The organism is Burkholderia stagnalis, from assembly GCF_039848545.1.
In the GTDB taxonomy this organism is placed as follows: Bacteria; Pseudomonadota; Gammaproteobacteria; order Burkholderiales; family Burkholderiaceae; genus Burkholderia; species Burkholderia stagnalis.
In genome coordinates this window covers 575,880-633,550 of record NZ_CP156687.1, presented here as the reverse complement: position 1 = coordinate 633,550, position 57,671 = coordinate 575,880, and the positions used below count along the sequence as shown (strand labels likewise).

Sequence of the window (57,671 nt, the reverse complement as noted above, 5' to 3'; positions counted from 1 at the left end):
GCAGGACAGCTGGATGTACAACGGCATCGGCAGCTTCCTGACCGTGCCGAACTCGGTCAAGTACCAGTTCTCGTCCAACGGCTTCAGCGTCGACGCGATCTACGGCTTCGGCAACCATGCCGGCGCAATGGGCCTCGACAGCACGTACGGCGTGGAGCTGACCTATGCGCACGGGCCGGCGTCGATCAACGCGGGCTTCCAGCAAACTTCGGTATCGTCGTTGAACGGCAGTTCGGTCAACGGTGCGAAGGTGAACTTCCTGCACGTGAGCGGCGCGTATCGGATCACCCCGGCCGTGCGGCTGCTGGCCGGCTGGCTGCACGGCCAGGACAAGACCGGCACGACGGACTTCAACATGCAGCAAGCCGGCGCGCCGGCGTTGCGCGCCGGCAGCCCGAACCGCATCGACGATACGTTCTATGTCGGCGCCAACTGGCAGGCCAGCGCGCCGCTGCTGATCACGGTGGCCGGCTATTACGGCCATGCGCGCAACGCGGAGCGGCTCGACGGCTCGCTCGGCGCCGGCATCAACTATTCCGCGACCGTGCTGGCCGAGTATGCGCTGTCGAAGCACACCGAGGTGTACGGCACGGTGGATGTCGCGCGCGGCAACGGCGCGTTCGCCGCCGACTATCCGGGCGCGACCAACCCCGCCACGGGCAGGGTCGACCAGATCGGCCGGACCAACAACGTCGGCGCGGCGATCGGCCTGCGTCAGATGTTCTGAACGCGGGCTCGGGCGGCCGCGCGCAGCGCGCGCGGTTCTTCTTCTTCACCTCGATTACAGAAGCGGTAAAACTTTCCGGAACGGTCGGCTGGCGCCACACCCGGCGGCGACATTCCGGTCTCCACGTTGCGATCGACGACGAAGCGCCGCCAGGGCGGCGCGCGGCGAGCGCGCATGGCCGTGCGCCCCAAGCGCACCCGGCATGGCAAATCTGCTCACCACGATCGAGCGGGTTGGGCATCGACGGCCAGATCGGCATTGCATAGATTCCCGAGGTTGGCGCGCTTATCCGCGCGCCACGCCATGCGCGCGCCGGCATCCGGCACGCGCGTGCCCCTATCAGCGTGAGACAAAATCGAGCGTGGAGACGACACGATGAGCCTGTCAGAGCCATTGCGTCTGCATGTGCCGGAGCCGACAGGCCGCCCGGGCTGCCAGACCGACTTTTCCTATCTGCATCTATCGCCGGCCGGCGCGGTACGCCGCCCGCCGATCGATGTCGCCGCGGCGGACACTGCCGATCTCGCCCGCAGCCTCGTGCGCGTACTCGACGACCACGGCGAAGCCGTCGGCCCGTGGGCGCCGGATCTCGACGACGCGCGGCTGATCGCCGGGATGCGGGCGATGCTGAAGACCCGCATCTTCGATGCGCGCATGCTGATCGCGCAGCGCCAGAAAAAAATCTCGTTCTACATGCTGAGCCTCGGCGAAGAGGCCATCGGCGCCGCGCATGCGATGGCGCTACGGCACGGCGACATGTGCTTCCCGACCTACCGGCAGCAGAGCATCCTGATCGCGCGCGACGTGCCGCTCGAACGGATGATCTGCCAGTTGATGTCGAACGAGGGCGACCCGCTGAAAGGGCGCCAGCTCCCGGTGATGTATTCGGATCGCGACGCGGGCTTCTTCTCGATCTCCGGCAATCTCGCGACGCAGTTCATCCAGGCGGTCGGCTGGGCGATGGCGTCGGCGATCAAGGGCGACACGAAGATCGCGTCGGCCTGGATCGGCGACGGCGCGACCGCGGAAGCCGACTTTCATACCGCGCTCACCTTCGCGCACGTGTATCGCGCGCCCGTCGTGCTGAACGTCGTCAACAACCAGTGGGCGATCTCGACGTTCCAGGCGATCGCGGGCGGCGAGGGGACGACGTTCGCGGGGCGCGGCGTCGGCTGCGGGATCGCCTCGCTGCGCGTCGACGGCAACGATTTCCTCGCGATCTACGCGGCGTCGAGCTGGGCGGCCGAACGGGCGCGCCGCAACCTCGGCCCGACGCTGATCGAATGGGTGACGTACCGCGCCGGTGCGCACTCGACGTCGGACGATCCGTCGAAATACCGGCCGAGCGACGACTGGACCCACTTCCCGCTCGGCGATCCGATCGCCCGCTTCAAGCGCCACCTGATCGCCAGGGGCATCTGGTCGGACAGCGCGCACGACGCGCTCACCGCCGAGCTCGAGGCCGAGGTGATCGCCGCGCAGAAGGAGGCGGAGAAATTCGGGACGCTGGCCGACGAGCGGATTCCGTCGCCGGCGTCGATGTTCGACGACGTGTACAAGGAGCTGCCCGCGCATCTGCGTCGTCAGCGCCAGGAACTGGGAGCGTGAGCATGGCGCAACGAGAAGCAACGACGACGGCCACGCAGCCGATGACGATGATCCAGGCGCTGCGCTCCGCGATGGACGTGATGCTCGGGCGCGACGGCGACGTGGTGGTGTTCGGCCAGGACGTCGGCTATTTCGGCGGCGTGTTCCGCTGCACCGAGGGGTTGCAGACGAAGTACGGCAAGTCGCGCGTGTTCGACGCGCCGATCTCGGAAAGCGGGATCGTCGGCGCGGCGGTCGGGATGGGCGCGTACGGGTTGCGGCCCGTGTGCGAGATCCAGTTCGCGGACTATTTCTACCCGGCCTCCGACCAGATCGTGTCGGAAGGCGCCCGGCTGCGCTACCGTTCCGCCGGCCAGTTCACCGCGCCGATGACGATCCGCATGCCGTGCGGCGGCGGCATCTACGGCGGCCAGACCCACAGCCAGAGCCCCGAGGCGATGTTCACGCAGGTGTGCGGGCTGCGCACCGTGATGCCGTCGAACCCTTACGACGCGAAGGGGCTGCTGATCGCGGCGATCGAGAACGACGACCCGGTGATCTTTCTCGAGCCGAAGCGGCTCTACAACGGGCCGTTCGACGGCCATCACGAACGGCCCGTCACGTCGTGGCTGAAGCATCCGGCGAGCGCGGTGCCCGAGGGCTACTACACGGTGCCGCTCGACTCGGCCGCCGTCGTGCGCGCCGGCAGCGACGTGACGGTGCTGACGTACGGCACGACGGTCCACGTGTCGCTGGCCGCCGCCGAGGAGACGGGCATCGATGCCGAGGTGATCGACCTGCGCACGCTGTGGCCGCTCGATCTGGAGACGGTCGTCGCGTCGGTGCGCAAGACCGGGCGCTGCGTCGTGGTGCACGAGGCGACGCGCACCTGCGGGTATGGCGCGGAACTGGTGTCGCTCGTGCAGGAGCACTGCTTCTATCACCTCGAGGCACCCGTGGAGCGCACGACGGGCTGGGATACGCCGTATCCGCATGCACAGGAATGGGCGTATTTTCCCGGCCCGGGCCGGGTCGGCGAAGCGTTGCGACGCGTGATGGAGGCTTGACATGGGTATTCACGTCATCAAGATGCCGGATATCGGCGAAGGGATCGCCGAGGTCGAGCTGGTGGCCTGGCATGTGGAAATCGGGCAGACGATCAAGGAGGACCAGCCGCTCGCCGACGTGATGACCGACAAGGCGGCGGTCGAGATTCCATCGCCCGTGACGGGCAAGGTGCTTGCGCTCGGCGGCAAGCTCGGCGAGATGATGGCGGTCGGCAGCGAGCTGATTCGTCTCGAGGTCGAGGGTGATGGCAACCTGAAGCCGGGCGCCGACGTGCGGGAGGCCGCCGTGGCCACTGAAGTCGCTGTCGCGGCGCCGGCTGCAGCAGCGCCTGCGGTTTCGTCCTCGGATGCGGAGCCCCCGGCGAGCCGCGCGCCCGCCGAGCCGCGCCGCGAAGCGCACGCCGCGCCGCCGCGCGCGGCGCTGGCGCCGGGCGAACGGCCGCTCGCGTCGCCGGCGGTGCGCCAGCGCGCGTGGGACATGGGCATCGAGCTGCGCTACGTGCGCGGCACGGGCGACGCCGGGCGGATCCTGCATTCGGACCTCGATGCGTACGCGCGCACCGGCGGCCGGGCGAGCGCGCAAACTGCACGCGGCTACGACGAACGGACCGACGAGACCGAAGTCCCGGTGATCGGCCTGCGCCGCGCGATCGCGCGCAAGATGCAGGAAGCGAAGCGGCGCATTCCGCACTTCAGCTACGTCGAGGAAATCGACGTGACCGAGCTCGAAGCGCTGCGCGCGGAACTGAACCGCCGCTACGGCGACGCGCGCGGCCGGCTCACGCTGTTGCCGCTGCTGATCCGCGCGATGGTGATCGCGTTGCGCGACTTTCCGCAGATCAACGCACGCTTCGACGACGAAGCCGGCGTCGTGACGCGTTCCGGCGCGGTGCACATGGGCGTCGCGACGCAGACCGACGCCGGCCTCACGGTGCCCGTGCTGCGTCACGCGGAAGCGCGCGACGTGTGGTCGATCTCGGCTGAAATCGCTCGGCTGGCCGACGCGGTGCGCGCCAACCGCGCGCAGCGCGACGAACTCACCGGTTCGACGATCACGATTTCGAGCCTCGGCCCGCTCGGCGGCATCGTGTCGACGCCGGTCATCAATCATCCGGAGGTCGGCATCGTCGGCGTGAACCGCATCGTCGAGCGCCCGATGTTCCGCGACGGCGCAGTCGTCGCGCGCAAGCTGATGAACCTGTCGTCGTCGTTCGATCATCGCGTCGTCGACGGCATGGACGCGGCCGAATTCATCCAGGCGGTGCGCGCGTTGCTCGAACGCCCCGCGCTGCTGTTCGTGGAGTGATCCTAATGAAAAATGAACACACCACGCTGCTCGTGATCGGCGGCGGGCCGGGCGGCTACGTCGCCGCCATTCGCGCCGGGCAGCTCGGCATTCCGACGCTGCTCGTCGAGCGCGACCGGCTCGGCGGCACCTGCCTGAACATCGGCTGCATTCCGTCGAAGGCGCTGATCCACGTCGCCGATGCCTTCGAGCAGGCGCGCGACCACGCAGGCGAAGGCGCGCTCGGCATCCGCGTGCACTCGCCCGAGATCGACATCGCGCGCAGCGTCGCGTGGAAGGATGGCGTCGTCGACAAGCTGACGCGCGGCGTCGGCGCGGTGCTGAAGAAGAACGGCGTGCGCGTGCTGCACGGCGATGCGCGCGTGATCGACGGCAAGACCGTCGAGGTCGACGCCGGCGGCGAGACGATCCGGATCGGCTGCGAGCATCTGTTGCTCGCGACGGGTTCGGAGCCGGTCGCGCTGCCGTCGATGCCGTTCGGCGGGCATGTCGTGTCGTCGACCGAGGCGCTGTCGCCGAAGACGTTGCCGAAGCGGCTGGTCGTCGTCGGCGCGGGCTACATCGGGCTGGAGCTCGGGATGGTCTATCGCAAGCTCGGGGTCGACGTCAGCGTGGTCGAGGCGGCGGAGCGCGTGCTGCCCGCGTACGACGCGGAGCTCGTGAAGCCGGTCGCCGATTCGCTTGCGCGGCTCGGCGTCAGGATGTGGCTCGGCCACAAGGTGCTCGGGCTCGCGGACGACGGCGCGGTGCGCGTGCAGGCGCCCGACGGCGCCGAGCGGACGCTGCCGGCCGATCGCGTGCTGGTGGCGGTGGGCCGCCGGCCGCGCGTCGACGGCTTCGGCCTCGAGACGCTGCCGCTCGAACGCAACGGCCGCGCGCTGCGTATCGACGACGAATGCCGGACGTCGATGCGCAACGTGTGGGCGATCGGCGACGTCGCCGGCGAGCCGATGCTCGCGCATCGCGCGATGGCGCAAGGCGAGGTGGTCGCGGAGCTGATCGCTGGCAAGCGTCGCAAGTTCGTGCCGGCGTCGATTCCTGCTGTGTGCTTCACCGATCCGGAGATCGTGACATCGGGGTGGTCGCCGGACGATGCGCGGGCGGCCGGCGTCGATTGTCTGAGCGCGTCGTTTCCGTTTGCCGCGAATGGGCGGGCGATGACGCTACAGGCGACCGACGGCTTCGTGCGGGTGGTCGCGCGGCGCGATACGCACCTGATCGTTGGGTGGCAGGCGGTCGGGCGAGGCGTGTCGGAGCTGGCCGCGGCGTTCTCGCAGTCGATCGAGATGGGCGCAAGGCTCGAGGATATCGGTGGCACGATACACGCGCATCCGACGCTCGGCGAGGCGATGCAGGAGGCCGCGTTGCGGGCGTTGGGGCACGCGGTGCATATCTGAGGGGGGCGTCGGCGAGCACTGGGCGGGTCTTGGGCGTGGGCGGGAGTCATTGCGATTCCCTCGGATGATCCGCTCACGCCGGCCAGTGACCCGCGAAATCAAACGACAGTTGCCGAGGGTGGCGAATGGATAGCAGATACACCGCGCCCCCGATCTGCGCATACAGCAGCAGGTAGTGCGTCGCCACGTACTCGCGCAGTTCGCTGCCTTCGGCAATGACGTCGAGTTGTTCGGCCAGACGCGCCATGCCGTTGCGCGCCTCCACGGAGCGGGCAGGCCGTTCGAGGAACAAACGGCCCATGCCGGGAAAGCGCTCCAGATTAGGGATGACGGTATCCGTCAATTCTTCCAGCAGAGCATCGAACGCTTGCGGGGTTTCGGCTTCCAGCAGGAATGCGTCGATTTCTTCAAGGTTGTACTCGAAGTTCGCGGTGAGCTTTACGGTATGGAGGGCAGTCACGGGGCGAATCGGCCGGTTAGCCGGCTGCTTTGTTGGTGCGACGGCGCTTGATGTCGGAAAGGGTGCTGCGCGCGTCTTTTACCTTGCCCGCGGACACGTCGGCCAGGCCCTTGCTCGCGTCTTCTATCAGGAACAAGTGGATGCGCTCGCGTTCCAGCTGGTGATAGTAGTCCAGCCGCTCGGCGTCGATGATGGCAACGTAGCTTTCGCCATTTTTCGTGACGATCTTCTCGGCCCCGGCCTTCACCTGGTCGGCCAGTTCGGACAGATTGGCCCGGGCTTGGGACAGCGAAATCACATCGCGGGCTGAGATGGGCATGGCTTTCTCCGTAGGCTGCGATTTTGTACAGAATGTTGCACATTCTACTGCAATTCATTCTGTACCGCGAAGGTCGTGATCTGGCCTGGAGCGGAGCGCCGGAGGCCGTCAGGGCTGGCGTGAGCAGGAGTGACGCAGGCGAAATCATCCACGCCGTCCTGGACGTCATCACAGTGCAGGGCTAGGGGGCGACGCCGTGCAGCCTGTCGGTTTCGGGTTTAAGGAAGCGGTGAACGCACGGCACCGCCCGAGACACCCCCGAAACAGCCACGGATGGAGAACTGTACGAATATACAGTATAGTATTCGTCCGAAACCGGACCGCACCCGTTTCCGCATCGCGGCGCCGCGCCCCTGGCCAACCCACCCCGACGAGCAGACAAATTGTCATCCAGCAATCAGATCCGCATTCGCGGCGCACGTCAGCATAATCTGAAGAATCTCGACCTCGACCTGCGCACCGGCGAAATGACGGTCGTCACCGGCCCGTCGGGCTCCGGCAAATCGAGTCTCGTGTTCGACACCTTGTACGCGGAAGGCCAGCGGCGCTACGTCGAGACGTTCAGCGCGTATGCGCGGCAGTTTCTCGACCGGATGGACCGGCCGCAGGTGGACCGCGTCGACGGCGTGCCGCCCGCGATCGCGATCGACCAGACCAATCCGGTCCGCAGTTCGCGCTCGACCGTCGGCACGATGACCGAGCTCAACGACCATTTGAAGCTCCTGTACGCGCGCGCAGCGGAATTGTTCGACCGCAAGAACGCGCAGCCGGTGCGGCACGACACGCCGGAGACGATCTACGCGGACCTCGCCGCGCGCACGGCCGATCGCGATCCGCGGCTCGTGGTGACGTTTCCGGTCGAGCTGCCGGAAACCGTGACCGACGAGGAAGTCGAGCAATGGCTGTCGGCGAGCGGCTATACGAAAGTGCAGGCGCAGCGCGAAGTCGCGTCGCCCACCGGGCCGCGCAAGGTGCTCGACGTGGTGGCCGACCGTTTCCGCTTGCATCAGGCCGACAAGGTGCGCGTGATCGAGGCGATCGAGGCGTCGCTCAAGCGCGGCGGCGGGCGCGTGAACGTCTACGTGCTCGCGCAGGTGCCGGAAAACGCCACCGCCGCGGCGCCGGAATCCGAGGTGTGGCGTTTCTCCACCGGGCTCCACAATCCCGACAGCGACCTCCGCTACGCCGATCCGCAGGCCGCACTGTTCTCGTTCAATTCGGCATACGGCGCATGCGAAACCTGCCGCGGCTTCGGCCGCGTGATCGGCGTCGATCTCGGCCTCGTGATTCCCGACGCGCGCAAGACGCTGCGCGGCGGCGCGATCAAGCCGATGCAGACGCCCGCGTGGAAGGAGTGCCAGGACGACCTGATGCGCTATGCGGCGAAGGCGAACATCCGGCGCGACACGCCGTGGGGCGAGCTGACGTCCGACGAGCGGGACTGGGTGATCAACGGCTCGCCGGACTGGAACGGCAAGTGGCAGAGCCAGTGGTACGGCGTGAAGCGCTTCTTCGGCTACCTCGAATCGAAAGCGTACAAGATGCATATCCGCGTGCTGCTGTCGAAATACCGCAGCTACACGCCGTGCGACGTGTGCGGCGGCGCGCGCCTGAAGACCGAATCGCTGCTGTGGCGGCTCGGCTCGAAGGCGAACGCCGACGCGGCGCTCGCGCCGGCCGGCCGCTTCCTGCCGCGCGGCGTCGACTGGACCCGCGCACAGCTCGAAGCGCTGCCGGGCCTGACGGTGCACGACCTGATGCTGCTGCCGATCGAACGCATCCGCCGCTTCTTCGACGACATCAGCCTGCCGAGCGCGCTGCTCGACGACGCGCTGAAGCTGCTGCTCGCCGAGGTGCGCACGCGGCTGAAGTATCTGTGCGACGTCGGGCTCGGCTACCTGACGCTCGACCGGCAAAGCCGCACGCTGTCGGGCGGCGAGGTGCAGCGGATCAACCTGACGACGGCGCTCGGCACCTCGCTCACGAAGACGCTGTTCGTGCTCGACGAGCCGAGCATCGGCCTGCATCCGCGCGACCTGAACCGGATCGTCGAGGCAATGCAGCGCCTGCGCGACGCGGGCAATACACTGGTGGTGGTCGAGCACGACCCGTCGGTGATGCTCGCGGCCGACCGCCTGATCGACATGGGGCCCGGCCCGGGCGAGCGCGGCGGCACGATCGTCTACGACGGCACGCCCGGCGATATCCGCTCGGCCCGCACGCTGACGGGCGAGTATCTCGGCGGCCGCAAGCACGTCGCGCACGCGTCGCACTGGTCGCGCCGCACGGTGGACGCGCACACGCCGCGCATCGTGCTCGAGGGCGCGAGCGAGCACAACCTGCGCGACGTGACGGTCGAGATTCCGTTGCAGCGCCTCGTGTGCGTGACCGGCGTATCGGGGTCGGGCAAGTCGACGCTGCTGCAGGACGTGCTCTATCCGGCGATGGCGCGGCACTTCGGCAAGGCGACCGAATCGCCGGGCGCCTACCGCCGCCTGACGGGCGCGGAGCAGGTGGGCGACGTCGTGTTCGTCGACCAGTCGCCGATCGGCAAGACCACGCGCTCGAACCCGGCGAGCTATGTCGGCGCGTTCGACGAGATCCGCAAGCTGTTCGCGAAGGCGCCGCTCGCGCTGCAGCGCGGCTACGGCGCGGGCACGTTCAGCTTCAACTCGGGCGACGGCCGTTGCCCGACGTGCGGCGGCTCGGGCTTCGAGCACATCGAGATGCAGTTCCTGAGCGACGTCTACCTGCGCTGCCCGGACTGCGACGGCCAGCGCTACCGCGCCGAGGTGCTCGAAGTGCGGATCGCGCGCGACGGCCGCGCGCTCAGCATCGCCGAGGTGCTCGACCTGACCGTCAGCGAAGCCGCGGCGTTCTTCGCCGCCGACGCCGAGGTGCTGCGCGTGCTGCAGCCGATCGTCGACGTCGGGCTCGAATACGTGAAGCTCGGCCAGCCGGTGCCGACGCTGTCGGGCGGCGAGGCGCAGCGCCTGAAGCTGGCGGGTTTTCTCGCCGAATCGGCGAAGGCCGGCAGCGGGCGGCGGGTCGTCACGGAGGAGCAGCGCGTCGCGCAGGCGCGCCTGTTCATGTTCGACGAACCGACCACGGGGCTGCACTTCGACGACATCGCGAAGCTGATGCAGGCGTTCGGCAAGCTGCTCGCCAGCGGCCATTCGCTGATCGTGATCGAGCACAACCTCGACGTGATCCGCGCGGCCGACTGGCTGATCGACCTCGGCCCGGAAGGCGGCGACGGCGGCGGGCTCGTGCTGTGCGCGGGCACGCCCGACGACGTGAAGGCATGCGCCGGATCGCATACGGGTGTGGCGCTGGTGCATTACGACCGCGCGATGGGCGCCGAAGCCGAACCGGTAGACGAGGGCGTGCCGTTGCAGGCCGCGCTGAACGCGGCGCGTGCGCGGCGGGCGGTCGAAGGCGAGGACGTCGTGCGCATCGTCAACGCGCGCGAGCACAACCTGAAGGCGCTCGACGTCGACATTCCGCACGGCAAGTTCAACGTGGTGACCGGCGTGTCCGGTTCCGGCAAGTCGACGCTCGCGTTCGACATCCTGTTCCACGAGGGCCAGCGCCGCTACCTCGAATCGCTGAACGCGTATGCGCGCTCGATCGTGCAGCCGGCGGGGCGCCCCGAAGTCGACGCGGTGTACGGCATTCCGCCGACCGTCGCGATCGAGCAGCGCCTGTCGCGCGGCGGCCGCAAGAGCACGGTCGCGACGACGTCCGAGGTGTGGCATTTCCTGCGGCTGCTGTACGTGAAGCTCGGCCTGCAGCATTGCATCCACGACGGCACGCCGGTGACGTCGCAGACCGTCGAATCGATCGCCGCGCAGCTGCTGCGCGATCACCGCGGCGAGCACGTCGGGCTGCTCGCGCCGCTCGTCGTCAACCGCAAGGGCGTGTACACGGATCTCGCGAAGTGGGCGAAGGCGCGCGGCAACACGCATCTGCGCGTCGACGGCGAATTCGTGCCGGTCGACCCGTGGCCGAAGCTCGACCGCTTCCGCGAGCATACGATCGAGCTGCCGGTGGCCGACCTCGTCGTGTCACCGGACAACGAGGCCGAGCTGCGGCAGCGCCTCGACGAGACGCTCGAGCTCGGCAAGGGCGTGATGCACCTGCTCGCGCCGCTCGACGGCCTGCACCATGCGATGAGCAACGATCACCCGACCACGGGGATCGGCGAGGTCAAGGTGCTGTCGGTCAAGCGCGCATGCCCGGTGTGCGGCACGAGCTATCCGGAGCTCGACCCGCGGATGTTCTCGTACAACAGCAAGCACGGCTGGTGCACGACCTGCGTGGGCACGGGCCTCTCGCTCACGCGCGAGCAGCGCGCGGCCTACGACGACACGGTGCTCGCCGAAGACGGCCGCGGCCGCGAGCAGACCTTGCCCTCCGACGAGCAGGAGCCGGAAGGCGTCGGCGACGAGCCGTGCGCGGATTGCGGCGGCACGCGGCTGAACCCGTCCGCGCGCGCGGTGACCTTCGACGGCCATCCGATCGTCGACGTCGCGCAGTGGACCGTGTCGGATTCGCGCCGCTGGATCGACGGCCTGCAGCTGTCGGGGCGCGACGCGCAGATCGCGCGCGACATCGTCAGCGAGATCGGCAGCCGTCTCGCGTTCCTCGAGGAAGTCGGGCTCGGCTACCTGAGCCTCGACCGCGCGGCGCCGAGCCTGTCGGGCGGCGAGGCGCAGCGCATCCGGCTCGCGGCGCAGCTGGGCAGCAACCTGCAGGGCGTCTGCTACGTGCTCGACGAGCCGACGATCGGCCTGCATCCGCGCGACAACCAGATCCTGCTGGACGCGCTGCGCAAGCTCGGCGACAAGGGCAATACGCTCGTCGTCGTCGAGCATGACGAAGACACGATTCGCCGCGCCGATCACATCATCGACGTCGGCCCGGGCGCCGGCAAGCGCGGCGGCACGCTGGTCGCGCAGGGCGGCGTGGCGGAGCTGTCCGCGCAGCCCGATTCGCTGACGGGGCGCTTCCTCGCGCAGCCGATCGTGCATCCGCTGCAGCCGCGCCGCGGTGTGAGCCTGCCGGGCGCAAAGAGCGGTGCGGCGGCGCCGGAGAACTGGCTGACGGTGCACGGCGGCAGGCTGCACAACCTGCGCGACGTGACGGTCGGCATTCCGCTCGCGCGGCTCGTCGCGGTGACGGGCGTGAGCGGCTCGGGCAAGTCGACGCTCGCGCGCGACGTGCTGATGACGAACCTGCTCGACGCGGTGGGCCGCTCGGTGCTGTCGTCGCCGGCGACGCGCCGCGCGCGCAAGGCCGCGGAGCAGGACGCGCCGGCCGCGAAGCGCCGCGCGAGCGTGCTGGCGCGCAGCGCGCCCCGGCCGTCGCTCAACGTCACGCATGCGTGGCAGGGCTGCGAATCGATCAGCGGCTGGGAGCATATCGACCGCGTGCTCGAAGTCGACCAGACCCCGATCGGCAAGACGCCGCGCTCCTGCCCGGCGACCTATATCGGCGTGTGGGACACCATCCGCAAGCTGTTCGCGGATACGCTCGAGGCCCGCGCGCGCGGCTACACGGCATCGCGTTTCTCGTTCAACACCGGCGACGGGCGCTGCCCCGCCTGCGAAGGGCAAGGCGTGCGCACGATCGGCATGAGCTTCCTGCCCGACGTGAAGGTGCCGTGCGACGTGTGCCACGGGCAGCGCTTCAACCCGGAGACGCTCGCGGTGACGTGGCGCGGCCGGAACATCGGCGACGTGCTGACGATGGAGATCGACGAGGCGGTCGAGTTTTTCGCGCCGATCTCGAACATCGCGCATCCGCTGCAGCTGATGAAGGACGTCGGCCTCGGCTACCTGACGCTCGGCCAGCCGTCGCCGACGTTGTCCGGCGGCGAGGCGCAGCGCATCAAGCTCGTCACCGAGCTCAGCAAGGTGCGCGACGACGTCACGCGGCGCGGCCAGAAGGCGCCGCATACGCTGTACGTGCTCGACGAGCCGACGGTGGGCCTGCACATGGCGGACGTCGCGCGGCTGATCCGCGTGCTGCACCGGCTGGTGGATGCGGGGCACAGTGTCGTCGTGATCGAGCACGACCTCGACGTGATCGCGGAAGCGGACTGGATCATCGACCTCGGGCCGGAGGGCGGCGTGGGCGGCGGCACGATCGTGGCGGCGGCGCATCCGGAAGGGCTCGTGCAGGTAAGCGCGAGCCATACGGGGCGCGCGCTCGCGCCGGTGCTGGCGCGCAGCGGGCCGGAACGGGGCGAGGCGGTGCGCGGCGCAGAGGCGGGCGTCGGCTGATCGGGTGGGCTTTTGAGGTAGGGTCCGGGCGCCGGCCGGCGCCCGCGGCCTGCCGGCGACATGATGAGCGGCGTGCGGTACCGGCGTCGGCCGGATCGAGCGCGGCTTGCAATGCAGCGGAGAAGGGACAGATCGCGGATTCGAACATGTGTTCGCGCCGAGCTTCGATGCCGAAGGCGCTCGCAACAACCGTCTCGGCGAGCCGATCGTCGAACGTCCGTCTCGCCTGACCGGGCAGCGCCATCACCCTCGCCGACCGCGACGTTCCTCGGCCGGGGGCCCCTGCCGTGCAAGCAGACGCCATGCAAAGTGTTGCGTTGCACAAGCATGTCGGGTAAAATTTAGGGTTCCCCATTCTGCGCGCACCGGAATCCGTGAGATGCACTCCGGCTTCGACTGTCCGTGCGCCATCCCACGATTTCGTTCGCACCCCGTCAGACTTGACCGCCGTCAGGTCAGCAACGATCGTCGGCCAACCTGTCGAGGAGAGTGTATTGGCAAATCCAGTTCGCGATGATTCAGCTTCCCGCGTGACCGCAGCCGCGTCGAAGGCCGGCCGTCGCGCCCCGAAGGGCAAGACCCAGGGCGTCGCCGCGCCGCAGGACACCGCGTCGACCGCGCGCCAGGACGAAGAGCGCCAGCGCCAGATGCGCGCGCTGATCGCGCTTGGCCGCGAGCGCGGCTATCTCACCCACGCAGACATCAACGACCACCTGCCGGACAACTTCACGCAGACGGCTGCGATGGAGACGATCGTCAGCACGTTCGGCGACATGGGCGTGGCCGTGTACGAGCAGGCGCCCGACGCGGAAACGCTGCTGTTGAACGACGCCGCGCCGGCCGTGGCGTCCGACGATCAGGCGGACGAGGAAGCGGAAGCCGCGCTGTCGACCGTCGATTCCGAATTCGGCCGCACGACGGACCCGGTCCGGATGTACATGCGTGAAATGGGGGCCAGCGAACTGCTGACCCGCGCCGGCGAAATCGAGATCGCAAAGCGCATCGAGGACGGCCTGCAGGACATGATTCAGGCGATCGCCGCGTGTCCGTCGGTCGTGTCGACGATTCTGGCCGATGCGGAACGCATCGCCGCCGGCGAACTGCGTATCGACGAGCTGGTCGATGGCATCAGCGACGACACGGACGAAAGCGGCGCCGCCGACGAAAGCGGCGCGGCGCTCGAAGCCGACGAGGTGGAGGCGGCAGACGCCTCCGACGACGACTCGGACGGCGACGACGATGAAGCGGCCGACAGCGGGGAATCGGAGAAGGCGAGCGCAGCCCGCCTCGAGGCACTGACGAACGACAGCCTGGCGATTTTCGCGCGTGTGCGTGCGCTGTTCGAGCAGTTGCCGGATGTGCCCGTGACCGGGCAGGCCCGTGCCGAGGCGGCCGCGAAAGTGCGCGTGGAGATCCAGCGCGAACTCGCGCCGATCCGCTTTACCGCCAAGACGATCGACCGCCTGTGCGCCACCGTGCACGACCAGGTGACGGAAGTTCGCGCAATCGAACGCAGCATCCTGGAGATCGCGGTCGACCGTTGCGGCATGCCGCGCGACGCGTTCGTCGAGTCGTTCCCGGGCTGCGAGACCGATCTCGAATGGACGAGCCGCACGGCGGCGACGTCGAAGCAGTTCGGCGCGGCGCTCGAGCGGCATCTGCCGGCGATCCAGGCCGGGCAGCAGAAGCTCATCGACATCGAGGCCAAGGTCGCGCTGCCGCTCCAGCAGCTCAAGCAGATCAACCGCCAGATGAGTGCCGCCGAGCTGAAGATGCGGCAGGCCAAGCGCGCGATGATCGAGGCGAACCTTCGCCTGGTCATTTCGATCGCGAAGAAATACGTGAACCGCGGCATGCAGTTCCTGGATCTGATCCAGGAAGGCAACATCGGCCTGATGAAGGCGGTGGACAAGTTCGAATACCGGCGCGGCTGGAAGTTCTCGACGTACGCCACCTGGTGGGTCCGGCAGGCGGTCACGCGTGCGCTGGCCGATCAGGCGCGCACCATCCGCGTGCCGGTGCACATGATCGAGACGATCAACAAGCTGAACCGGATTTCGCGCGAAATCCTGCAGCAGACCGGGCAGGAAGCGCATCCGGCCGTGCTTGCGAAGCGCATGGAGATGTCGGAAGAGAAGGTGCGCAGCATCCTCAAGATCGCGAAGCAGCCGGTGTCGCTCGAAACCCCGGTGGGCGACGATGCCGACGCGACGCTCGGCGACATGATCGAGGACGCGTCCGCGAGTTCGCCGGCCGAGGCCGCGATTCACGCGAACATGCGCGCGGCGATCGACGAGGCGCTCGACGGGCTGTCGCCGCGCGAGGCCAAGGTGCTGCGGATGCGCTTCGGGCTCGATACGACCTCGGATCACACGCTTGAAGAGGTCGGCAAGCAGTTCGACGTCACGCGCGAGCGGATTCGCCAGATCGAGAGCAAGGCGATGCGCAAGCTGATGCATCCGAGCCGTGCGGACAAGCTGAGGCCTTTCCTCGAGCGTTGAGACATGGCGGCGGCCCTTGGGCCGCCGCCTGGGCTGTCCCGGGATCGCAACGCAACGCGGTTGCCGGGGCCGCATGCCAATATCGTATTTCTTGAGCTAGCACCCTGCTAGTTGCTCCGGACACGCCGGAGCCGGCCACGCTTCCAGCCTGGCTGAGCGACAGATATCCCCAACCAGATCGCCATACTTCGCAATGAACCGCTTGCGTTTCATTGCCAATATCGTTCCAGGTCCATCAATGCATGCCGACGCATGCCACTGCTCGATCGCGACCTCGGCCGCAGCGCGCGTCGGAATTCATGGGCGGCGTACCGACCGGCGGGGCACGCCGTGCACGCGGTCGAGCGGCCGTGGGTGGGGCGGCCGCTACGTGACGCCCCAGGATGTCGACAATTGGAAAATCGCGGTGCTGCGGCCCGATCTCGCGCTCGCGAAGAAGAACGGACAGTCGTACCGGCCGGTCGTTTTCCCCGGATTCTCGTGGCACGACCTGTTTCGCGGCGTCGGTATGATCGGCTGCGTTGCAAAGTTGCGGTGAATGGCCGGTTATCCGGGGCCATCCACCGCAACGATTCATGCTGCCTGGTTGAAGTAGGTAATCAGATCGGTGGTCTGACCTGCAGCCAGCGCGGTCTTTACTTCCTGTTCCGACGTTCCTGGCGTGAGCTGAGCATGGTTCATGTTGATATCGATGAGCAAGCTGCCGGCCTGATCGTAAGCTGCCGTCCATGCGGCAATCGCCTGATCCAGATCGTATCTTCTCCCCGATACGCCAGCGATGTGTTGCGTTCGACCAATCAGCAACCGTTGGCGCGGCTCGTGCAAGTGTGTGCTCGTCCTGCCGGCTTCGCGCGCTGCGCCATGCATTCGTGATTTGCATTCGCCAAGTACAGGATCCGATACACGATGTCGGTCCACGTACCAACTGTAGAGGAGATGCAATGGATTCACGCGTGACCAGTGGTGGGCCCAGCGGACTGAGCTTGTTGTTCAAAGGGGGCGGCCAACCGGAAAAAACACCAGCATCCAACCCGCATCGCGAACCGTCCAAACCGTCTCAGGCGCTCGCACCGCTCGTGCCATTCCAGCAGCCTGCGCAACTGAACCTTCCCAGGGCCTATTTGCATACGACCATGCCGCACAATCGCTCCTCTATCAACCAGGAAGGATTGATCGCGGGCGGTTATCGCAATAGCGGGGGGATCGGCGACGGTTCCGGGAACCCTTGCCATCATGGGGTATTCGTCGTGAACCCCGGAATGGCGCAGCACATGGGTGGTGATGCGCTTCCTGAGCCCGTCGCCGTCTTTTCCAATCGGCACCCTGTTGAAGACGTGAATTACAAACCGCTCGGAACGGCGTCGTTTTTTCTGTCCGATACGAACGAGCCGGCACGCATCCCGCCGTTGCGCACTGCCGGGATCGTCGATACAGCGCATCATTCCGCGCAATTTCCGATGACGCCCCGCACGGCTCAGGGCGCACTCAATGTGATTCGGGCGCAGAACCCCGGCAACCCCGAGGCGAACGCGCTGACGCCTGAGACTGCTGCGGAAAAGCTCTTCGGCAAATTCAGGGAAAACTTTCCGATGGAGGCATACGAGCTCACGGCCTACACGCCGACCAGCCGCCATGATGGCGATTCGATCCACGACGGCGATTCGATCCATGACGGCAATTCGATTTCGGAACAGCCGTCGGCTTCCACCTCGACAGCTCCGCACAATCCGCTGCCGATCACGCGCAGCTCAACGGCTGCGCCGGTAGTCACGACGACATCACCCCAGTTCGGTTCGCTTGACCGGCGCGCCTGACGCGTTTGCAGCGTGGCTGCCCGGCGCAGCATCCACCGCCCCCGGGCACCCCCGGCTCGGGACGCCCGACGCCACCTCTGCTTGAAGCGCCCCGCGCGCGCTCGGCTCGCCCGCTATCAGGAAGATCGGACAAGAATGCATGTTAGTGTTTCGAAGCGAGATTCCCAATATGAACGAGAGGTGAGTGATGGATCGGCCAGACAAATCGGCAAAAGCCCGCGCGGCGCTTGATCAACTGTTCTCGGGCGTTGCGCCTGCGGACGCGAATCGCGCGTCACGTCCCGGCAATCCGTTCGACGCGCCGGATGGCGGCGCCGGCGTCGATCCCGCCGTTCGCGGCAGGGTCGAAGTCGCGCTGTCGACCAGAATCCAGCTGCGCGGCTACCCGAATGCGGACGCGTTCATGAAGCGCATGGCCGAAGCCTGGGGCCTGGAGTGGGGCACATACGACAGCGTTCAGGCCGTGGCAAGGCTGCCCGCCGGATGGCGATTCCGCCAGCTCCCGGGCGTCACGCAGATCGTCGACAGGCACGACATACTGCGAGCGGAGAGCAGCTTGCAGGGCGGCGAGATGTCCTATCTGAAAGTGCATCCTCGATACTATATCGACGCACGCAAGGGGTTTGCGTGGGGAGTCGCGGCCGATGATCCGGAGCTGGACGGCCCCGACTGGCACTGCGTCGTGATCGATCGGGAAAAATCCGGCGAAGTGCATGAAATGACGAGCTCGTCGTTGAAAGCCGATCTGGAGCGTGCGCGGGCGACATTGCTGAAGTGGCTTGACGATCACTACCCCGATCATCGTGATCCGTTTGCGTATTGGACGGATTGCGAACGTGCGTCATAACGCGGTCCCGGTTTTCTGGGCCGCGTTCGGCGCGGCGGTCGCGTCGACCGCCGTGGAGTTGCCGCTATGGTGGCTTGCCGGCGACGACGTCATTCGGAACCTGATTCGCGACGCGCACCTCACGGCAGCCATCGTGATGGGACGACGCGTGCTCGCGCCACCCGCCGGCTTCGATCCGCTCGTGATGGGCGTGGCGACAGTCGTGCATTTCTCACTGTCGATCGCCTATACGGCTGTGCTGGCGAAAGTGGTGCGCAGCATGTCGCTCCGGTCGGCGCTTGTCGCCGGGGGCGCGTTTGGACTCGTCCTGTACGGCATCAACCTGCACGCATTCACTGCGATCTTCCCGTGGTTCATTCCGGTTCGCGGCGTGATCACGCTCGCTGCCCATCTGGGATTCGGGATCACGGCAGCCGCGATCTACCGCGTCCTCCGACGGTAAGCGCGGCAACGATTGCCGACGAGCCCCCGAGTCACACATTCGCCGCACGCAGGCGCCGTTCATCGGCTGGCTCATTCCCGTCGTTCGTCGCCCGGCGCGGGATGCGAACTTTCCGGCCGATTTCGTCGCGCCAACCCGGGATTCGTTATCAACCCGACGCAGCGAAGCATCACAGCAATCGGTATTTTGCGCGCGGCCCAGGTTGACTAAGATCAAACACTCGTGCGGACGCCTGATTCGATAACCGGTCCGCCGGTGCTCGAATCATGGACAACCGCACAGATTCCCCCCCGCTCATTTCGCTGCCGGAAAGCGAGCATCGCCCACTTTCGGTGCGCGCGAAGGCGCTCGTGTTCGCGGACCCCGCGTCGCGCGCCGTGCTGCGCTTCGTCGAGCAGATCGGGCCCAGCGCGGCGCCCGCGCTGATTCTCGGCGAGACGGGCACCGGCAAGGAGCTGGTCGCCCGGCACATCCATCACGTCAGCGGCCGCCAGGGCGCGTTCATCGCCGTCAACTGCGGCGCGATCAGCCAGCAGCTCGCGGAGAGCGAACTGTTCGGCCATGAGGCCGGCGCGTTCACGGGCGCGAACGGGCGCCGCGTCGGCTACTTCGAGGAAGCGCACGGCGGCACGATCTTTCTCGACGAGATCGGCGATCTCGCGCCGTCGCTGCAGGCGAAACTGTTGCGCGTGCTGCAGGAGGGCGAGGTGACGCGCGTGGGCGCGACGCGTGCGCGGCCGGTCGACGTGCGCGTCGTGGCCGCGACCAACGTCGATCTCGAGCAGGCCGTGCTGGCCGGCAATTTCCGCATGGACCTGTTCTACCGGATCAATCTCGCCCGCGTGCGCCTGCCGCCGCTGCGCGAGCGGCCGCAGGACATCCTGCCGCTCGCCGAGCATTTCCGCGGGCGCTATTGCGCGCAGCTGAAGCGGCCGCAGCCGATGCTGTCCGAGGGCACGGTGCAGGCGCTGCAGGCGTATCCGTGGCCCGGCAACATCCGCGAGCTGGAAAACGTCATGCATCTCGCGCTGCTCGTGTCGAACGGCAACCTGATCCGCCCGGAGCACCTGAAGTTCTCGGAGGCGCTCGCCGGCTACGCGCGTGCCGACGCCGCCGCGACGACGCTGCCGCAGGACGACATCCGCGCGGGCGTGCGCCGCCTGTTTCGCGGGCCCGGCGAAAGCCTGCTGCGCGACATCGAGGAGCTGGTCGTGGGCGAGGCGTTCGAGCATTGCCGCTTCAGCCAGGTGCGCACGGCCGCGCTGCTCGGCGTCACGCGCAATACGATGCGCACGCTGCTCGCGCGTTACGGGCTGCTCAACGAACCGCGCCCGGAATCGGCGCTGGACGACTGACCCGGCTCGCCCGCATGCGCCCGCGGGCGCAATGTCGTCAGCGCCGTCTCGTGGCTGCCGACTATCCGTTCAATACGGCGAGCCACGCGATTTGGTCGCTTTCGGCCCGTGTCAAAAGCGAACTGCTGAGCGGATTCGGCACCGCTGCGCGTGCCGCAGGCGCGACGCATCTGAGAGGACTGCCGCGCAGCGAGGACTGCCGCGCAGCGATGATTTTGCTGCGCCCGCCGCAACACGTCCATATCAGGTCGTTGAATTCGACGGACACCGGCTCGATATCCGTCTCAAGGTCACGATGCTCGATCCGCTCGGTTTTAAGCATGAGTTCGAAATCGAACGCGTCCGGTTGCTGGTGATCATTGACGTTTGCACACGCGCCGTGCTCGGGCATCACCTGGTTCTGGCTCGCGAATACAGTCGCTACGACGTCATCAAAGCAATCGAAGCGGCGCTCGAGCCGCATCGAGCCCGGTCCTTCACGATTCGCGAACTCGACTACCGTCCCATGGATGGCTACCCGTCACAACGCATGCCAGAGCTCGCCTACGTGACGTGGGAGCACATCAAGCTCGACAACGCGAAGGCGAATCTCGCTACCGAGTCGCTGGCTGCCTTATGCGAGTTCGTTGGCTGTCAGGTCGCGGCCGGACCGAAGCACAGTCCGGATGAGCGCCCTTACATCGAGCGGTTCTTTGGCACGATCGCCACTCGGTTGTCCTCGCGCTTTCCGGGCTACACCGGTAGCCATCCTCACGATCTGCGTCGCGCGTTGTCGGACCGCAAGGGCAATCTGCGTCTGTTCGTGTCCTTCGACGAACTGGAAGAGTTGATCGAATACGCGATCGCGAGTTACAACGGCACGCCACACACAGGACTCGACAACGTCACGCCGCTCGAGGCAATGGAATCCTTCGTCCGCGGCAGACACACGCTCGTGAACTGGTTGCCGGAGCCCCGCCGTCGCACGCTGTGCCTGATGCAGTCGGCGAAGCGCTGTCGCGTCCACGCCTATCTGAATCAGGGTACCCGACCGCATATCAACCTCTACGGTGTTCGATACACGAGTCCCGTTCTGGCTTGCAGCACCGGGCTCATCGGTAAGCAATTGCTCATCTACCTGAACGCGGACGACTTGCGCAGCGTCCGAGCGTTCCTGCTCGACGGCACCGAATTGGGTGTCCTCGACGCGCAAGGCGCGTGGCACGTCGTGCCGCACAACCTGACCTTGCGACAGGAGATTCGCACGGCCCAAGGCAGCAAGCATCTGCGGGCATCACTGGATGCCCGCGGGATCGAGAAATATATCCGCGCCAAGCTCGAGCCGGCCGGGAAAACCTGCCGGGCCGCGTCCGATTTGGCGCAGGCGGCTCGCATCCTGGCGGCCGCCCCAATCGTTCGGACGCCGCCGGGACCCGTGCCGACATCGATGTCCACGTCGACCGCCGTATCCGCCCCGGCCACCAGTGTAGTGCTGGCCGACGCCCCGTGGGTGCGGGCGCATCCTCGCAAGCTGAAGATCGGCACCGGTCAGGTAGGTTGATCCACCGTTTCCGAAAGGAGGACGTCATGTCAGTCGAGATTCCACGTCCCATCGATCCGGCGTTACATCCCTTGGCGACCGGCAATTACCGGATCGCTACGCCGACGATCGAGGCCTTTTACGATCTTGTCGCGAAATGTTTACGTTATCGCATCATGGGCGCGCTCATCTATGGACCGCCGCGCATTGGCAAGACCCGTGCAATCGGATATCTGCGCCTGCTGCTGGCTCGCGAGTCGCAGGACTTGGCAGCCAGTTTCATGCGTGACGTGCGGGCACTGGTCGCGCTCAAGCGTGAGTTGTTGCCGGGCGTGACCCCCTTCGTCGACAGCGTTCGACTCGAAGCGATCGACGATAAAGCTGACCGACTCATGGTAACGACCTCGGTTGGGGAAGAGGCGCGCTTGGTTCATTTCAATCCCGATTTCACGGGAACGCCGTCGTTCGGGCGACGCCTGTATCGCTTGCGCGACTGGACCGATGACCTTGCCGACTGGGTGGATCGGCTGCGTCGTGAGGGACAGCTGGCCGGCAACGTGAAGCGTGAAGCTGCGGCGATTGGCGGTATGATCCGCGTCGAGCTGACCGGATGCCGCGAGGTGTCCGCGCGCCTGCATTCGATACAGACGGTGCCGAGCGCTCGGCGGGCGACCGCCGAATGGGTCAACCTCGCCGATGAAATCGATGCGCAAATCAACATGGTCCTTGCCACGCTTGGATGATGAACCGCACGCGTCGGCAGTCAGCGAGGCTGCGGAGATCGGCAAAAAAGGTCTGGGCGTCGCGTCAATCAGATGCGTCTGAAAAATGGGAATTGTGGTTTTTCATCAACGACTTGGCAATTGCTGACAGTCGTTTGTCAGGGTCTCGGTAAGCTCGCGTTCGATAACCAACGAATGGACGCGGGCCGCGTCGACAAGAATGAACAAGAATACGCATCGCCTAGTGTATTCCAGGCTTCGGGGTATGGTGGTGGCCGTCGCAGAGACCGCGACAGCTGAGGGTAAATCGGCGACGGGCGAAGCATGTGTGCGGCGGCGGTCGTCGACGTCCGGCGTTCGCGTTGTGATGGCGTGCGTCGCCGCGCTCGGCATGCTACCCACCCTGTCCGGTGCGCAGATCGTTCCGACGCCTGGCACCAGCACGCAGGTGATCCAGACGCCGAACGGCCTGCCGCAAGTCAACGTGGCGCGTCCGTCGAGTGCGGGCGTATCGGTCAACACCTACAACCAGTTCGACGTACAGCGCGCTGGCGCGATCCTGAACAACTCGGCGACGATGGTTCAGACCCAGCAGGCGGGCTGGATCAACGGCAATCCGAATTACGGCGCCGGGCAGGCCGCGCGGATCATCGTCAACCAGGTCAACAGTCCGAACCCCTCTCAAATTCGCGGCGCTTTGGAGATCGCAGGCGCTCGCGCGGATCTCGTCCTGGCGAATCCGTCCGGGATCTTCGTGGACGGTGGAACCTTCCTGAATACCAGTCGCGCGACCTTGACGACCGGCGTGCCGTTCTACAGCGCCGACGGCTCTCTCGCCGGGTACAACGTCAACCGCGGGCTCGTGACCGTCTCGGGCGCAGGCTTGAACGCAACCGGTACCGATCAGGTGGACCTCATCGCTCGCGCGGTACAGGCCAATGCCGCCATCTATGCGAAGAACCTGAACGTGATCGCCGGCGCGGCCCAGGTCAATCACGACACGCTTGCCGCGACGCCGATCGCCGGCGACGGCTCCGCTCCGGCGGTCGCGATCGACGTGAGCCAGTTGGGCGGCATGTATAGCTCAAGGATCTTCCTCGCATCGAACGAGTTCGGTGTGGGGGTGGCCAACGCCGGCACGATCGCGGCTCAGGCGGGTGATCTGACGTTGCAGTCGAACGGTCGGCTCGTCCTCACGGGCAAGACCACGGCAAGCGGAAATCTGGCGCTGTCGGCCTCGGGTGGCATCCAGAATAGCGGCACCACGTACGCGCAGCAATCGCTGTCGGCGAATACAGCAGCCGACCTCACGAACAGCGGCACGCTCGCGGCACGGCAGAATACGATCGTGAATGCCGGCAGCGTCAATTCGACCGGCACGCTCGGCGCGGGCGTGAACAACGACGGCTCCGTCACGCACAGTGGCGACTTGAACCTGACGGCGTCGGGCCAGCTGAGCGCGACCGGCCAGAACGTCGCGGGCGGCGACGCATCGCTGACGGGCGGTAGCGTGAATCTCGCTGGCAGCCAGACGGCAGCGAACGGCAATCTGTCGCTGGGCGCGACAGCCGGCGACGTGAACCTGTCGAGCGCGACGACGAGCGCGCACGGCGCCATTCAGGCGAACGCATCGGGCACCGTGATCAACGATCACGGCAGCCTGTCGAGCGGCGGCAGCACGACGCTGACCGGTGGCAATCTGTCGAACCAGGGCGGCAAGGTCTCGTCGCAGGGGCCGTTGTCGGTGAATGTCGCCGGCCAGATCGCCAACCAGTCCGGCGAACTGGTATCCGAGAGCACGGCGGACGTGCATGGCGGCACCATCGCGAACAACCAGGGCACCCTTCAAAGCGCGGCTGGCACGACGGTGGCCGGTGCGTCGCTGGACAACACGGCGGGTCGTATCACGTCGCTCAATGGCGATGGCCTGTCGGTGACGACGAGCGGCCAATTGACCAATGCGGCGGGTACCACCGCGAACGGTGCGCAAGGCGGTGTCATCGGCGGCAACGGCGATGTGTCGGTCCAAGGCGCAAACGTTGTCAATCGCGGCGCGATCACATCCAACACGAATCTGCGGGTATCGGGCCAGTCGGTCGACAACGGCAGCGGCACGCTGCAGGCTGCGCAAAACGTCGCTGTCGATGCGGGCGCGCGCCTGATCAACAACGGCGGCTCCATCGTCGGCCAGACGGCAACGGTCAGTGGAACAACGCTCGATAACAGCGCGGGCACCGTGCAGGCCGACCAGGTGTCGTTGAACGCGACCGACCTCGTGAACCACGGCGGCACGATCACGCAGACCGGGGCCGGCGCGATGAGCGTGAACGTGTCGGGCACGCTCGACAATTCGAATGGCGGCACGCTACAAACCAACAGTACCGATCTGACGCTCGCGCCTGCCGCGCTCGTCAACGATGGCGGCACGATCACGCATGCGGGCAACGGCACGCTGACGCTCGGCGGAGGTACGGGGTCGGTGTCGAACGTGAGCGGTTCGATCGCCAGCAACGGGCGCGTCGTCGCGCAAACCGGCGCGCTGAACAACACATCGGGCTCGATCAACGCGCAGAACGGACTGATGGCAACCGTCGCCGGCACGCTGAACAATGCGAGCGGCAAGCTGTTGTCGAACACGGATCTGAGCATCACCAGCGGTACGCTCGCGAACGACGGTGGCCAGATCGGCGCGAGCACGAACGCGACGATCCACACCGGATCGATGACGAACCAGGGCGGTTCGATCGTTGCCCCGAACCTGTCGGTCACTGCCGATTCGACGCTCGACAACAGCGGTGGCAAGCTCGAGGCGAATCAGCTTGCGCTGACGGCAGCGAACCTCGTGAACCACGGCGGTACGATCACGCAGTATGGATCGTCAGCGATGGGGATGAACGTCAGCGGCACGCTCGACAACTCGGCCGCCGGCGTGATCCAGACCAACAGCACGGACCTGACGCTCACGCCGGCCGAGCTGAACAACGCGGGCGGCACCATTACGCATGCCGGCACCGGCACGCTGACGATCGCGCCGGGCAAGGGAGCTAGCGCGCTGAACAACGCGTCGGGCACCATCGTGACGAAGGGACAAGCCATCGTCAACGCGGCTACCTGGAACAACGCGAGCGGTATCCTCGCCGCGCTGCGCGGCATCAACGCCACGATTGCGGGCGACGTGAACAACGCACAAGGCCTGCTGCGATCGGACGCGTCGCTGTCGTTGAAGAACGGCGGTGCTCTATCAAACCGAGGCGGCCACATCCAGGCCGGGCAATCGGTTGCGGGCGACACCAGCACGCTCGCCATTCAATCGGCCTCGATCGACAACGCGGACGGCGCCATTGTCGACCTCGGTGCCGGCAAGATGACGGTGCAAGGCGGCAGCCAGATCGCCAACAGCCACGCCGGCGGCGTAGCGGGCATGGGCGCGATTACCGGCAACGGCGATGTGAGGGTCAGCGCCGCGTCGATCAGCAACACGCAGAGCGGTCAGCTCAGCGGCGCATCGCTGCATGTTCAAGGCAACACCTTGGACAACAGCGGCGGCACGATCGGCAATGTCACGAATTCGAACGGCGACGTGGACGTTACGACGACCGGTGCGATCACCAACACGAACGGTCAGATCAGCTCGACGCACGACCTGTCGGTCACGGCGGCCACGCTGCAGGGTGGCGGCACCTACAGCGCAACGCACGACGCGAACGTGAATCTGCAGGGTGACTACACGGCAGCGGCCGACACCCAGTTCAACGTCGGTCACGATCTTGCCTTCACGCTGCCCGGCACTTTCACGAACAACGCGAACCTGCAATCAGTCAACAACCTGAGCGTCAACGCGGGCAACATCGTCAACGTGGGCGCCCTGACTGCTGGCGGCTTGCTGCACACGCAATCGACCAACCTGATTAATACCGGCGCGCTCGTGGGCGCCAGTGCCTCGCTCAACGCGACGAATACGATCTCGAACCTCGGGCCGACCGCGCTGATCGGTGCATCGGACAGCAACGGTACGCTGGAAATCCTCGCGCACGACATCGAAAACCGCGATGACGCGACCGCGACCGATTCGATGGCGACGACGGCGATCTTCGGCATGGGCAAGGTCGTGCTGGCAGGCGGCAAGGATGCCAGCGGCAATTACACGAACGCCGCGCTGGTCAACAACGTGTCCGCGCTGATTCAGTCCCAAGGCGACATGGAACTGCATGCGGACAAGGTGACGAGCACGCGCCGCGTGATGAAGACCTCGACGAGTTCGATCGATCCATCGCTGCTCGGCCAGTTCGGTATTCCGATCAGCGGTCGCACGGGCCAGATCGGCGTGAAGGATCCGGACAGCATCGGCGGCGTCTACACCGAGCCGCCTCACGGCGGTCAGTGGAACAGCACGTATCAGTTCACGACCTACTATGCGGACAGCGCGACGGCGACGACTGTGACGGACATCAGCCCGGCTGCGCAGATCGTGTCGGGCGGCAGGATCGATGCGTCGTCGGTCGGCACGCTGCAAAACTACTGGAGCAACATCGCGGCGGTCGGCGACATCAAGATGCCGGGGCACTACGACGCCGACGGCTGGGTGGCGTCCGGGCAGAAACTGCCGGGCGTGACGGTCTCGTACTCGGGGCAGTATCACTACAACAACTACGACAATAGCGAACACGACTGGCAACTGCCGTTCGGTAACGCGCCGTTCGTGACGGGGCGGCCAGGCGGTTACACGCAGGCGGCACCGGCATCCATCAAGGATTACACGCTGCCAGGCTATTTTTCTACCCTGAGCTCGAATGGCACGATTTCGGGCACGGGCGTCAGCGTCAGCAATACGGCGGCCAACGCATCGATTCCGTCGCTCGGCTTGCTGCCGGGGCAGTCGGTGCCGGGTCTCACGCCCACCAATCTGAGCGGTAATGCGAGCGGCGCGAAATCGGGAGCGTCGGCAGTGCACGGCGGTCCGCCGACGCCGGTCGATCCGATCATCGCCAGCGCGACGGCGCTGAACGTGCTGAACAACCTCGCGATTCCGCAGGGCGGGCTGTACCGGCCGACTACCGCGCCAAATGCGAACTACGTAATCGAGACGAACCCGGCGTTCACGAACCAGAAAAACTTCATCTCGAGCGACTACTTCTTCGGACAGCTCGGCGTAGACCTCACGCATATTCCGAAGCGTCTCGGTGACGGCTTCTATGAGCAGCAGCTCGTGCGCAATCAGGTGACGGCGCTGACCGGCAAGGCGGTGCTGGGGCCGTATGCCGACTTGCAGACGATGTACCAATCGTTGATGACGGCGGGTGCTGATCTGTCGAAGTCGCTCGATCTGCCGATGGGCGCGAGCCTGTCGGCCGAGCAGGTGTCGAAGCTGACCAGCAACGTGATCATGATGGAAACGCGCGTGGTCGACGGCCAGTCGGTGCTCGTGCCGGTCGTGTATCTCGCGCAGGCGAACCAGCAGAATGTCAACGGCCCGCTGATCAACGCCACGAATATCGATTTCCAGAACGCGCAGTCGTTCACGAACAGCGGCACGATCAAGGCGGACAACACGCTGGCCATTCAGGGCAAGCAGATCGACAACGCGTTCGGCGCACTGCAAAGCGGCGGGCTGATGTCGCTGAAGACCGAGAACAACATCGACCTGACGTCGGCGAACGTGAAGGCCGGCAGTCTGCAGCTGGACGCCGGGAAAGACCTGATTCTCGATACGGCAACGAAGACGAACACGCGCGTGAGCCGCGACGGTGCGACGAGCGTGGTGACGACGCTCGGGCCGACTGCGAAGCTGGATGTCGCGGGCAATGCATCGATCGTCACCGGCGGCAACTTCCAGCAGAACGCGGGCAACTTGTCGGTCGGCGGCAATCTCGGGATGAACGTCGGTGGTAACTGGGATCTCGGTGCGGCCCAGACCGGCGAGCACAAGATCGTGCAGCGGGCCAACGGCGTGTCCAACACCGACATCAACAAGGTCACCGGCAGCTCGGTGACGGTCGGCGGGCAATCGAGCATCGGCGTCGGCGGAGACCTGACGGCGAAGGGCGCGCAGATCGACCTCGGCCAAGGCGGCACGATCGCCGCCAAGGGCAACGTGACGCTCGGCGCGGCGAGTGCGACGTCGACGGTGAATAGCAACAGTTCGGGCAGCGACAGTCACGGCAGCTACGCGGAGACGCTGCACACGTCCGATCAGGCGTTGACCGGGACGGCGCTAAAGGGCGGCGATACGGTGAATATCGTGTCGGGCAATGACATTACGTTGTCCGGCAGCGCGATCAGCCTGGACCAGGGCAATGCGAACCTGCTGGCGGTCGGTGATGTGAATGTCGGCTCGGCAACAGAGACGCACGAGTTGAACTCGCACGAAACGCATAGCCACAGCAATGTCGTAAGCAGCGTGAAGGTCGCGAGCGGGATCGACCAGACGATGACGCTCAATCGCGGCAGTCTCGTGTCGGCGGACGGCGTGAACATCGTCAGCGGAAAGGACGTCAATGTTCAGGGCGGCACCATCGTCGCAACGAACGACGTGACGCTCACGGCAGCGCGTAACGTGACGGTTACGACGTCGCAGGACACCTTGCAGTCGTCGAGCTACTACAACAAGAAGGAATCCGGGCTGATGTCGGGCGGGGGACTGTCGGTGTCGGTGGGCAGCAGTTCGCTGACGACGACCAGCCAGACGACCGAGGTGTCGAACAACGCCAGCACGATCGGTTCGCTGAAGGGTAACCTCAGCATCACGGCTGGAAACGATCTGCACGTGACGGGCAGCGACCTGATCGCAGCGAAGAATCTCAGCGGGACAGGCGCGAACGTGACGATTGACGCGGCGCAGGACAGGACCCACCGCGGTGAAACGCAGGAAGTCTCCAAGAGCGGCCTGACGCTGGCATTGAAGGCACCGGTGATCGACGCGGTATCGAATGCCGTTGGTCAATCGCGTGCGTCCAGCAATAGCCAGGATGGCCGGGCAGCGGCGCTGCACGGGATGGCCGCGGCGAGCGCGGCATGGGATGCGAATATGGCTGCGGGCGATGTGGTCCGGGCGCTGGGGGCGGGCGAAACGCCTCAGTTCAAGGTCGAAGTCAGCGTCGGCAGCAGTCACAGCAAGAGCGCATTCTCCGAAGACAGCGTGACGAATCGCGGCTCGAATGTGAATGCGGGCGGAACGGTTGCGTTTGCAGCAACGGGGAACGGGCAACCGGGTAGCGGCAATGTGGCGATCGTTGGTTCGAACGTGAACGCAAACGGCGTGATCCTGGCAGCGAAGAATCAGGTCAATATCGTCAATACGACCGATACGGATACGACGCGCAGCACGAGCGAGTCGAAGAGCGCGAGCGTGGGGGTGTCCATCGGCACGGGCGGGTTCGGTGTTTCCGCGGCGATGTCGAAGGCCAACGGCGACGGCAACAGCGATCTGGCCACGCAGAACAATAGCCATGTAAACGCAGTAAACAATGTGACGATCATCTCGGGCGGCGATACGAACATCATCGGCTCGAACGTGAAGGGCAATCAGGTGAACGCCGATGTGGGCGGGAACCTGAACATCGTCAGCGTGCAGGATACGCTGACGAGCGCGGCGCACCAGTCGAGTTCGGGCGGCGGCTTCAGCGTCAGTCAAGGCGGCGCCAGTGCGAGCTTCAGCCAGAGCAAGGGCAATGCCGAGGGCAGTTATGCGGGCGTCAACGAGCAAGGCGGGATTCACGCGGGCGATGGCGGCTTCAATATCAACGTCACCGGCAATACCGACCTGAAGGGTGGACTCATCGCGAGCGGCGCGGATGCGTCAAAGAATACGCTGACAACAGGTTCGCTGTCCTTCTCGGATGTCCAGAACCAGTCGCACTACGATGCGAGCTCGAGCGGCTTCAGTGCGGGCGCGACGACCGGCGATGGCGGGATGAACTACAGCACGCACGGCAGTACGTCGGGCAAGAATGCGGGCGGTGCAGCGCCTATGCTTGGCCAGAACGACAGCGGCAGTGATAGCGCGACGACGAAGAGCGGCGTGAGTGCGGGGACGGTTACGATTACGGACTCGGCAAACCAGAAGCAGGATGTGGCGAGCTTGAACCGTGACACGACGAATACGAACGGTACGGTCGCCAAACTCCCCGACATGCAGAATCTGTTGAGCAATCAAGCGGACATGATGGCTGCGGCCAGCGCGGCCGGCGAAGCGGTGTCGCGCCGGATTGGGGACTATGCTGACGAGATGAAACGGCAAGCCCAGAAGAATGGTGACCAGGCCGGTGTCGACGCGTGGAAGGAAGGCGGAGCGAACCGCGCACTGATGCAAGGTGCAGGCGCGGCGCTGGTGACTGGACTGGCGGGCGGCAACGCGGTCGGTGGCGCAGCCGGTGCCGCGATTGCGTCGATCGCGTCGGGCAAGCTGAACGAGCTGAGCAGCGCAATTGCAGGCAGCGATCCGACCGGTAACGCCAATATGAATCAGGCACTGGGCAACATCGTGGCGAATGTGCTTTCGACGGGGGCCGGTGCCGCAGTCGGCGGTGAAGCGGGGGCGTTCTCAGGGTACAACGTCGATCGGTTCAACCGGCAACTGCATCCTGATGAGCGGCAGTGGGCGAAGGATAAGGCGAAGGACTTCGCGAAGTTCTACGAAGAAAAAACCGGTAAATCACTCACCGCGGATCAGGCGCAGAATATGTTGCTGGCAAACGGCTATCGTTTGGTGGATGCGGCGGCAAGCAAGGGGCCGGGAGGGGACGCAATCGCGGTGGCCTATATCAGTCAGAATGGTGACGGGCTGTTCCATGCGACGTCGGCAGAGTACAACAGTCCGTTCTTGTCTGGGAACAAGGATGGTTCGCTGACGCCGGAGCAGAGAGCGTTGCCTGGCGCGGTGGCTAATCCAAAGGCCGGCCTCGTCATTGCCGGCGGGTTGGTAACTGCCGGACTGGCACCAGAGATTGCGGCCGGGTTAGCCGCTATCCCAGGCGCGCCAATTTTTGGTTCGACCGGAGCTTTGGGGTCCAGCGCGTGGGCGTCGCCTATTGGGATTGGCGTCCTAACTGGCAGTGTAAATGCGACATCGCAATACATCCAGAATGGCACAGTGAATCCAGTCGATGTTGGGTATGCGGCATTGGCTGGTGGATCTGGCACTTACACCAAATTCTTTGGGAATGTCGTAATAAACGCAGTGACAGGTGCTCTTGATATTGTCACTAATAACGCAATCTCTGGAAAAAACGATAGCATTGCAACCGGTGCAGCGGTGAACGCGGGTGCGGCGGCTATCGGTTATGGTACGGGACTCGCCATGCAAAATTTAATTTCCGCGTTGTCGAAGTCCGGGATGGGTAGTTTTGGGTGGTCCGGGACTGGTGTTTGGGCGGGATCATCAGGACAAAATCTGTTCAATCCGAACAATGTTCCTGCAATTGGTGCCGGTATAGGGGGTGCTGCCGGCGCTGAGGCAGGAACGAAAGCGATAAACGATGCCAAATCTCGGATTGGGAAATGAAGAAATGCTTAGATTGATTGCCTTATATTTAGCTGCTTTCTTGCTGTCGTTTCTGTGCTTTGCCTCCATCAAGGTATTTGTAATGATTTTTGTGGCCTATTTTTACGGTGGCGGTTTCTTGTGGGCGAGCAACGATACGAGATTCGTTTTAGTGAATGGTATTCTGTTAGGGCTTGTTTTTTGCGTTTTCGCAACGGTGGCTTTTGTGCGAAAAAAATGATTCGTGATGCCATTGTGAAATCCGATTCGATCGGCATTTGCACGGTGTTGTTGTGTATATCGATCGGGACGGACCGGGATGAAGATTGCACGCAAATCAATTGAAAGTGATGCATTGATAGCAGGCACGTCTCAGCCGTAGTACACGATCGCATATCTAGAAAAACACATGAGAACTATTCGCCGGGGGAATTCTGCTGCGGCAGCACTGCTGTTTATCGCGACAAGTGTGTCGGCGCAAGAAGCTCCGCGCCTGACCGTTCCGGGCAACTACCAGCAATCCCGACAGCAAGAAGAGGCACGTGAGCGCGAGCGCACCGTCACCGCGCCCGGGGTACGATCGAACGTGGCGGCAAGCGCTGGGTATCCCACGCTGCCGTCGGAAACGCCCTGCTTTCGCATTGATCGTTTCTCCCTCGACGTACCCGATGCGCTGCCCACTTCCCTGAAGTTGCTAGGCGCGTCGGCGTTGCCCATGGATCGCTTCGCCTTCGCACGCGAATGGCTCGAACACTACACCGGCCAGTGCGTCGGCAAACAGGGGCTCGACGTGCTCGTCAAGGGCCTGTCGCAAGCGATCCTGGCACGCGGGTACGTTACGACGCGCGTGCTGCTGCCCGAACAGGATCTGTCGACCGGCACCCTCAAGTTTTTTCTGATCCCCGGTGTGATCCGCCACGTGCGTTTCGCCAACGAGAAGCTCCGCGGCACTTGGAAAACTGCCTTTCCGACCGGCGACGGCGAACTGCTCAACCTGCGCGACCTTGAGCAAGGTCTGGAGCAGATGAAGCGAGTGTCGAGCCAGGATGTGTCGATGCAGATTGTGCCGGCCGATGTGCCGGGCGAAAGCGACGTCGTGCTCGACGTGAAGCGCGCCAAGCCGTGGACCGTCGTCGCGTCGATCGACAACTCGGGTACGCGCGCGACCGGCCGCCTGCAGGGCAACTTGTCGCTCGGCATCGACAACCCGCTCGGATTGAACGACATCTTCAACATCGGCGTGAGCCAGGATCTCGAGTTCGGCGACAAGCGGCTCGGCTCGCACGGCTGGAACGGCTTCTATTCGATCCCGTGGGGCTACTGGACCGCGACGCTCTCGGCGTATACGAACACGTATTACCAGCAGATCGCCGGCGTGAACCAGAACTTCATCGCGAGCGGCAATTCGAAGACGGTCGACTTCAAGCTGAACCGCGTGCTGTCGCGCAGCCAGAACGACGTGTTCGGCGCGCAGTTTCGATTGTCGCGGCGGTTCGGGCAGAGCTTCATCGAGGACACCGAGATTCCGCAGCAGCGCCGCAACAACACGTTCGTCGAGTTCGGCCTGACCGATCGCCACTATTTCGGCAACGCGCAGTTCGACGGCACGCTCGTGTATCGGCAGGGCATCGGCGCATTCGGCGCGCAGGACGACATGCTGGCCGCCGACGGCGGCCCGACCTACCGCTACAAAATGGCCGTGCTCGATGCGAACCTATCGGTGCCGTTCGCGATCGCGCAGCAGCCGTTCCGCTACGTGACGACCTTCCACGGCCAGTACACGGGCAACACGCTGTACTACATCGACGACCTGACGATCGGCAGCCGCTATACCGTGCGCGGCTTCGACGGCGAAACGATGCTCGCGGCCGCGCGTGGATTCTACTGGCGCAACGAGCTGCAGGCGCCGATCGGACAGACCGGGATGGCGGTCTATGCGGGCCTCGACTACGGTCGAGTGTGGGGCCCGCAGCCGGTCGCGCTGGTCGGCACGCAACTGGCAGGCGCGGTGATCGGCGTGAAGGGCAGCGTCGCGACGCGTTTCGGCGGATACGGCTACGACCTGTTCGCCGGTACGCCGGTGTACAAGCCGTCCGGCTTTCCGACGAACCGGGTCACGCTCGGATTCCAGCTAACCGCCCAGTTCTGATGAAGGCCCGATCGAGCAACCCGACACTTCGCCGATCCGATACCGCCGGCGAGGACAAGGAACCGACGGCGTTTCTGACCGCCCAGCTCGACAGGGTCTTGTCCGCAAGTCACGAATCGCGTCCCCGCTGCCCGCGCTGCGGCGGCGGCCACATCACCAGCGCCGGATTCCGAACGCGGCCCATCGGTCGGCTGCCGATGTTCGAGTGCCAGACTTGCCGGCGCTACTTCAGTCGCACGGCCGACACCCCGCTCGGCGAGAAGCACCTCGACTGCGAAGCCGCGAAGTGACATCTTTGCTTCGCAAACGGTGACAACTTTATTTTGGTCTACGCCAGCAGCGCGCGCACGCGCGGCAGCACATGCTCGCCCACGCGCGCGGCTTCCTCGAGGTTCGGATAGGACGACAGCAGGAAGGTCTCGATGCCGAGCATCCGGTATTCGTGGATGCGCGCGGCGACCTGGCCGTAGCTGCCGACGATGGCCGTGCCCGCGCCGCCGCGGATCAGCCCGACGCCGGCCCACAGGTTCGGATACACCTCCAGCTCGCGCGACGAGCGCAGCGCGCCGCGGCTCAGCGCGGTCTGTCGCTGCTGGCCGACCGATTCGTACGCGGCGAGCTGGCGTTGCGCGTCGACATAGGTCTGGTCGGAAATCTCGCTCAGCAGCGCGTCGGCGCGCGCCCACGCAGCGGGCTCGGTCGCGCGGGCGATCACGTGCACGCGCAGCCCGAAGCGCATCCGGCGGCCGTGCATCGCGGCCAGCGCGCGCAGCCGCGCGATGCGCTCGCGCACGGCGTCGGGCGGTTCGCCCCACAGCAGGTACGTGTCGGCCTGGCTCGCGGCCACCTGCTCGGCGAGCGTCGACGCCCCGCCGAGATAGAGCGCGGGCGGGTTCGCGAGCGGCACGCCGGCGTGCGCGGGATTCAGCACGGTGTAGCGCCCGGAGACGGAATGGCCGGCGCCCCGCCACAGACGGCGCAGCACCCGTAGGTATTCGGAGGTGCGCTGGTAGCGCGCGTCGTGGTCGAGGAAATCGCCGAGCGCGCGCTGCTCGTAGGCGCTCGAACCGTTCACCGCGAACAGGCGCAGGCGCGCGCCGCTCATGCGCTGCAGGGTCGCGGCCTTGCGCGCGATCTGCTCGGGCTGCTCGAGCCCCGGCCGGAACGTGACGATGAACGCGATGCGACGCGTCGCGCGCGCGAGCTGCGCGCTGACGAGCCACGGATCCTCGAAACCCGCCGCCATCGGCAGCAGCAGGCTGTCGAAGCCGGCAGACTCGGCCGCGCACGCGACGCCGCGCAGGTATTCGGGCGTGGCCGGCCGATAGTCTTGCATGAAGGTCGGCGGCCGCGGCAGGCCGCTGTTGGCAAGGTGCGGCCCGTCGCCGTTGGTCGGCAGGAACCATCCGAAGTCCACGCTCATGCGTCGCCTCGCCGGTGCCGCGCCCGGCGCACGACGGATGCGCGGCGCGCGTCGTCGTACCCCACCGTGCGCCGGAGCAGCGCGTCGGCAGGCGGCGGCGCGAGGCCGCGCGCGCGATACGCGTGCTCGACGGCCGCCGCCAGCGGCGGGGCGCTGGCGGGCACGAGCAGGCCGTCGCAGAACGGCGCGGCGAACGCGATCTCGCGCCGGTCGGCGAGCGACCAGTACAGCGGCAGCCGTTGCGGCGCGAGATCTGGCAGCCGGGCATGCTCGACGCGATAGTAGGCACCGCGATGCTGCAGCGGCGTGCCGCTCGTCCACAGCGCGCGCAGGATCGACAGGAATTCCGCGCTGCGCGCGAGCCGCTGGTCGCGGTTCAGGTGCATGGCCCGGTCGCATGCGTCGACGTCCGGCGCGTCGGCTTCGCACGCGAGCAGCGCACGGCCGCGGCTCAGCGACTGCAGGCTCTGCGCGAGGTGCGCGGCGGCGACGGGCAGCATGGCGCCCGCCTGCAGCGTCACCATCACGCGCAGCGTCGGCAGCGCATCGACGAGCGCCGCGGCTGCCATCCACGGATCGGGGCCGGCGGCCTGCAGGGGCAGCAGCACGGCGTCGCAGCCGGCCGACACGCCGGCCTCGGCGATCGCGATCCAGTCGGCGGCCGGGTCGGGCCGGGCGTCGTCGCAGCGCGTGTCGAGCCGCAGCAGCAGGCGCGGCGTGCTCATGCGGCGGCGTGGGCCGGCTGCCAGCCGAGTGCCGGCGCAATCGTTTCGGCGAGCGTGCGCAGTCGCGCCAGCGCATCGTCGAGCGACGCGCTTTCCGACTGCACGACCGGCAGGAAGTAGTCGGCGAACGGGAACAGCGCCGGGTCGCCGAGCAGGCTGTCGATCACGTCGTCCGGGTGCCCGTAATGGACGTTCAGCAGCCGCACGATCTGCTCGGGATCGGTCACGCCGGGATGGCCGTTTGCCGCGAGCCACGGGATGTGCCGCACGACGTCGGGCGCGAGGCCTGTGAGCGCGGCGCGCCGGTCGCGCGCGGGAAACACCGCGCGCACCACGCCGATCCGCGGCGCCGGCGCGTCGGCGTGCGCGCGTTCGCGCCATGCGTCGAGATACGCGTGGGCAAGCGGCAACTGCACGGTGCGCGGATCGTGCACGGCGGTACCGAGCAGCAGGCCGTTGCCGTGCCGGGCCGCGAACCGCGCGCCGTCGGCCGACGCGTGCGAATGCCATAGCCGTGCGCGCACCCCCGGCGCGGCCGGCTGCAGCACGAGCGGCGGCGCGTCGTCGGCGCTGCGCGCGACGGGGTGCCCCGCCAGCGCGTCCTGCAGGCGTTCGAGCGCGCGCGCGAAGCGCGCCTGGCGCGTGTCGACGTCGAGCCCGAATGCGGCGAACGCATCGAGATTCGCGCCGCCGCTGCCGAGGCCGAGTTGCAGCCGGCCGCCGGCCAGCGTATCGAGCACCGCAGCGTCTTCGGCGAGCCGCAGCGGATCTTCGAGCGACAGCGTGACGATGCCGGTGCCGAGTTCGATGCGACTCGTACGTTGCGCGACGGCAGCCAGCAGCACGAGCGGCGACGGCAGCCGGCCATATTCCGCGCGGAAATGATGCTGCGCGACGAATCCGCCGTCGAAGCCGAGCTGTTCGGCCGCGACGAACAGCGTTTCGAGCTCCGCGTACACGCGGCGCGCGTCGCCGGCGCCGTGCACGTGCGTGAGGAAGCCGAGCTTGAAGGGGCGGCGCTCGGCCGGCGCGGGAGTAGGCGAATGGGTCATGTCGGGATCGGAGCGGAGGTGAGCGGAACGGCGTCGGTGCAGCCCGCGGCCGGCGTCCAGCCGAGCGCCGGCGCGATCGCGCCGGCGATGGCTTCGAGCCGCCGCAGCGCGTCGCGATGCGAGGTGCCCGCGGTCTGCACCTGCACGACCAGGTCGGTCGCGCCGGCGAACGCGGGATCGCCATGCAACGCGGCGACGATGTCGCCGGGCGTGCCGCGCAGCACGCCGAAACGATCGAGCAGCGCGGGGATATCGGCCTGCGCGGGCGCCGGGGCGCCGCTGGCCCGGGCGAGCCGCGCGGCGTAATGCAGGATGTCGGGGCCGAGCGCGGCTTCGACGCTCGCCGCATCCGCACCGGGCACAACCGCGCGCACGAGTGCGACGCGCGGCGCGCCCGGATGCCGCCACGCGCCGCGATAGCGCGCCACGAGCGCGGCTTCGCCGTCCTGCCCGGGGCGCGTGCGCGCGACGATCAGCCCGTGGCCGTGGTGCGCGACCGCCTCGGCCTGGCCGGTCGCTTGCCAGAGGCGCGCGGCCAAGGCGGGCGCGGGCGGCTGCAGCGTCACCCCGCCGGGGCCGAGCGGCGCGCCCTCCAGCGCGCGCCGCAGCGTCGCCAGCGCATCGGCCTGCAGTGCCGCGCGCGCGTCGAAATCGCGGCCGAACGCGGCGAACACGTCCGGCTCGAAGCCGGCGCCGACGCCGAGCTGAAGCCGCCCGTCCGCCAATGCGTCGAGCACGGCCGCATCCTCGGCGACGCGCAGCGCCGATTCGAGCGGCAGCACGATCACGCCGGTGCCGAGCGCGATGCGTCGCGTGCGGCGCGCGGCGGCGGCCAGCAGCACGAGCGGCGACGGCAGCCGGCCCGTTTCGCTGCCGAAATGGTGCTGGGCCACCCACGCGCTGTCGAAGCCGAGCGCTTCCGCGGCCTCGATCAGCGCGAGCGTGTCGTGCAGCACGCGCGGCGACGGTTCGGGCGCATAGACGCGCGTCAGCACGCCGAGACGAAACGGGCGCGTCATGCGGCACCTCCGCCGACCGGCGCGACCGTGTCGCCGCGCAGCGACGACGGGCGCCGGAAGAAGGGCGGGCGCGGCAGGCCGAGCTGATCGCGCAGCGTCGGGCCTTCGTACTCGGTGCGGAACAGCCCGCGGCGCTGCAGCTCGGGCACGACAAGGTCGACGAAATCGTCGAGCCCGCCGGGCGCCCACGCGAAGGCGACATTGAATCCGTCCGCGCCGTACGACAGGAACCATTCCTCGAAGTGATCGGCGATGGTTTTCGGTGTGCCGGTCACGATGCCGGCGCTCGCGAACCGCTCGTAGAGCTGCCGGATCGTCAGGTTCTCGCGGCGCGCGAGATCGACGATCAGCTGCTGCCGGCTCTTGCTGCGATTGCTGGCCGGCAGCTCGGGCAACGGCCCGTCGAGCGGATAGCCGGACAGGTCGAAGTCGCCCGCGTTGTCGGCGAGCAGGCGCAGCCCGAGCACGGGGTCGATCAGGTCCTGCAGCGCGCGCAGCTTGTCGCGCGCAGCGGCCTCGGTCTCGCCGACGATCGGCATCACGCCGGGCAGGATCTTCAGATGCTCGGGCCGGCGGCCGTAGCGCGCGAGGCGGCTCTTGACGTCCGCATGGAACGCTTGCGCGTCGTCCAGCCGGTGCTGCGCGGTAAAGATCACTTCCGCGCAGCGTGCCGCGAGCTCGCGCCCCGCTTCCGACGAGCCGGCCTGCACGAGCACCGGATGGCCCTGCGGCGCGCGTGCGACGTTCAGCGGGCCGCGCACGCTGAAGTGCGGCCCGTGATGGTCGAGCACGTGCAGCTTGCGATGATCGAAATGCAGGCCGGCCGCCTTGTCCTCGATGAACGCGTCGTCTTCCCAGCTGTCCCAGAGCCCCGCGACGACGCGCTGGAACTCGTCGGCGCGCGCATAGCGATCGGCGTGCGCGAGATGCGGCGCCGCGCCGAAGTTCGCCGCTTCGTCGGGCACGACCGACGTGACGAGGTTCCAGCCCGCGCGGCCGCCGCTCAGGTGATCGAGCGACGCGAACTTGCGCGCGATGTGGTACGGCGCGTTGTAGGTGGTCGTCGCGGTCGCGATCAGGCCGATGTGGCGCGTGACGGCCGCCAGCGCGGCGAGCAGCGTGAGCGGCTCGAACGTGTCGGCGCGCGCGCTGCGGCGCAGCGAGTCGACGTGGCTGCCCTGCGTCGCGACCACGTCCGCGACGAACAGCGCATCGAGCTTGCCGCGCTCGGCGGTCTGCGCCATCCGGCGGAAATGCGCGAAGTCGCGGTTCCCGTTCGGCTGCGCGAGCGGATGGCGCCAGCCGACGACGTGGCTGCCGGTGCCGTTGAGCATCGCGTTGAGTTTCATGGTGTCGGTGCGGCGTGCCATCGGGCGGGACTCCTCAATACGTGTAGCTCACGCGCACGCCGACGGTGCGCGGCGGGCCCGCCGCGGCGACGTTCGTGCCGGGCAGGAAGAAGTTCTTCGTCAGGTCGTACTGGCGGTTGAACAGGTTGCGCGCCCACAGCGCGACGTCCCAGTGCCGGTCGGGCGACGTGACGGTCAGGCTCGCGTTGAACAGCCAGTAGCCGTCGACCGTGTAGTTCGGGCCGAGCAGCAGCAATTGCGAATACGCGTCGCGGTAGCTGTAGTTCGTCTCCGCGCGCACCCGGTAGCCGCCCGCGAGCCAGCTGTACGCGACCTGGCCGCCATAGCTCAGGCGCGGGAAGCTGAGCGCGGTGCCGTTGTAGTCGCTGAACACGTTGCGGCCGGTGGCCGCCGACGCCTGCGTGTTGTACGTGACGAACGGCGACGTGTACTTGCCGCTCTTGTAGCCGACGTACTGCGAAATCTCGAGGCCGCGCAACGGCTGCCATTTCAGGTCCGTCTCGAAGCCGTCGATGCGGGATTTCGGCGCGTTGACGAAGGTGCCGATCAGCGATTGCGAGTTCGGGTCGAAGGTGGCGGACAGCACCTGCTGGTCGCGGTAGTCGTAATGGAACGCCGACACGTTCCAGCGCAGCGAACGCGTGAGGTCGCTCTTGAAGCCCACTTCGTACGCGGTCAGCGTTTCGGGCTTGAACGGCGCGAGCGCGTTCGAATTGCCGGTGTTGTGCGCGGTGAAGCCGCCCGACTTGTAGCCGCGGCTGACGGTTGCGTAAAGCATCGTCGCCGGCGCGAGGTCGAATTCGAGGCCGATCTTGCCGGACGTGCCGTTCGACGTCAGCGACTGGTTCGCATCGCCGCCCTGGAAGCCCGCGAATGGCACGAACGACGGCGTGAGCATGCCCGACCCGAAGCCGCGCAGTTCGCGCCGCTCGTGTTCCTGGCGCAGGCCGACGATGCCGCGCAGGCGCTTCGTGATGTCGCAGGTCGCCTGGCCGTACACGCCGAGCGTATCCACCGACTGCCGGTAGCGCGTGAGCGCGATGAAGCCGAGCCGGTCGCTGAAGTCGGAATAGAACTTCTCGTCGAGATCGTCGTGCGAGTAGAACAGGCCGGTGACCCAGCGCAGCCGCGTATCGCCGCGCGACGACGCGCGCAGTTCCTGCGTGACTTCGTTGACGGTGTCGTCGAAGTATTCGTCGGAATCGTGATACCGGGTGGCGTCCCAGTCCGCATATTCGCGGCGGTGCAGGGTGTTGTACGCAGTAATGCTCTTCAGCTCGACCGGGCCGAGGTTCCACGTCGCGGTCAGGTCGACGCCGCCGTTCACGTTGTCGCGCCCCGGCTTCGCATCGGTCGACAGGCCCGTCGCGCGCGAGAACGCGGGGCTCACGCCCCAGCCGGTCTTCGTGTGGTCCGCATCGGCCGGGATCACCTCGCCGGTCTTGGCCGACGTGTACGGCGTGAACAGGTACAGCCCCGTGTTGTCCGACTTGTCGAAGCCGCCGTGCGCGCCGAAGTGCAGCTTGAAATCGCGCGTGACGTCCCAGTCGAGCTGCCCGCGCGCGGCGGCGCTGTCGTGGTTGCCGAGCGTCTGGTTGGTCGCGCGATTGTTCTGCCACGCGCCGAAATCCTGCGTCGTGAACGCGAAGCGGCCGCGCACGCGGTCGCTCAGCGGCCCGGACACGTAGCCCTCGGTCGTCAGCAGGTTGTGCGTGCCGTATTCGACGCTCGCGCCCGCTTCGAAATCGCGGGTCGGCTGGTTCGTGATGAAGTTCACCGTGCCGCCCGTCGTGTTGCGGCCGTACAGCGTGCCCTGCGGGCCGCGCAGCACCTCGACGCGCGCGATGTCGAACAGCTGCCCCTGCGTCTGAATCGGCAGCGCATACGCGATGTCGTCGACGTTGACGCCGACCGTCGACGCGTTGTTCGACGTGTAGTCGGTGAAGCCGACGCCGCGAATCCGGAACTGCGGCTGGCCGCCGCCGAACGCGGGCTCGACTTCGACGCTCGGCGTCGCGTGCTGCAGGTCGTTGACGGTCTCGACGTTCAGCGTCTTCAGCTCGTCGCCCGAGATGACCGACACCGACGTGCCGACGCGCTGCGCCGATTGCAGCCGCCGCTCGGCGGTGACGACGACGTCCTTGAGCTGCGCTTCCGCGACCGGCGCGGCCGCCTTCGCCTGCGTCGTGCTCGACGGTGACGCGGCCGCCGCCGGCGCGGCAACCGGTTTCGCCGTCTGCGCCGGCTGCGCCTGCGCATGCAGCCCCGGCGCGGCGGCCAGCAGCGCCGACGCGCCGAGGGAGGCGCTCAACATCGTGTAATTCATCCGTAGATCCCCAAGTCGTTGCGCGTGTTGTGCGTGTGGTTCGGCGCGGCGTCGCGCTTCCGGCCGATGGCGCCGCAAATCGGCGGCGCGTGGACAGGCGGATTGCAACAGGCGTGCCAATGCGCGCACGGACGCGCCGCGTATGGGTTCGTCGACGAAAGGGTCGGCCGCCCGCCCGAGCGGACGGGCGCGCATTCCGGTCGTTTTGCTGGAAATGCAGCAGTGCCGCCGCGCCGCGCGCGGCGTGCTGCATTTGCGCCATCTCGCTGGAAATCCAGCGCGCCGCGCGTGGCGTCGCGGCCGTGCAGGCCGACAGGACGGCAATGGCACGGTGCTTGCTCTGGACGGAGGCCATGCTCCGACCTCGAGGATTTCCATGAACGCTTTCACGTCCGCCGACACGCCGGCCCGCGCGTCGCTCCCGCTTTCTTCCCGCCCGCCCGCGAGCCGCATCGCCGACGGCGCGCATGCGCTCGAAACCGCGCGCCGTCTCGCCGACGAGCTGTCGCGCGACGCGGCGCTGCGCGATCGCGAGCGGCGGCTGCCGTTCGCGGAGCTCGACCTGTTCTCGGGCAGCGGCCTGTGGGGGATCACCGTGCCGCGCGCGTTCGACGGCGCGGACGTGTCGCTGGCGACGCTCGGCGAAGTCGTGCGCACCATCGCGCAGGCGGACCCGTCGATCGGCCAGTTGCCGAAGAACCATTTCCACGCGCTCGACGTGATCCGGCTGACGGGCGACGACGCGCAGCGCCGCAAGTTCTTCGGCCTCGCGCTCGACGGCGCGCGGATCGGCCATGCGGCGTCCGAGCGCGGCACGAAGAACGCGCTGGAGATCGCGACGCGGCTCACGCGGCGCGGCGGGCGGCTCGTGCTCGACGGCCAGAAGTTCTATTCGACGGGCGCGTTGTTCGCCGACTGGATCGCGGTGCTCGCGCTCGACGACGACGGCCGCTACGTGCAGGCGCTCGTCGAGCGCGACCGGCAGGGGCTCGAGATCACCGACGACTGGAGCGGCTTCGGGCAGCGCACGACGGCGAGCGGCACGCTGACGCTGTCGGGCGTCGAGGTCGACGCGCAGGACGTGGTGTCGATCCAGGCCGCGTTCGAGCGGCCGACGCTCGCGGGCCCCGTGTCGCAGTACCTGCACGCGAACATCGACGTCGGCATCGCGCGCGCGGCGCTGGCCGACACGATCGACTTCGTGCGCACGCGCAGCCGGCCGTGGGCCGACAGCGGCATCGCGCGCGCGTCCGACGATCCGTACGTGATCCGCGACGTCGCGGACGTGCAGATCCGCCTGCTCGCGACGGAAGCGCTGCTCGACCGCGCGGCCGCGGCGCTCGGCGCGCTGCCGGCCGAACTCGACGACGCGCAGGTCGCGCAGGCGTCGGTGCAGGTCGCGGCCGCGAAAGTGCTGAGCACCGAGCTCGCGATCCTCGCGACCAACAAGCTGTTCGAGCTGTCGGGCACGCGCTCGGTGCTGAGCGAGTACAACCTCGACCGCCACTGGCGCAACGCGCGCACCCACACGCTGCACGACCCGGTGCGCTGGAAATACCACGCGATCGGCAACTACCTGCTCAACCAGGTCAACCCGCCGCGCCACGGCTACCTGTGATGAACGACACGCTCTCGAATCCGTCGCCGTTCGCGCCGCGGGATCCCGCGCGGCGCCGTTATCTGCTCGCGTCCGCATGGGCCGCGGCCGGGCTCGGCGGCGCCGCCCGCGCGTTCGCGGCGGATCCTGCCGCGGCGCCGGTGCGCGGCGGCACGCTGTCGCTGTTCGCGCAGCCCGAACCGCCGTCGCTGGTCAACGCGCTGACGCCGCACGTCGCGTCGCAATACGTCGGCGGCAAGATCTTCCAGGGCTTGCTCGTGTTCGACCCGCAACTCAAGCCGGTGCCGGTGCTCGCGCGCAGCTGGCGCGCGTCGGCCGACGGGCTGACCTACACGTTCGACCTGCAGCCGGGCGTGCGCTGGCACGACGGGCAGCCGTTCGGCGCGCAGGACGTGGTCGTCACGCTGAAGGAAATCGCGCCGCAGGCGCTGCCGCGCACGAAGGTGACGTTCGACAAGTACGTCGCGTCGATCGACGCGAGCGGCACGCTGCAGGTGACGATCCGCCTGAAGAAGCCGTACGCGGGGCTCGTCAGCCTGCTCGGCAGCGGCTTGCTGCCGATCCTGCCGGCTCATCTGTACCAGGGCAAGGACCCGCGCAGCAACCCGGCGAACCAGCGTCCGGTCGGCACCGGGCCGTTCGTGTTCCGCGAATGGAAACGCGGCGCGGCGATCCGCCTCGCGCGCAATCCGGATTACTGGAAGAAGGGGCTGCCGTATCTCGACGGGATCGTGTTCAACATCGTGCCCGACGCGGCGGCGCGTGCGATCGCGTTCGAGCGCGGGCAGATCCACGCGCTGCGCGCGGGCGACGTCGACTATGCGGACCTCGCGCGGCTCGCGAAGCTGCCGGACGTCGCGCTCACGACGCAGGGCTGGGAGCTGTTCACGGGGATGGCCTTTCTCGAGCTGAACCAGCGCAAGCCGCCGTTCGACAACGTGCTCGTGCGGCAGGCGGTGCTGCATGCGCTCGATCGCCAGTTCATCGTCGACCGGATTTTCTTCGGCTACGGGAAAGTCGCGAACGGGCCGTTCGTGTCGTCGTCGCCGTTCTACGATCCGAACGTGCCGCGCTTCGCGTACGATCCGCAACGGGCGCGCGCGCTGATCCGCCAGTCGGGCGTCGACGTCGGCCGGTTTCCGCTCGTGCTGCTCAACGGCGAGAAGGGCGGCGCGTGGGAACGCGTCGCGGAATACACGCAGCAGGCGCTCGGCCAGGCCGGCTTCCGGCTGCGCGTGCAGACGACCGACGCGGCCGGCTGGTATGCGCGCGTCGCGAACTGGGATTTCGACCTGAGCTACAACTTCCTGTTCCAGAACGCGGACCCCGATTTCGGCGTCGCGCCGCTGTACCGGATCGACGGCATCTCGAAGGGCTCGCCGTTCGGCAACGTCGAGGGCTATCGCAACCCGAAGGCCGATGCGCTGTGGGACGCGGCCGCGCAGGCGACCGACCCGGCCGCGCGCCGCGCGCACTATGCGCAGATCCAGGCCACGCTCGCGAACGACGCGGCGATCGCGAACATCTTCGAGATGGTCAACCCGACGGTGTATCGGCGCAACGTCCACAACCTGCTGCGCACGGCTACCAGCGTGAACGACAGCCTCGAGGACACATGGATCGGATGACGCGATGAACGCCGCGCTGCGCTTGACGTCGACGGTATTCCGGGGCTTTGCGGTCGTGCTCGGCGTGCTGGTCGTGAACTTCTTCCTGGTCCGGCTCGCGCCCGGCGATCCCGCGCTCATGCTCGCCGGCGACGCGGGCGCGGGCGACGCCGCCTATGTCGAGCGGCTGCGCGCGCAGCTCGGGCTCGGCCGGCCGCTCGTCGAGCAGTTCGCGCGGTATCTGCGCGATCTCGCGCACGCCGATTTCGGTTTCTCGTACCGCAACCAGCTGCCCGTGCTGCAGCTCGTCGCCGAGCGCCTGCCCGCGACGCTGCTGCTGATGGCGGCGGCGTTCGGGGTGTCGGTCGTCACCGGCGTGACGGCGGGCGCCGTGGCCGCCTGGGGCGAGTCGCGCGGCGGCGCGTGGGCGCGCGGCGTGGCGCGCACGATCGGCGCGCTGGCGGTGATCGTCTACGCGACGCCGCTGTTCTGGCTGTCGCTGGTGAGCGTGATCGCGTTCTCGGTCGTGCTCGGCCGGCTGCCGTCGTTCGGCATGGAGAGCGTCGGCGCCGGCTATGCGGGGTGGCGGCACGCACTCGACGTGGCCGCGCACCTGATCCTGCCGGCCACGACGCTCGGGCTCGTCTACGGCGCGATCTACGTGCAGCTCACGCGCGCCGCGATGCTGGAGGTGATCGAGCGCGACTTCGTGCGGACCGCGCGCGCGAAGGGCGCGGCCGAGCCGCGCGTGATGATTCGCCACGTGCTGCGCAATGCGCTGCTGCCGGTCGTCACGCTCGGCGGGCTCCAGCTCGGGCAGCTCGCGGGCGGCGCGCTCGTCACCGAGATCGTGTTCGCATGGCCGGGGCTCGGCGGGCTGATGTACGACGCGCTGCTGCAGCGGGACTATCCGGTGCTGCTCGGGCTGCTGGCCGTCGTCGCGGCGCTGGTGGTCGTGTTCAACGCGCTGACGGACGCGCTGTACGGGCTCGTCGATCCGCGCGCCGGCGTGCGGGAGGGGCGATGACGGGCCGCTTCCTGCGCCGTTTCGCCCGCGCGCCGGGCGCGCTGGCCGGCACGCTGTTTCTTGGCGTCGCCGCGCTCGTCGCGCTGAGTGCGCCGCTGTGGCTGCCGTCGCCGTGGCGCATGGCCGGCGAGCCGATGCTGCGGCCGCTGCTGCACGCCGGCCATCCGCTCGGCACCGACATGCTCGGACGCGACGTGCTGGTGGGGCTCCTGTGGGGCGCGCGCGTATCGCTGTTCGTCGGGCTGGCGGCGACGCTCGCGACCTTCTCGCTCGGCGCGTCGATCGGCGCGCTGGCCGGCTGGTGCGGCGGCTGGATCGACCGGGCGCTGATGGGCGTGACCGCGCTGTTCCAGACGATTCCGCAGTTCGCGGTCGCGGTCACGATCGCGGCCGTGCTCGGCGCGTCGCTCGAATCGACGGTCGCGGCCATCGCCGCCGCATCGTGGCCGGCGATCGCGCGGCTCGTGCGCGGCGAATTCATCGGGCTGGCGCGCCGCGAGTTCGTGCTGGCCGCGCGGCTGGCCGGCGAATCGCCGGCCGCGCTCGTGTGGCGCCAGATCCTGCCGCACGTGTGGCCGCCGCTCGCGGTGCTGGCCGCGCTGATGGTCGCGACCGCGATCCTGACCGAGTCGGCGCTGTCGTTCCTCGGGCTCGGCGATCCGTCGCAGATGAGCTGGGGTTTCATGATCGGCGCGGCGCGCAACGTGATGCGCGACGCGTGGTGGCTGAGCATCTGGCCGGGTCTCGCGATCGTCGCGACCGCGCTCGCGGTCAATCGCGTCGGCGAAGGCCTGCGTCATGCGTCGGCCATCGCGCGAACGCGTGCGGAGCGCGTGCGATGAGCGATGCGCCGCTGCTGTCGATCGAACGCCTGACGCTCGCGCTGCCGCCCGGCGCGGAGCGCCGCGACGCGGTGCGCGACGTGTCGCTGACGATCGCGCCCGGCGAGGTGCGGTGCGTGGTCGGCGCGTCCGGGTCGGGCAAGTCGCTGCTCGCGGCGTCGATCGCGGGCTTGCTGCCGCACGGCGTGCGGCATGCGGCCGGGCGCATCGCGCTGCGCGGCCGGGATCTCGCGCAATGCAGCGACGCCGAATGGCGCGACGTGCGCGGGCGGCTCGTGTCGATGATCTTCCAGGAGCCGCTCGCCGCGCTGAACCCGCTGATGACGGTGGGCGCGCAGGTCGACGAGGTGCTGCGCGTGCATCGCGTGCTGAGCGGCCGCGGCGAGGGCGCTGCGCGCACCGCGCGCGTGACGGCGCTGCTGCGCGACGTCGGCCTGCCGGAGCCCGAACGGCTGAGGCACGCGTATCCCGATGCATTGTCCGGCGGCCAGCGGCAACGCGTGCTGATCGCGATGGCGCTCGCGCTCGAACCGGCGCTGCTGATCGCCGACGAACCGACGACCGCGCTCGACGTCACCACGCAGTCGCGGATCCTCGCGCTGATTTCGCAGGCGACCCGTGTGACGCGAACCGGCGTGCTGCTGATCACGCACGATTTCGGGGTGGTCGCGCAGGTTGCCGATCGCGTCGCGGTGCTGCGCGACGGCGAACTCGTGGAGAGCGGCCGCGCGGCCGACGTGCTGCGTGCGCCGCGCCATCCGTATACACGCGCGCTGCTCGATGCCGTGCCGCGCGGAAGCGCCGGCGCCGAGCCGCGCAGGGTCGTGCGCAGCGGCGTGCCGCTGCTCGACGTGCAGGGCCTGCACAAGCACTACGCGGCGCGCCGCCCGCTGCCGTTCCTGCCCGCGCGCGGCCGGCGCGGCGTGGACGCGCTGGCGGACGTCGGCTTTACGCTGCACGCGGGCGAAACGCTCGGCATCGTCGGCGAATCGGGCTCCGGCAAGTCGACGCTCGCGCGTGCGCTGGTGCGCCTGGCGCGCGTCGACAGCGGCCGCATCGTGCTGCGCGGCGAGCACGATCTCGCACATGTCGCCGAACGCGCGCTGCGCCCGCTGCGGCGCGAGATCCAGATGGTGTTCCAGGATCCGCATGCGTCGCTGAACGCACGCCAGACGATCGCGCAGATCGTCGCGACCGGCCCGCGCGCGCATGGCGTGGGCCGGGCCGCCGCGCATCGGCGCGCGGCCGAGCTGCTCGCGCAGGTCGGCTTGCCGCCGGACGCGCTCGCGCGCCATCCGCACGAATTCTCCGGCGGGCAGCGGCAGCGCATCAGCCTCGCGCGTGCGCTGGCGCTCGATCCGTCGATCCTCGTGGCCGACGAGATGGTGTCGGGCCTCGACGTGTCGGTGCAGGCGCAGGTGCTCGCGCTGCTCGCGGCCGTGCAGCGGCGCCGCGCGATGGCGATCGTGTTCGTCACGCACGACCTGCGCGTGGCCGCGCAGATCTGCGACCGGATCGCGGTGATGCGGGCGGGACGGATCGTCGAACTGGGCGATACCGCGCAAATCTTCGGGGCTGCGCGCCATCCGTATACGCGTGCGCTGCTCGACGCGATGCCGGTGTTGCCGGCGCGCGCGGCCGGGATCGACGCGGCCGAAGCGACCCGGCATGCCTGTCCAATCAACGGGGAACAACCATGACATCCGTTACGAACGTCGTGGCCGGCGTGCCGGTCGAGGTGCGCGCGGGGCGCACGCTGAGCGTCGCGCAGCGCGCGGCGCCGCCGGGCTCGCCGCACGCGGGCACCGTCGTGTTCTTCGCGCACGGCGGCGGCGGCAACAAGAACCAGTGGCGCGCGCAGTGGCGGACGCTCGCCGATGCGGGCTACGGGCTCGTCGCATGGGATTTCCTGGGCCACGGTGACAGTCCGCGCCCGCATGCGCAGAGCGGCGCCTATCACGGCGACGAAACGCTGCGCGACTACCTCGCGCTGTTCGACCGCTACCAGGGCACGCACAACGTGCTGGTCGCCCATTCGCTCGGCACGGGCAGCACGCTCGCGCTGCTGGATCGGCTCGCGGCGCTCGGGCGGCTGCGCGAGGCGAGCGGGGCGCTGCTGCTCGGCACGCAGCTCGCGCGCCCCGTGACACGTCCGCCGGCGCTGCCGGGCTGGCTGCTCGAATGGATCAAGCCCGTGTTCGCGCGGCGCTTCCGGCGGCTCGCGTGGCATCCGCAGGCCGATCCGGCGCTCGTCGCTTACGAATCGCGCATCGCGCGCCGCAACCGGATGGCGACGTTCCAGGCCGTGGTGCGCGATGCGCCATGGCCCGATGCTGCGCGGCTGGCCGCGCTGGCGCTGCCGATCGCCGTGCTGGCGGGCGACTCGGACGGCCTCACGCCGCCGGCCGGCGGGCGCGCGCTGGCCGATGCGCTGCCGGATGCGACGTTCGACGTGCTGCCCGCGTGCGGCCATCAACTGATGCTCGAACGGCCCGACGCCGTGAATGCCGCGTTGCTTGCGCTGCTCGATCGCGCCGTGCATCCGGCTCAGTCCGCTTGAGCGCCGATGAATGACCGGGTTCGCATCGCATGCGCGATTTCCTTTCACGCCCGGCAGGCAAAAACAAATGTGTATTCCTTATTTCAGCAATGACGATGCGGCACGCGATCATCGTATCGGCGTGACGGGAATCGAGCACGCGGGAAAACACGACAAACGGCAGGGGTGGGCGCGACGCGCTCGAAAGGGGATGCAATTGCGATCGATCGGGAATGACAGGACAAGCGCGAAGGGGTGGCGCGGCAGCCGTGTCCATGCGCTGGCGCTCGCCGCGGGATGGCTCGCGTCGGGCGGTGCGGCGTGGGCACAGAGCGTGCCGGCGGCGAACGGCCGCGGTGCCGACGCAGGCGCCGCGAACGGTGCGTGGGTCGCCGGCAGCGTGCAGGACGTCGTCGTGACGACGGGCACGCGCGAGACCGCGAAGAAGGCCGGCGACAGCGCGAACCCGGTGGACGTGATCGGCGGCGAAGCGCTGCGCAGCACGGGGCAGACCAACCTGCGCGATGCGCTCGTGCAGCTGTCGCCGTCGGTCGCGCGCCAGGCGCTGGGCGGCGACGCCGCCAACCTGACGAGCGCGCTGACGCTGCGCGGGCTGAGCCCCGATCACGTGCTCGTGCTCGTGAACGGCAAGCGCCGGCACTCGACCGCGAACATCTCGCTCGACAAGGGGCCGCAGCAGGGTTCGACGGGCGTCGACGTCGACCTGATCCCGGTGGGCGCGGTCGACCGCATCGAGATCCTGCGCGACGGCGCGTCGGCGCAATACGGCTCGGATGCGATCGCGGGCGTGATCAACATCATCCTCAAGTCCGACTACAAGGGCGGCGAGCTGTCGAACACGACCGGGCAGACCTATCGCGGCGACGGCCTCGCGCAGAACAACGCGGCGAATATCGGGCTGCGTCTCGGCGATGCGGGTTTTCTCGACCTGAGCGCCGAATACAACCGGCAGAACCATACGGTGCGCACCGGCGCCGATCCGCGCACGGGCCGCGACGACAACCTGATCCTCGGTTCGCCCGCGAGCACGCGCGAGGCGGTCGCATTCAACGCGGGCTACCTGCTCGACGGCGGCGTGCAGCTCTACGGGTTCGGCACGTATGCGCATCGCGACGGCAGCAGCTACCAGAACTTCCGCCTGCCGTCCGTGCTGCCGAAGATCTATCCGAACGGCTTCACGCCGCAGGAGACCATCAGCGAGAACGACTATTCGATCACCGCGGGCGTGAAGGGCGACCGCCTGTTCGGCTGGGCGTGGGATCTCAGCACGACGTACGGCAGCGACAACGTCAACATCGGCATGGTCAACTCGGCGAACACGAGCCTGTTCGCCGATACGGGCGCGACGCCCACGCGCTTTCACCTGTCGAATTTCCAGAATACGCAGTGGACCAACAACCTCGACCTGTCGCGCGCGTTCCGGCTGCCGTTGCTGCCCGCGCCGCTGAACGTGTCGGTCGGCGTCGAGCATCGTCACGAAAGCTATTCGGTCGGCGCGGGCGACGCGGCGTCGACGTACGGCGGCGGCACGCAGGCGCTGCCCGGCCTGTCGTCGATCAGCGCGCTGTCGGCCTCGCGCGAGGTGCTCGGCGCCTACGCCGATCTCGCGACGAAGCTCGCGCCGAACTGGCAGGTCGACCTCGCGGGGCGCTTCGAGCACTACAACGACGTGGGCAGCACCGCGAACGGCAAGCTGTCGACGCGCTACGACATCACGCCGGCGATCGCCGTGCGCGGCAGCGTCGGCACCGGGTTCCGCGCGCCGTCGCTCGCCGAGCAGAACTTCACGAACCTGAACATCTCGCCGTTCTCCGCGAACGGGCTGCTGGCCGCGAACTCGGCCGCCGCGCGCAGCCTCGGCGCGGTGCCGCTGAAGCCGGAAAAATCGACCAATATCGACGTCGGCCTCGTGCTCAATCCGCTGCCGAAGCTGAACGTGACGATCGACGCGTACCAGATCGACATCCGCGACCGCATCGTGCAGGGCGGCACCTACAGCGGCCAGACGGCGATCGACGCGCTGACGCGGGCCGGCGTCACGCTGCCGTCCGGCCTGTCGGCCGTCACCGCGAACTACTTCACGAACGGCGCGAACACGCGCACGCGCGGGCTGGATATCGTCGCGACCTATCACAGCGATTTCGCGTCGTGGGGCAAGGTCGACTGGGATCTCGGCGTGAACTTCAATACGACGAGCGCGACGCGCGTCGGCAGCGACGCGAACGGCAACACGCTGCTCGACGCGCAGCAGATCGGCTATCTGGTCGCCTCGACGCCGAAGAACAAGATCATCGTCGGCGGCACCTGGCGTCTCGACAAATGGGCCGTGACGCTGCACGAGACGCGTTTCGGGGCGACCTCCGGCGAAGAGAGCTACTGGAGCGGCCCGAACGCGTTCTCGACCACGCGGTTCGCGCACTTCTCGAACACGCCGAAATTCATTACCGACGTGGAGGTGCGCTATGCGGTCACGCGCAAGTTCGAGCTGGCGATCGGGGCGAACAACCTGTTCAACGTGTATCCGAGCAAGCTGCCGGCGGAGAACCAGTTGCTCGGCAACCAGTACGACACCTATTCGTCGCAGATCGGCGTGAGCGGCGGGTTCTACTACCTGCGTGCGCGCTACCTGTTGTAAAGCGTGCCGCCGGACGGCGGCGATTTGCTTAGCAGAATTTGGTGGTTCGGTTCGATGGAGGGCGAAATTATGATCGATGAATGGCATGCGTCGGCAGGGCCGTGCCGCGACGGCAAGGAGTAGCTGATGAGTACAGTTGAGTCCGCGTTGTTCGAGTTCGCGTTGCCGGCCGCACCGGCGCGCCCGGCCGGTATGGCGGCGCACTGGCGCGACGCGCGCGGGCCGGCGGCGTCGGTTGCGCTCCATGCGCTTGCGCTGGCGGCGCTGTTCGCGTGGTCGACGCACGCGCCGGACAAGCCGCCGCCCGAGCGGACGATCGAGCTCGTGCTGACGCAGGCGGCGCCGGCGCCGGCACAGCCCCAGCCGCCGCAGCCGAAAGCGCAACCGGCGCCTCCGCCGCCGCGACGGACCGTGGCCGCGCCGCCGGAGACGCACGCGCCGCGCGCACCGGCACCGCGCGCGGCTGCGCCGTCCGAGGCTGCGCCCCGGCCGGTTCAACCCGCGCCGGCGGCGCCTTCGGCCGAGCCCGCACCGCCCGCGGCGCCAGCGGCGCAGGCCGACGCACCCGCCCGGCCTGCCGCGCCGAGCACGCCCGCGCCCGCTCGCGTGATCGGCCAGGAGGGCATCCCGAGCGATTACGTGCGGCAGGTGTTCGAGCGCATCAACCGCAGCGCGATCGACCGCTATCCGCGCCTCGCGCGCCTGAAGCATCTCGACGGGCGCGTCGGCTACCGGCTGGTGCTCGCGCCGGACGGCACGCTGGTGCGCTGCGATATCCAGACGTCGGGCGAAGACACGCTCGACGCCGCGGCGCTCGACGCGATCCGCGCGGCCGCGCCGTTCCCGAAACTGCCGGATCTCGGCGGCTCGTCCTACGTATTGAAAGGCGCGATCGTCTACCAGTCAGAGTGACGGCCGCCGACTGACCAGACCAGAAAGGAATCCAGCACCATGACGACAGCACAACTCGCCCAGCATCTTTCACCGTGGGATCTTTTCCTGCAGGCCGACGCGATCGTCAAGGCGATCATGATCGTGCTCGCGCTCGCGTCGCTGCTGACGTGGGCCGTGATCGCGGACAAGCTGATCCGCTTTCGCGAACTGCGTGCCCGCGCGCAGCGCTGGAGCGCGGCGCTCGACCAACCCGAGCGCCTGCGAGCGCTCGCCGACGCGCTGCGCGCGCAGCCGTCGGACCCGTTCGCACGAATCTACGCGGCGCTCGGCAGCGAATGGGACGACAGCGAGCGTCGCGGGCTGGCGCGTTCGTCCGCGACGTTCGACAGCCTGAAGGAGCGGCTCGCGCGCATCGGCCAGATCGCGATCGGCGCGGAGCTCGACAAGCTGCAGCGCGGGCTGCAACTGCTCGCGACGGTCGGTTCGGTCGCGCCGTTCGTCGGCCTGTTCGGCACCGTGTGGGGGATCATCAATTCGTTCCAGGGCATCGCCGCGACCAACAACACGAGCCTGGCGGTCGTCGCGCCGGGCATCTCGGAGGCGTTGTTCGCGACCGCGCTCGGGCTCGTCGCCGCGATTCCGGCGGTGGTCGCGTACAACCGCGCGTCCGGCGATCTCGGCGGCTATGCGAATCAGCTCGGCGCGCTGACCGGGCGCGTCGAAGTCGAGCTGTCGCGGCTGCTCGACGCGGGCGAGGCGCGGCCCGATGCGGGCGGCGATGCAGCCGGGGCCGAGCGCGCCGACGACGTGCGCCGGCACGACGCGCGCGCGCCGGTGGCGGGCGCGCAGGTCGCCGCGAGCGGAGCGTAATCATGGGCGCGAAACTGTCGGGGCCGCGCGGCCCGGGCGCGTCGTTCGGCGCGCCGGTCAGCGAAATCAACGTCACGCCGCTCGTCGACGTGATGCTGGTGCTGCTGATCGTGTTCATGATCGCCGCGCCGCTGATGGCGTCGGGCGTCAAGGTCGACCTGCCGACCAGCCACGCGCGCCCGCTGAACGAGGACAAGCCGCCGCTGGCCGTCAGCATCGATCGTCAGGGCCAGGTGTTCGTCGACAAGTCCGCGGTGGCGGCCGGCCAGTTGCGCGCCGCGCTCGCGAGCGCGACGGGCGGCGATCGCGAGCGCCGGATCTTCCTGCGCGGCGATCAGGCGCTGCCGTACGGCACCGTGATCGCGACGATGGGCGAGATCAGCGATGCGGGCTATGGCAAGGTGGCGCTCGTGTCCGAGCCGCCGAAGCAGCGATGACGCAGGCGAACGAACGCGTGCGCATCACGCAGATCGGCTTTCTGACGTCGGGCAACTATGCGGCCGACGATCCGTTGCCGGGCCTCGAGCAGACGCTCGACCTGTTCCGGATCGGCGAGGCGCTCGGCTACGACTGCGCGTGGGTGCGCCAGCGCCATCTCGAGCGGGCCGTGTCGTCGGCGGCCACGTTTCTCGCGGCGGCGAGCCAGCACACGACCCGGATCGGGCTTGGGGCCGCCGTGATCCAGATGGGTTACGAGAATCCGTTCCGCCTGGCCGAGGATCTGGCGACCGTCGACATCCTGTCGCGCGGCCGCCTGAACGTCGGGCTCAGCGCGGGCGCGCCGCCGCACGGCGCATTGCTCGGCGACAGGCTGTTCGACGCCGCGCCGGAGCAGATCGACTTTTCGCACGCGCGTGTCGCACGGCTGCGCGCGAACCTGACGGGCGAACTGCTCGGCGACGCACAGAGCTTCGTCGAATCGCCGGCCGGGCGCGAGCGGCCGCGCGTGATGCCGTACGCGCCGGGGCTGACGCAGCGGCTCTGGTATGGCGGCGGCTCGCTCCGGTCGGCCGAATGGGCCGGCCGCAACGGCTTCAACCTGTTGCTCGGCAATCTGAACTCGGGCGAGCGCTCGGACGACTTCTTCGAGACCCAGCGCAGCCACATCGACGCATTCCGTTCGAACTGGCAACGCGCGGATGCGCCGCGCATCGCGCTCGGCCGCGTGGTCGTGCCGACCGACAGCGCGGATTCGGCCAGCCGCCGGCGGTATCGCGCGTTTGCCGCCGAACGCGTCGCGCGCACGCGCGGCCCGCAAGGCGCGCGGCGCACCTTGTATGCGGAAGACCTGGTCGGCAGCGCGGCGGAAATCGCCGAGCGTCTGCTCGAGGATCCGGTCGTCCGGCAGGTGGGCGAGCTGCGTCTCGAACTGCCGTACGATTTCGCGCCCGACGAGTACGAGCAGATCCTGACCGACTTCGTGCTGCATATCGCGCCGCGTCTGGGTTGGCGGACGGGCGAGGCGGTGGCGGCGTAGCGCATGCGTCTCCCGATCGAAGCGAATCAAGAGGAATGCAGATGAATGAAAGAAGCGGACGAGGCGCGGCACGCGTTGGCGAGATGACGGGAGCCGCGTCATGAGCCGCGCACGCAGGCGGCTGAAGACGCTCGTCGGCGCGGCGAGCGTGATTTACGCGCCCGGCGACCCGGACGCCGCACAGGGCGTGCGGCGCGCGGCCGCGCTTGCGCGCAAGGCGGAAGCGGAGAAGATCACCGGCCTGTTCACCGCCGACCTGCTGCAGGCCGATCCGGCCGGCCTTGCCGGCACCACGGGCAGCCAGGAGCCGATCGTCGCGCTGGCCGCGCTGAGCCAGGCGACCTCGGCCATCGGGCTCGTCGCGACGGTATCGACGACCTATCACCACCCTTACAACCTCGCGCGGCTGATCGGCACGCTCGATCACGTGAGCGGCGGCCGGGCCGCCTGGAACGCGGTCACGTCGTCGGTCGGCGAGGAAAACTTCGGCGAGGCGGCGTTGCCCGATCCGGAACGGCGCTACGCGCGGGCGGCCGAATTCGTCGAAGTCGTCAACACGCTGTTCGACGCGAACGATCCGGCCGCGGCGCGGCGCGGGCCGGGCGGCGGCGTGTCGATCGACCCGCGCAAGCTCGGCGCGATCGACTATCGCGGCGCGCACTTTCAGGTGCAGGGGCCGTTGAACGTGCCGCCGTCGCCGCAGCGGCGGCCCGTGCTGTTCCAGGCCGGGCAGTCGGCGAGCGGCGTGACGCTCGGCGCGCGATACGCGGAAGTCGTCTACACGTCGCAGCCGACCCTCGACGATGCGCGCGCGTTCGTCGCCGAGCTGCATCGGCAGGCGGCCGCATTCGGTCGCGGCGACCGGCTGCCGCTCGTGATGAACTCGTTTCATTCGGTGATCGGCGAATCCGACGCCGACGTCGCGCGGCGGCTGCGCGACAAGCACGAGCGCATCGATTACGAACAAGGCCGGTTGAAGCTCGCCGACATGCTCGGCGGCGGCGTCGACCTGCGCGACCTGCCGCTCGACCAGCCGCTGCCGGAATCGCTGCTGCCGGCCATCGACAGCGTGCATCGCCGGCGCGGACGCGTCGCGATCTTCGTCGGCTACGCGCGGCAGCGCCTGACGCTGCGCGAATTGATCATCCGCGCGCAGGAAACGGGCCACTGGTCCGTCGCCGGCACGCCGGAGCAGCTCGCCGATGCGATCGAAGCGCGCTATCGGGCGGGGCTCGTCGACGTGCTGACGCTGCATGGGCTCGGCCAGCCCGACCAGGAGGATCTGCTGCTCAACGGCCTGCTGCCCGAGCTGCGCCGTCGCAGCCTGGTCGATACCGATTATCCGGGCGGGGATTTTCGCGCGAACCTCGAACTGCCGGCGTTGCGGCGCGCGTTCGAGCACAAGGAACCGTTGAATGAATACCCGTGATGTGCTCGGCACGCGCGATGCATTGCGCGACGCGCTTGCCGAGCTACCCGATCTCGCGAATGCGATCGGGCAGGACGCCGCGCAACGCGAGGCGCGCCGCGAACTGCCGTTCGAGGGTTTCGCGATCTTCCGGCGCTCGGCGCTGGGCGTGCTGCGCATTCCGGCGGCGCGGGGCGGCCTTGGCGGCACGCTGGTCGATCTGTTCGACGCGATCGCGACGCTGGCCGCCGCCGACTCGAATCTCGCGCACGCGCTGCGCATCCACTACGACATGACCGAGACGCTGCGCCTGTCGCCGCGCACGCCGTTCAACGACGTGCAGCTCGAACGCGCGCTGGCCGGTGCGATCTTCGGCGGCGCGTCGACCGAGCGCGGCACGTCGCGGCCGGGCGAGAACACGACCGTGCTGCGCCGGGACGGCGACCACCATCGCGTGACGGGCCGCAAATACTATTCGACGGGCACCGCGTTTGCCGATTTCGCGCGCATCAACGTGGAGAACGAGCAGGGCGACGCACTGGCCGTGATCATTCCGGTCGCGCGCGATGGCGTGCAGGTGCTCGACGACTGGGACGGGATGGGGCAGCGCATGACCGCGAGCGGCAGCCTGCTGCTCGACGACGTGCAGGTGTTCGCGGACGAAGTCGCCGCGCGCGACGGCTCGTCGCTCGTCGGCCGCCATTGCGGCGCGCTGCGGCAGCTTCATCTCGTCGCGACGGCGGCGGGAATCGTGCGCAACGTGATCGCCGACGCGCGCCGCTATGTGCTCGAGCACGGGCGCCCGGTGCTGCACAGCCCGGCGCCGACCGCGCGCGACGAT

The 57,671-nt window shown here is 67.9% G+C and carries 37 protein-coding genes and 4 pseudogenes (2 of these 41 cut by a window edge); 32 read left to right on the top strand and 9 right to left on the bottom strand.

Annotated elements, in window-relative coordinates:
- From ABFO07_RS33535 to lpdA, 5 genes are all read left to right on the top strand, one after another.
- Nucleotides 1-727 carry the 3' portion of a porin gene (locus ABFO07_RS33535; RefSeq protein ID WP_059557796.1) on the top strand. Its footprint begins 422 nt before the window's first position, so the window shows 727 of its 1,149 coding nt (coding positions 423-1,149); its start codon lies off the left edge, out of view; the stop codon is at nucleotides 725-727.
- 375 nt (nucleotides 728-1,102) lie between these two features.
- The gene (locus ABFO07_RS33530) at nucleotides 1,103-2,335 is read left to right on the top strand and encodes a 3-methyl-2-oxobutanoate dehydrogenase (2-methylpropanoyl-transferring) subunit alpha (RefSeq protein WP_059557794.1); all 1,233 of its coding nucleotides are present in this window, start codon (nucleotides 1,103-1,105) and stop codon (nucleotides 2,333-2,335) included.
- A 2-nt stretch (nucleotides 2,336-2,337) separates the two neighbouring features.
- Entirely contained in the window at nucleotides 2,338-3,381 is a 1,044-nt protein-coding gene (locus ABFO07_RS33525; protein ID WP_059557792.1) for an alpha-ketoacid dehydrogenase subunit beta, read from the top strand.
- 1 nt (nucleotide 3,382) lies between these two features.
- Nucleotides 3,383-4,687, top strand: a complete 1,305-nt coding sequence (locus ABFO07_RS33520; protein WP_059923671.1) for a dihydrolipoamide acetyltransferase family protein — start codon at nucleotides 3,383-3,385, stop codon at nucleotides 4,685-4,687.
- Between the two features lie 5 nt (nucleotides 4,688-4,692).
- Nucleotides 4,693-6,084: a dihydrolipoyl dehydrogenase gene (gene lpdA, locus ABFO07_RS33515; RefSeq protein WP_059891645.1), complete on the top strand. Its 1,392-nt coding sequence runs from the start codon at nucleotides 4,693-4,695 to the stop codon at nucleotides 6,082-6,084.
- Nucleotides 6,085-6,157: 73 nt separating this feature from the next.
- Here the strand turns inward: lpdA and ABFO07_RS33510 are convergent, their stop codons facing one another.
- Together ABFO07_RS33510 and ABFO07_RS33505 are read right to left on the bottom strand one after the other, a co-directional pair.
- A complete protein-coding gene (locus ABFO07_RS33510) occupies nucleotides 6,158-6,544 on the bottom strand; it encodes a type II toxin-antitoxin system RelE/ParE family toxin (RefSeq protein ID WP_059810073.1) in 387 nt (128 codons plus the stop codon).
- Nucleotides 6,545-6,560: 16 nt separating this feature from the next.
- Complete coding sequence (locus ABFO07_RS33505; RefSeq protein ID WP_059881505.1) at nucleotides 6,561-6,863, bottom strand: type II toxin-antitoxin system Phd/YefM family antitoxin; 303 nt, start codon at nucleotides 6,861-6,863, stop codon at nucleotides 6,561-6,563.
- A gap of 383 nt (nucleotides 6,864-7,246) precedes the next feature.
- Here ABFO07_RS33505 and uvrA point away from each other — a divergent pair, with 383 nt between their 5' ends.
- From uvrA to ABFO07_RS33490, 3 genes are all read left to right on the top strand, one after another.
- The gene (gene uvrA, locus ABFO07_RS33500; RefSeq protein WP_060273134.1) at nucleotides 7,247-13,150 is read left to right on the top strand and encodes an excinuclease ABC subunit UvrA; all 5,904 of its coding nucleotides are present in this window, start codon (nucleotides 7,247-7,249) and stop codon (nucleotides 13,148-13,150) included.
- 494 nt (nucleotides 13,151-13,644) lie between these two features.
- Nucleotides 13,645-15,651: an RNA polymerase sigma factor RpoD gene (gene rpoD, locus ABFO07_RS33495; RefSeq protein ID WP_059997063.1), complete on the top strand. Its 2,007-nt coding sequence runs from the start codon at nucleotides 13,645-13,647 to the stop codon at nucleotides 15,649-15,651.
- 238 nt (nucleotides 15,652-15,889) lie between these two features.
- On the top strand, nucleotides 15,890-16,189 hold the full coding sequence (locus tag ABFO07_RS33490) for a hypothetical protein (RefSeq protein WP_347469769.1): 300 nt from the start codon (nucleotides 15,890-15,892) through the stop codon (nucleotides 16,187-16,189).
- A gap of 35 nt (nucleotides 16,190-16,224) precedes the next feature.
- Here the strand turns inward: ABFO07_RS33490 and ABFO07_RS33485 are convergent, their stop codons facing one another.
- Nucleotides 16,225-16,476 (bottom strand): hypothetical protein, encoded by a 252-nt coding sequence (locus ABFO07_RS33485; RefSeq protein WP_124490497.1) that lies wholly within the window; start codon nucleotides 16,474-16,476, stop codon nucleotides 16,225-16,227.
- A 116-nt stretch (nucleotides 16,477-16,592) separates the two neighbouring features.
- Here ABFO07_RS33485 and ABFO07_RS33480 point away from each other — a divergent pair, with 116 nt between their 5' ends.
- The 11 genes and pseudogenes from ABFO07_RS33480 to ABFO07_RS33425 all read left to right on the top strand — a co-directional run.
- A complete protein-coding gene (locus ABFO07_RS33480) occupies nucleotides 16,593-17,465 on the top strand; it encodes a hypothetical protein (RefSeq protein WP_230961516.1) in 873 nt (290 codons plus the stop codon).
- A 187-nt stretch (nucleotides 17,466-17,652) separates the two neighbouring features.
- The gene (locus ABFO07_RS33475) at nucleotides 17,653-18,312 is read left to right on the top strand and encodes a hypothetical protein (protein WP_059557777.1); all 660 of its coding nucleotides are present in this window, start codon (nucleotides 17,653-17,655) and stop codon (nucleotides 18,310-18,312) included.
- Complete coding sequence (locus ABFO07_RS33470; RefSeq protein ID WP_347469768.1) at nucleotides 18,302-18,754, top strand: sodium:proline symporter; 453 nt, start codon at nucleotides 18,302-18,304, stop codon at nucleotides 18,752-18,754. The genes ABFO07_RS33475 and ABFO07_RS33470 overlap by 11 nt, the downstream gene beginning before the upstream one ends.
- A 266-nt stretch (nucleotides 18,755-19,020) precedes the next feature.
- A complete protein-coding gene (locus tag ABFO07_RS33465) occupies nucleotides 19,021-20,109 on the top strand; it encodes a sigma-54 interaction domain-containing protein (protein WP_059557775.1) in 1,089 nt (362 codons plus the stop codon).
- A gap of 29 nt (nucleotides 20,110-20,138) precedes the next feature.
- Nucleotides 20,139-21,649 (top strand): annotated as a pseudogene (locus ABFO07_RS33455) (integrase); the annotation flags it as partial.
- Between the two features lie 26 nt (nucleotides 21,650-21,675).
- Nucleotides 21,676-21,885: pseudogene (locus ABFO07_RS33450) on the top strand (ATP-binding protein); the annotation flags it as partial.
- 24 nt (nucleotides 21,886-21,909) lie between these two features.
- Nucleotides 21,910-22,167 (top strand): annotated as a pseudogene (locus ABFO07_RS33445) (Imm75 family immunity protein); the annotation flags it as partial.
- Nucleotides 22,168-22,570: 403 nt separating this feature from the next.
- Complete coding sequence (locus ABFO07_RS33440; protein WP_347469767.1) at nucleotides 22,571-31,849, top strand: hemagglutinin repeat-containing protein; 9,279 nt, start codon at nucleotides 22,571-22,573, stop codon at nucleotides 31,847-31,849.
- Nucleotides 31,824-32,069, top strand: coding sequence for a hypothetical protein (locus tag ABFO07_RS33435; RefSeq protein WP_347469766.1), 246 nt, complete (start codon nucleotides 31,824-31,826; stop codon nucleotides 32,067-32,069). The genes ABFO07_RS33440 and ABFO07_RS33435 overlap by 26 nt, the downstream gene beginning before the upstream one ends.
- Nucleotides 32,070-32,237: 168 nt before the next feature.
- Nucleotides 32,238-33,977, top strand: a complete 1,740-nt coding sequence (locus tag ABFO07_RS33430) for a ShlB/FhaC/HecB family hemolysin secretion/activation protein (RefSeq protein WP_060014950.1) — start codon at nucleotides 32,238-32,240, stop codon at nucleotides 33,975-33,977.
- Nucleotides 33,977-34,246 (top strand): annotated as a pseudogene (locus tag ABFO07_RS33425) (hypothetical protein); the annotation flags it as partial. The gene ABFO07_RS33430 and the pseudogene ABFO07_RS33425, both read left to right, overlap by 1 nt.
- Before the next feature lie 59 nt (nucleotides 34,247-34,305).
- On the opposite strand, the gene ABFO07_RS33420 reads toward ABFO07_RS33425, so the two are convergent.
- The 6 genes from ABFO07_RS33420 to ABFO07_RS33395 are packed head-to-tail and all read right to left on the bottom strand — an operon-like array spanning nucleotide 34,306 to nucleotide 41,880.
- Complete coding sequence (locus tag ABFO07_RS33420; protein ID WP_060014948.1) at nucleotides 34,306-35,400, bottom strand: LLM class flavin-dependent oxidoreductase; 1,095 nt, start codon at nucleotides 35,398-35,400, stop codon at nucleotides 34,306-34,308.
- A complete protein-coding gene (locus tag ABFO07_RS33415; RefSeq protein WP_347469765.1) occupies nucleotides 35,397-36,125 on the bottom strand; it encodes an LLM class flavin-dependent oxidoreductase in 729 nt (242 codons plus the stop codon). The genes ABFO07_RS33420 and ABFO07_RS33415 overlap by 4 nt, the downstream gene beginning before the upstream one ends.
- Entirely contained in the window at nucleotides 36,122-37,177 is a 1,056-nt protein-coding gene (locus tag ABFO07_RS33410; protein WP_124490696.1) for an LLM class flavin-dependent oxidoreductase, read from the bottom strand. The genes ABFO07_RS33415 and ABFO07_RS33410 overlap by 4 nt, the downstream gene beginning before the upstream one ends.
- Nucleotides 37,174-38,196: an LLM class flavin-dependent oxidoreductase gene (locus ABFO07_RS33405; protein WP_124490695.1), complete on the bottom strand. Its 1,023-nt coding sequence runs from the start codon at nucleotides 38,194-38,196 to the stop codon at nucleotides 37,174-37,176. The genes ABFO07_RS33410 and ABFO07_RS33405 overlap by 4 nt, the downstream gene beginning before the upstream one ends.
- On the bottom strand, nucleotides 38,193-39,566 hold the full coding sequence (locus ABFO07_RS33400) for an LLM class flavin-dependent oxidoreductase (RefSeq protein ID WP_059557756.1): 1,374 nt from the start codon (nucleotides 39,564-39,566) through the stop codon (nucleotides 38,193-38,195). Before ABFO07_RS33400 ends, ABFO07_RS33405 begins: the two co-directional genes overlap by 4 nt.
- A gap of 13 nt (nucleotides 39,567-39,579) precedes the next feature.
- Nucleotides 39,580-41,880: a TonB-dependent receptor gene (locus ABFO07_RS33395; protein WP_347469764.1), complete on the bottom strand. Its 2,301-nt coding sequence runs from the start codon at nucleotides 41,878-41,880 to the stop codon at nucleotides 39,580-39,582.
- A 388-nt stretch (nucleotides 41,881-42,268) separates the two neighbouring features.
- Here ABFO07_RS33395 and ABFO07_RS33390 point away from each other — a divergent pair, with 388 nt between their 5' ends.
- The 13 genes from ABFO07_RS33390 to ABFO07_RS33330 all read left to right on the top strand — a co-directional run.
- Nucleotides 42,269-43,510 (top strand): SfnB family sulfur acquisition oxidoreductase, encoded by a 1,242-nt coding sequence (locus tag ABFO07_RS33390; protein ID WP_347469763.1) that lies wholly within the window; start codon nucleotides 42,269-42,271, stop codon nucleotides 43,508-43,510.
- On the top strand, nucleotides 43,510-45,138 hold the full coding sequence (locus tag ABFO07_RS33385) for an ABC transporter substrate-binding protein (protein WP_230951343.1): 1,629 nt from the start codon (nucleotides 43,510-43,512) through the stop codon (nucleotides 45,136-45,138). The genes ABFO07_RS33390 and ABFO07_RS33385 overlap by 1 nt, the downstream gene beginning before the upstream one ends.
- A gap of 4 nt (nucleotides 45,139-45,142) precedes the next feature.
- The gene (locus ABFO07_RS33380) at nucleotides 45,143-46,144 is read left to right on the top strand and encodes an ABC transporter permease (RefSeq protein WP_060014938.1); all 1,002 of its coding nucleotides are present in this window, start codon (nucleotides 45,143-45,145) and stop codon (nucleotides 46,142-46,144) included.
- Complete coding sequence (locus ABFO07_RS33375) at nucleotides 46,141-46,986, top strand: ABC transporter permease (RefSeq protein ID WP_059891656.1); 846 nt, start codon at nucleotides 46,141-46,143, stop codon at nucleotides 46,984-46,986. The genes ABFO07_RS33380 and ABFO07_RS33375 overlap by 4 nt, the downstream gene beginning before the upstream one ends.
- Nucleotides 46,983-48,686 (top strand): ABC transporter ATP-binding protein, encoded by a 1,704-nt coding sequence (locus ABFO07_RS33370; RefSeq protein WP_347469762.1) that lies wholly within the window; start codon nucleotides 46,983-46,985, stop codon nucleotides 48,684-48,686. Before ABFO07_RS33375 ends, ABFO07_RS33370 begins: the two co-directional genes overlap by 4 nt.
- Nucleotides 48,683-49,546 carry an alpha/beta fold hydrolase gene (locus ABFO07_RS33365; protein ID WP_124490690.1) on the top strand — a complete coding sequence of 288 codons (864 nt, stop codon included), beginning with the start codon at nucleotides 48,683-48,685 and terminating at the stop codon, nucleotides 49,544-49,546. Before ABFO07_RS33370 ends, ABFO07_RS33365 begins: the two co-directional genes overlap by 4 nt.
- 190 nt (nucleotides 49,547-49,736) lie before the next feature.
- The gene (locus ABFO07_RS33360) at nucleotides 49,737-52,181 is read left to right on the top strand and encodes a TonB-dependent receptor plug domain-containing protein (protein WP_060149426.1); all 2,445 of its coding nucleotides are present in this window, start codon (nucleotides 49,737-49,739) and stop codon (nucleotides 52,179-52,181) included.
- A 126-nt stretch (nucleotides 52,182-52,307) separates the two neighbouring features.
- Nucleotides 52,308-53,093: a TonB family protein gene (locus ABFO07_RS33355; protein WP_081064502.1), complete on the top strand. Its 786-nt coding sequence runs from the start codon at nucleotides 52,308-52,310 to the stop codon at nucleotides 53,091-53,093.
- A gap of 39 nt (nucleotides 53,094-53,132) precedes the next feature.
- On the top strand, nucleotides 53,133-53,945 hold the full coding sequence (locus ABFO07_RS33350) for a MotA/TolQ/ExbB proton channel family protein (protein WP_347469761.1): 813 nt from the start codon (nucleotides 53,133-53,135) through the stop codon (nucleotides 53,943-53,945).
- A 2-nt stretch (nucleotides 53,946-53,947) separates the two neighbouring features.
- On the top strand, nucleotides 53,948-54,382 hold the full coding sequence (locus ABFO07_RS33345; protein ID WP_059557741.1) for an ExbD/TolR family protein: 435 nt from the start codon (nucleotides 53,948-53,950) through the stop codon (nucleotides 54,380-54,382).
- Entirely contained in the window at nucleotides 54,379-55,422 is a 1,044-nt protein-coding gene (locus tag ABFO07_RS33340) for an LLM class flavin-dependent oxidoreductase (RefSeq protein ID WP_124479652.1), read from the top strand. Before ABFO07_RS33345 ends, ABFO07_RS33340 begins: the two co-directional genes overlap by 4 nt.
- Nucleotides 55,423-55,522: 100 nt before the next feature.
- The gene (locus ABFO07_RS33335) at nucleotides 55,523-56,851 is read left to right on the top strand and encodes an NtaA/DmoA family FMN-dependent monooxygenase (protein WP_347469760.1); all 1,329 of its coding nucleotides are present in this window, start codon (nucleotides 55,523-55,525) and stop codon (nucleotides 56,849-56,851) included.
- A protein-coding gene (locus ABFO07_RS33330) for an acyl-CoA dehydrogenase family protein (protein ID WP_347469759.1) crosses the window boundary here: on the top strand, nucleotides 56,838-57,671 show its 5' portion. It continues 384 nt past the right edge of the window; the window shows 834 of its 1,218 coding nt (coding positions 1-834); it begins with the start codon at nucleotides 56,838-56,840; the stop codon falls past the right edge of the window. The genes ABFO07_RS33335 and ABFO07_RS33330 overlap by 14 nt, the downstream gene beginning before the upstream one ends.

Coding starts and splice junctions, on each gene's coding strand:
- ABFO07_RS33530 (WP_059557794.1), top strand. CDS start 1,103: ATGAGCCTGTCAGAGCCATTGCGTCTGCATGTGCCGGAGCCGACAGGC.
- ABFO07_RS33525 (WP_059557792.1), top strand. CDS start 2,338: ATGGCGCAACGAGAAGCAACGACGACGGCCACGCAGCCGATGACGATG.
- ABFO07_RS33520 (WP_059923671.1), top strand. CDS start 3,383: ATGGGTATTCACGTCATCAAGATGCCGGATATCGGCGAAGGGATCGCC.
- lpdA (WP_059891645.1), top strand. CDS start 4,693: ATGAAAAATGAACACACCACGCTGCTCGTGATCGGCGGCGGGCCGGGC.
- ABFO07_RS33505 (WP_059881505.1), bottom strand. CDS start 6,863: ATGCCCATCTCAGCCCGCGATGTGATTTCGCTGTCCCAAGCCCGGGCC.
- ABFO07_RS33490 (WP_347469769.1), top strand. CDS start 15,890: ATGCATGCCGACGCATGCCACTGCTCGATCGCGACCTCGGCCGCAGCG.
- ABFO07_RS33480 (WP_230961516.1), top strand. CDS start 16,593: ATGGATTCACGCGTGACCAGTGGTGGGCCCAGCGGACTGAGCTTGTTG.
- ABFO07_RS33475 (WP_059557777.1), top strand. CDS start 17,653: ATGGATCGGCCAGACAAATCGGCAAAAGCCCGCGCGGCGCTTGATCAA.
- ABFO07_RS33465 (WP_059557775.1), top strand. CDS start 19,021: ATGGACAACCGCACAGATTCCCCCCCGCTCATTTCGCTGCCGGAAAGC.
- ABFO07_RS33440 (WP_347469767.1), top strand. CDS start 22,571: ATGAACAAGAATACGCATCGCCTAGTGTATTCCAGGCTTCGGGGTATG.
- ABFO07_RS33435 (WP_347469766.1), top strand. CDS start 31,824: ATGCCAAATCTCGGATTGGGAAATGAAGAAATGCTTAGATTGATTGCC.
- ABFO07_RS33430 (WP_060014950.1), top strand. CDS start 32,238: ATGAGAACTATTCGCCGGGGGAATTCTGCTGCGGCAGCACTGCTGTTT.
- ABFO07_RS33420 (WP_060014948.1), bottom strand. CDS start 35,400: ATGAGCGTGGACTTCGGATGGTTCCTGCCGACCAACGGCGACGGGCCG.
- ABFO07_RS33415 (WP_347469765.1), bottom strand. CDS start 36,125: ATGAGCACGCCGCGCCTGCTGCTGCGGCTCGACACGCGCTGCGACGAC.
- ABFO07_RS33410 (WP_124490696.1), bottom strand. CDS start 37,177: ATGACCCATTCGCCTACTCCCGCGCCGGCCGAGCGCCGCCCCTTCAAG.
- ABFO07_RS33405 (WP_124490695.1), bottom strand. CDS start 38,196: ATGACGCGCCCGTTTCGTCTCGGCGTGCTGACGCGCGTCTATGCGCCC.
- ABFO07_RS33400 (WP_059557756.1), bottom strand. CDS start 39,566: ATGGCACGCCGCACCGACACCATGAAACTCAACGCGATGCTCAACGGC.
- ABFO07_RS33395 (WP_347469764.1), bottom strand. CDS start 41,880: ATGTTGAGCGCCTCCCTCGGCGCGTCGGCGCTGCTGGCCGCCGCGCCG.
- ABFO07_RS33390 (WP_347469763.1), top strand. CDS start 42,269: ATGAACGCTTTCACGTCCGCCGACACGCCGGCCCGCGCGTCGCTCCCG.
- ABFO07_RS33385 (WP_230951343.1), top strand. CDS start 43,510: ATGAACGACACGCTCTCGAATCCGTCGCCGTTCGCGCCGCGGGATCCC.
- ABFO07_RS33380 (WP_060014938.1), top strand. CDS start 45,143: ATGAACGCCGCGCTGCGCTTGACGTCGACGGTATTCCGGGGCTTTGCG.
- ABFO07_RS33375 (WP_059891656.1), top strand. CDS start 46,141: ATGACGGGCCGCTTCCTGCGCCGTTTCGCCCGCGCGCCGGGCGCGCTG.
- ABFO07_RS33370 (WP_347469762.1), top strand. CDS start 46,983: ATGAGCGATGCGCCGCTGCTGTCGATCGAACGCCTGACGCTCGCGCTG.
- ABFO07_RS33365 (WP_124490690.1), top strand. CDS start 48,683: ATGACATCCGTTACGAACGTCGTGGCCGGCGTGCCGGTCGAGGTGCGC.
- ABFO07_RS33360 (WP_060149426.1), top strand. CDS start 49,737: ATGCAATTGCGATCGATCGGGAATGACAGGACAAGCGCGAAGGGGTGG.
- ABFO07_RS33355 (WP_081064502.1), top strand. CDS start 52,308: ATGAGTACAGTTGAGTCCGCGTTGTTCGAGTTCGCGTTGCCGGCCGCA.
- ABFO07_RS33350 (WP_347469761.1), top strand. CDS start 53,133: ATGACGACAGCACAACTCGCCCAGCATCTTTCACCGTGGGATCTTTTC.
- ABFO07_RS33345 (WP_059557741.1), top strand. CDS start 53,948: ATGGGCGCGAAACTGTCGGGGCCGCGCGGCCCGGGCGCGTCGTTCGGC.
- ABFO07_RS33340 (WP_124479652.1), top strand. CDS start 54,379: ATGACGCAGGCGAACGAACGCGTGCGCATCACGCAGATCGGCTTTCTG.
- ABFO07_RS33335 (WP_347469760.1), top strand. CDS start 55,523: ATGAGCCGCGCACGCAGGCGGCTGAAGACGCTCGTCGGCGCGGCGAGC.